Origin of the sequence: Bradyrhizobium sp. ISRA442 (assembly GCF_038085055.1) — a bacterium.
Taxonomy (GTDB): domain Bacteria; phylum Pseudomonadota; class Alphaproteobacteria; order Rhizobiales; family Xanthobacteraceae; genus Bradyrhizobium.
This window is the reverse complement of the sequence record NZ_JALGCN010000005.1, coordinates 222,587-277,847: the sequence shown is the minus strand read 5'-3', so window position 1 is coordinate 277,847 and position 55,261 is coordinate 222,587. Positions and strand designations below refer to the sequence as shown.

Annotated in this window: 58 protein-coding genes (1 of these 58 only partly in view); 28 read left to right on the top strand and 30 right to left on the bottom strand. The window is 65.0% G+C overall.

All coding sequences use genetic code 11. The features are described 5' to 3' along the window. Together MTR72_RS13585 and nikR are read left to right on the top strand one after the other, a co-directional pair. On the top strand, nt 1-1,033 hold the 3' portion of the coding sequence (locus MTR72_RS13585; RefSeq protein WP_280967464.1) for a heavy metal translocating P-type ATPase. It extends 1,427 nt beyond the left edge of the window; the window shows 1,033 of its 2,460 coding nt (coding positions 1,428-2,460); the start codon falls outside the window, past its left edge; it ends in the stop codon at nt 1,031-1,033. A 57-nt stretch (nt 1,034-1,090) separates the two neighbouring features. After that, nucleotides 1,091-1,537, top strand: coding sequence for a nickel-responsive transcriptional regulator NikR (gene nikR, locus MTR72_RS13580; protein ID WP_280967465.1), 447 nt, complete (start codon nt 1,091-1,093; stop codon nt 1,535-1,537). A 198-nt stretch (nt 1,538-1,735) separates the two neighbouring features. Here the strand turns inward: nikR and MTR72_RS13575 are convergent, their stop codons facing one another. Together MTR72_RS13575 and MTR72_RS13570 are read right to left on the bottom strand one after the other, a co-directional pair. Then, complete coding sequence (locus MTR72_RS13575; protein WP_280967466.1) at nt 1,736-2,683, bottom strand: hydroxymethylglutaryl-CoA lyase; 948 nt, start codon at nt 2,681-2,683, stop codon at nt 1,736-1,738. Further along, nucleotides 2,680-3,867, bottom strand: coding sequence for a CaiB/BaiF CoA transferase family protein (locus MTR72_RS13570; protein WP_280967467.1), 1,188 nt, complete (start codon nt 3,865-3,867; stop codon nt 2,680-2,682). Before MTR72_RS13570 ends, MTR72_RS13575 begins: the two co-directional genes overlap by 4 nt. A gap of 110 nt (nt 3,868-3,977) precedes the next feature. Here MTR72_RS13570 and MTR72_RS13565 point away from each other — a divergent pair, with 110 nt between their 5' ends. The 3 genes from MTR72_RS13565 to MTR72_RS13555 all read left to right on the top strand — a co-directional run bounded on the left by MTR72_RS13565 (nt 3,978) and on the right by MTR72_RS13555 (nt 7,523). Further along, a complete protein-coding gene (locus MTR72_RS13565) occupies nt 3,978-4,904 on the top strand; it encodes a LysR family transcriptional regulator (protein WP_341510403.1) in 927 nt (308 codons plus the stop codon). A gap of 331 nt (nt 4,905-5,235) precedes the next feature. Then, nucleotides 5,236-6,654: an MFS transporter gene (locus tag MTR72_RS13560; RefSeq protein WP_280967469.1), complete on the top strand. Its 1,419-nt coding sequence runs from the start codon at nt 5,236-5,238 to the stop codon at nt 6,652-6,654. A 128-nt stretch (nt 6,655-6,782) separates the two neighbouring features. Continuing rightward, nucleotides 6,783-7,523 (top strand): sulfate transporter family protein, encoded by a 741-nt coding sequence (locus MTR72_RS13555; protein WP_280967470.1) that lies wholly within the window; start codon nt 6,783-6,785, stop codon nt 7,521-7,523. Nucleotides 7,524-7,530: 7 nt separating this feature from the next. On the opposite strand, the gene nth is transcribed toward MTR72_RS13555, so the two are convergent. Continuing rightward, entirely contained in the window at nt 7,531-8,298 is a 768-nt protein-coding gene (nth, locus tag MTR72_RS13550) for an endonuclease III (RefSeq protein ID WP_280967471.1), read from the bottom strand. Nucleotides 8,299-8,320: 22 nt separating this feature from the next. Here nth and MTR72_RS13545 point away from each other — a divergent pair, with 22 nt between their 5' ends. Together MTR72_RS13545 and MTR72_RS13540 are read left to right on the top strand one after the other, a co-directional pair. Further along, nucleotides 8,321-8,839: a DUF2244 domain-containing protein gene (locus tag MTR72_RS13545; RefSeq protein ID WP_280967472.1), complete on the top strand. Its 519-nt coding sequence runs from the start codon at nt 8,321-8,323 to the stop codon at nt 8,837-8,839. A 56-nt stretch (nt 8,840-8,895) separates the two neighbouring features. After that, complete coding sequence (locus MTR72_RS13540; protein WP_280967473.1) at nt 8,896-9,792, top strand: bifunctional helix-turn-helix domain-containing protein/methylated-DNA--[protein]-cysteine S-methyltransferase; 897 nt, start codon at nt 8,896-8,898, stop codon at nt 9,790-9,792. 194 nt (nt 9,793-9,986) lie between these two features. On the opposite strand, the gene MTR72_RS13535 is transcribed toward MTR72_RS13540, so the two are convergent. The 8 genes from MTR72_RS13535 to dnaK all read right to left on the bottom strand — a co-directional run bounded on the left by MTR72_RS13535 (nt 9,987) and on the right by dnaK (nt 17,326). Next, nucleotides 9,987-10,610, bottom strand: a complete 624-nt coding sequence (locus MTR72_RS13535) for a 2,3-bisphosphoglycerate-dependent phosphoglycerate mutase (protein ID WP_279373925.1) — start codon at nt 10,608-10,610, stop codon at nt 9,987-9,989. Between the two features lie 27 nt (nt 10,611-10,637). Continuing rightward, nucleotides 10,638-11,453 carry a 4-hydroxy-tetrahydrodipicolinate reductase gene (gene dapB / locus MTR72_RS13530; RefSeq protein WP_280967474.1) on the bottom strand — a complete coding sequence of 272 codons (816 nt, stop codon included), beginning with the start codon at nt 11,451-11,453 and terminating at the stop codon, nt 10,638-10,640. 165 nt (nt 11,454-11,618) lie between these two features. Beyond that, nucleotides 11,619-11,921, bottom strand: a complete 303-nt coding sequence (locus MTR72_RS13525) for a DUF1330 domain-containing protein (protein WP_280967475.1) — start codon at nt 11,919-11,921, stop codon at nt 11,619-11,621. 97 nt (nt 11,922-12,018) lie between these two features. Next, a complete protein-coding gene (gene pyrF / locus MTR72_RS13520; RefSeq protein WP_280967476.1) occupies nt 12,019-12,729 on the bottom strand; it encodes an orotidine-5'-phosphate decarboxylase in 711 nt (236 codons plus the stop codon). 6 nt (nt 12,730-12,735) lie between these two features. Continuing rightward, nucleotides 12,736-13,302 (bottom strand): NADPH-dependent FMN reductase, encoded by a 567-nt coding sequence (locus tag MTR72_RS13515; protein ID WP_280967477.1) that lies wholly within the window; start codon nt 13,300-13,302, stop codon nt 12,736-12,738. 57 nt (nt 13,303-13,359) lie between these two features. Beyond that, nucleotides 13,360-13,959: a class I SAM-dependent methyltransferase gene (locus MTR72_RS13510; RefSeq protein WP_280967478.1), complete on the bottom strand. Its 600-nt coding sequence runs from the start codon at nt 13,957-13,959 to the stop codon at nt 13,360-13,362. A gap of 88 nt (nt 13,960-14,047) precedes the next feature. Then, the gene (gene dnaJ, locus MTR72_RS13505) at nt 14,048-15,178 is read right to left on the bottom strand and encodes a molecular chaperone DnaJ (RefSeq protein WP_280967479.1); all 1,131 of its coding nucleotides are present in this window, start codon (nt 15,176-15,178) and stop codon (nt 14,048-14,050) included. 246 nt (nt 15,179-15,424) lie between these two features. Then, complete coding sequence (gene dnaK / locus MTR72_RS13500) at nt 15,425-17,326, bottom strand: molecular chaperone DnaK (RefSeq protein WP_341510402.1); 1,902 nt, start codon at nt 17,324-17,326, stop codon at nt 15,425-15,427. A gap of 388 nt (nt 17,327-17,714) precedes the next feature. Between dnaK and MTR72_RS13495 the strand changes: the two genes are divergently transcribed. Then, nucleotides 17,715-18,653, top strand: a complete 939-nt coding sequence (locus tag MTR72_RS13495; RefSeq protein ID WP_341510401.1) for a hypothetical protein — start codon at nt 17,715-17,717, stop codon at nt 18,651-18,653. Between the two features lie 120 nt (nt 18,654-18,773). Then, on the top strand, nt 18,774-19,496 hold the full coding sequence (gene pncA / locus MTR72_RS13490; RefSeq protein ID WP_280967482.1) for a bifunctional nicotinamidase/pyrazinamidase: 723 nt from the start codon (nt 18,774-18,776) through the stop codon (nt 19,494-19,496). Between the two features lie 95 nt (nt 19,497-19,591). Here pncA and grpE read toward each other — a convergent pair whose 3' ends face one another. Further along, nucleotides 19,592-20,251, bottom strand: coding sequence for a nucleotide exchange factor GrpE (grpE, locus tag MTR72_RS13485; protein ID WP_445819579.1), 660 nt, complete (start codon nt 20,249-20,251; stop codon nt 19,592-19,594). Between the two features lie 52 nt (nt 20,252-20,303). After that, nucleotides 20,304-21,392, bottom strand: a complete 1,089-nt coding sequence (gene hrcA, locus MTR72_RS13480) for a heat-inducible transcriptional repressor HrcA (RefSeq protein ID WP_280967484.1) — start codon at nt 21,390-21,392, stop codon at nt 20,304-20,306. Between the two features lie 165 nt (nt 21,393-21,557). On the opposite strand from hrcA, the gene rph reads away from it, so the two are divergent. The 3 genes from rph to hemW are packed head-to-tail and all read left to right on the top strand — an operon-like array spanning nt 21,558 to nt 24,058. Next, the gene (gene rph, locus MTR72_RS13475; RefSeq protein WP_280967485.1) at nt 21,558-22,271 is read left to right on the top strand and encodes a ribonuclease PH; all 714 of its coding nucleotides are present in this window, start codon (nt 21,558-21,560) and stop codon (nt 22,269-22,271) included. Between the two features lie 10 nt (nt 22,272-22,281). Next, nucleotides 22,282-22,917 carry an RdgB/HAM1 family non-canonical purine NTP pyrophosphatase gene (rdgB, locus tag MTR72_RS13470; RefSeq protein ID WP_280967486.1) on the top strand — a complete coding sequence of 212 codons (636 nt, stop codon included), beginning with the start codon at nt 22,282-22,284 and terminating at the stop codon, nt 22,915-22,917. Next, nucleotides 22,904-24,058 carry a radical SAM family heme chaperone HemW gene (hemW, locus tag MTR72_RS13465; protein WP_280967487.1) on the top strand — a complete coding sequence of 385 codons (1,155 nt, stop codon included), beginning with the start codon at nt 22,904-22,906 and terminating at the stop codon, nt 24,056-24,058. Before rdgB ends, hemW begins: the two co-directional genes overlap by 14 nt. Before the next feature lie 174 nt (nt 24,059-24,232). Here hemW and MTR72_RS13460 read toward each other — a convergent pair whose 3' ends face one another. Further along, nucleotides 24,233-25,489 carry a penicillin-binding protein activator gene (locus MTR72_RS13460; protein ID WP_445819577.1) on the bottom strand — a complete coding sequence of 419 codons (1,257 nt, stop codon included), beginning with the start codon at nt 25,487-25,489 and terminating at the stop codon, nt 24,233-24,235. Between the two features lie 329 nt (nt 25,490-25,818). On the opposite strand from MTR72_RS13460, the gene rsmI reads away from it, so the two are divergent. The 7 genes from rsmI (at nt 25,819) to MTR72_RS13425 (ending at nt 33,043) form a co-directional block, all read left to right on the top strand. Beyond that, nucleotides 25,819-26,787: a 16S rRNA (cytidine(1402)-2'-O)-methyltransferase gene (gene rsmI, locus MTR72_RS13455; protein WP_280967488.1), complete on the top strand. Its 969-nt coding sequence runs from the start codon at nt 25,819-25,821 to the stop codon at nt 26,785-26,787. Beyond that, complete coding sequence (locus MTR72_RS13450; RefSeq protein ID WP_280967489.1) at nt 26,774-27,196, top strand: YraN family protein; 423 nt, start codon at nt 26,774-26,776, stop codon at nt 27,194-27,196. Before rsmI ends, MTR72_RS13450 begins: the two co-directional genes overlap by 14 nt. A gap of 10 nt (nt 27,197-27,206) precedes the next feature. Next, complete coding sequence (gshB, locus tag MTR72_RS13445) at nt 27,207-28,151, top strand: glutathione synthase (RefSeq protein WP_280967490.1); 945 nt, start codon at nt 27,207-27,209, stop codon at nt 28,149-28,151. Nucleotides 28,152-28,608: 457 nt separating this feature from the next. Beyond that, nucleotides 28,609-29,433: a Flp pilus assembly protein CpaB gene (cpaB, locus tag MTR72_RS13440; RefSeq protein ID WP_280967491.1), complete on the top strand. Its 825-nt coding sequence runs from the start codon at nt 28,609-28,611 to the stop codon at nt 29,431-29,433. Nucleotides 29,434-29,447: 14 nt separating this feature from the next. Further along, nucleotides 29,448-30,965 carry a type II and III secretion system protein family protein gene (locus MTR72_RS13435; protein WP_280967492.1) on the top strand — a complete coding sequence of 506 codons (1,518 nt, stop codon included), beginning with the start codon at nt 29,448-29,450 and terminating at the stop codon, nt 30,963-30,965. A gap of 57 nt (nt 30,966-31,022) precedes the next feature. Next, entirely contained in the window at nt 31,023-31,757 is a 735-nt protein-coding gene (locus MTR72_RS13430) for a CpaD family pilus assembly protein (RefSeq protein WP_280967493.1), read from the top strand. Next, a complete protein-coding gene (locus tag MTR72_RS13425) occupies nt 31,754-33,043 on the top strand; it encodes an AAA family ATPase (RefSeq protein WP_280967494.1) in 1,290 nt (429 codons plus the stop codon). Before MTR72_RS13430 ends, MTR72_RS13425 begins: the two co-directional genes overlap by 4 nt. An 18-nt stretch (nt 33,044-33,061) precedes the next feature. Here MTR72_RS13425 and MTR72_RS13420 read toward each other — a convergent pair whose 3' ends face one another. Both MTR72_RS13420 and MTR72_RS13415 read right to left on the bottom strand, forming a co-directional pair. Beyond that, nucleotides 33,062-33,838 (bottom strand): tetratricopeptide repeat protein, encoded by a 777-nt coding sequence (locus tag MTR72_RS13420; RefSeq protein ID WP_280967495.1) that lies wholly within the window; start codon nt 33,836-33,838, stop codon nt 33,062-33,064. Nucleotides 33,839-33,925: 87 nt separating this feature from the next. Beyond that, a complete protein-coding gene (locus tag MTR72_RS13415) occupies nt 33,926-34,171 on the bottom strand; it encodes a PilZ domain-containing protein (protein ID WP_028145870.1) in 246 nt (81 codons plus the stop codon). 227 nt (nt 34,172-34,398) lie between these two features. On the opposite strand from MTR72_RS13415, the gene MTR72_RS13410 reads away from it, so the two are divergent. The 3 genes from MTR72_RS13410 (at nt 34,399) to MTR72_RS13400 (ending at nt 38,860) form a co-directional block, all read left to right on the top strand. After that, nucleotides 34,399-35,937 (top strand): YifB family Mg chelatase-like AAA ATPase, encoded by a 1,539-nt coding sequence (locus MTR72_RS13410; RefSeq protein ID WP_280967496.1) that lies wholly within the window; start codon nt 34,399-34,401, stop codon nt 35,935-35,937. A 98-nt stretch (nt 35,938-36,035) separates the two neighbouring features. Further along, nucleotides 36,036-36,503, top strand: coding sequence for a hypothetical protein (locus MTR72_RS13405; protein WP_280967497.1), 468 nt, complete (start codon nt 36,036-36,038; stop codon nt 36,501-36,503). A gap of 125 nt (nt 36,504-36,628) precedes the next feature. Beyond that, nucleotides 36,629-38,860 (top strand): ATP-binding protein, encoded by a 2,232-nt coding sequence (locus tag MTR72_RS13400; protein WP_280967498.1) that lies wholly within the window; start codon nt 36,629-36,631, stop codon nt 38,858-38,860. Between the two features lie 248 nt (nt 38,861-39,108). On the opposite strand, the gene coaA is transcribed toward MTR72_RS13400, so the two are convergent. The 7 genes from coaA to hisB all read right to left on the bottom strand — a co-directional run bounded on the left by coaA (nt 39,109) and on the right by hisB (nt 43,845). Beyond that, nucleotides 39,109-40,065, bottom strand: a complete 957-nt coding sequence (coaA, locus tag MTR72_RS13395; protein ID WP_280967499.1) for a type I pantothenate kinase — start codon at nt 40,063-40,065, stop codon at nt 39,109-39,111. A 17-nt stretch (nt 40,066-40,082) separates the two neighbouring features. Beyond that, nucleotides 40,083-40,406: a phosphoribosyl-ATP diphosphatase gene (locus tag MTR72_RS13390; RefSeq protein WP_280967500.1), complete on the bottom strand. Its 324-nt coding sequence runs from the start codon at nt 40,404-40,406 to the stop codon at nt 40,083-40,085. A 76-nt stretch (nt 40,407-40,482) separates the two neighbouring features. Continuing rightward, nucleotides 40,483-41,259: an imidazole glycerol phosphate synthase subunit HisF gene (gene hisF, locus MTR72_RS13385; RefSeq protein WP_341510400.1), complete on the bottom strand. Its 777-nt coding sequence runs from the start codon at nt 41,257-41,259 to the stop codon at nt 40,483-40,485. 10 nt (nt 41,260-41,269) lie between these two features. Continuing rightward, on the bottom strand, nt 41,270-42,007 hold the full coding sequence (hisA, locus tag MTR72_RS13380; RefSeq protein ID WP_280967502.1) for a 1-(5-phosphoribosyl)-5-[(5-phosphoribosylamino)methylideneamino]imidazole-4-carboxamide isomerase: 738 nt from the start codon (nt 42,005-42,007) through the stop codon (nt 41,270-41,272). After that, nucleotides 42,004-42,654, bottom strand: coding sequence for an imidazole glycerol phosphate synthase subunit HisH (gene hisH, locus MTR72_RS13375; protein WP_027554055.1), 651 nt, complete (start codon nt 42,652-42,654; stop codon nt 42,004-42,006). The genes hisA and hisH overlap by 4 nt, the downstream gene beginning before the upstream one ends. Then, on the bottom strand, nt 42,651-43,181 hold the full coding sequence (locus MTR72_RS13370; RefSeq protein WP_341510399.1) for a DUF2628 domain-containing protein: 531 nt from the start codon (nt 43,179-43,181) through the stop codon (nt 42,651-42,653). Before MTR72_RS13370 ends, hisH begins: the two co-directional genes overlap by 4 nt. Before the next feature lie 70 nt (nt 43,182-43,251). Beyond that, complete coding sequence (gene hisB, locus MTR72_RS13365; protein WP_280967504.1) at nt 43,252-43,845, bottom strand: imidazoleglycerol-phosphate dehydratase HisB; 594 nt, start codon at nt 43,843-43,845, stop codon at nt 43,252-43,254. 176 nt (nt 43,846-44,021) lie between these two features. Here hisB and hslV point away from each other — a divergent pair, with 176 nt between their 5' ends. The 5 genes from hslV (at nt 44,022) to MTR72_RS13340 (ending at nt 48,403) form a co-directional block, all read left to right on the top strand. Continuing rightward, a complete protein-coding gene (gene hslV, locus MTR72_RS13360; RefSeq protein ID WP_280967505.1) occupies nt 44,022-44,582 on the top strand; it encodes an ATP-dependent protease subunit HslV in 561 nt (186 codons plus the stop codon). A 3-nt stretch (nt 44,583-44,585) separates the two neighbouring features. Next, a complete protein-coding gene (locus MTR72_RS13355) occupies nt 44,586-45,071 on the top strand; it encodes a GNAT family N-acetyltransferase (protein WP_280967506.1) in 486 nt (161 codons plus the stop codon). Next, the gene (locus MTR72_RS13350) at nt 45,068-45,700 is read left to right on the top strand and encodes a DUF2585 domain-containing protein (protein ID WP_280967507.1); all 633 of its coding nucleotides are present in this window, start codon (nt 45,068-45,070) and stop codon (nt 45,698-45,700) included. The genes MTR72_RS13355 and MTR72_RS13350 overlap by 4 nt, the downstream gene beginning before the upstream one ends. Before the next feature lie 51 nt (nt 45,701-45,751). Beyond that, the gene (gene hslU, locus MTR72_RS13345) at nt 45,752-47,056 is read left to right on the top strand and encodes an ATP-dependent protease ATPase subunit HslU (RefSeq protein WP_280967508.1); all 1,305 of its coding nucleotides are present in this window, start codon (nt 45,752-45,754) and stop codon (nt 47,054-47,056) included. Nucleotides 47,057-47,278: 222 nt separating this feature from the next. Then, nucleotides 47,279-48,403, top strand: a complete 1,125-nt coding sequence (locus MTR72_RS13340; RefSeq protein ID WP_280967509.1) for a hypothetical protein — start codon at nt 47,279-47,281, stop codon at nt 48,401-48,403. Here MTR72_RS13340 and MTR72_RS13335 read toward each other — a convergent pair. The 3 genes from MTR72_RS13335 to MTR72_RS13325 are packed head-to-tail and all read right to left on the bottom strand — an operon-like array spanning nt 48,400 to nt 51,240. Further along, nucleotides 48,400-48,990: a Smr/MutS family protein gene (locus tag MTR72_RS13335; protein ID WP_280967510.1), complete on the bottom strand. Its 591-nt coding sequence runs from the start codon at nt 48,988-48,990 to the stop codon at nt 48,400-48,402. The genes MTR72_RS13340 and MTR72_RS13335 overlap by 4 nt on opposite strands. Next, nucleotides 48,987-50,558, bottom strand: coding sequence for a murein transglycosylase A (gene mltA, locus MTR72_RS13330; protein ID WP_280967511.1), 1,572 nt, complete (start codon nt 50,556-50,558; stop codon nt 48,987-48,989). The genes MTR72_RS13335 and mltA overlap by 4 nt, the downstream gene beginning before the upstream one ends. Continuing rightward, nucleotides 50,536-51,240: a Tim44/TimA family putative adaptor protein gene (locus MTR72_RS13325; protein WP_280967512.1), complete on the bottom strand. Its 705-nt coding sequence runs from the start codon at nt 51,238-51,240 to the stop codon at nt 50,536-50,538. Before MTR72_RS13325 ends, mltA begins: the two co-directional genes overlap by 23 nt. Before the next feature lie 416 nt (nt 51,241-51,656). On the opposite strand from MTR72_RS13325, the gene secB reads away from it, so the two are divergent. Beyond that, entirely contained in the window at nt 51,657-52,145 is a 489-nt protein-coding gene (gene secB, locus MTR72_RS13320; protein ID WP_280967513.1) for a protein-export chaperone SecB, read from the top strand. Here secB and dnaQ read toward each other — a convergent pair. The 4 genes from dnaQ to MTR72_RS13300 are packed head-to-tail and all read right to left on the bottom strand — an operon-like array spanning nt 52,142 to nt 54,963. After that, nucleotides 52,142-52,858 (bottom strand): DNA polymerase III subunit epsilon, encoded by a 717-nt coding sequence (gene dnaQ, locus MTR72_RS13315; RefSeq protein ID WP_280967514.1) that lies wholly within the window; start codon nt 52,856-52,858, stop codon nt 52,142-52,144. The two genes, secB and dnaQ, sit on opposite strands and share 4 nt — an antisense overlap. Nucleotides 52,859-52,886: 28 nt before the next feature. Beyond that, complete coding sequence (coaE, locus tag MTR72_RS13310) at nt 52,887-53,486, bottom strand: dephospho-CoA kinase (protein ID WP_280967515.1); 600 nt, start codon at nt 53,484-53,486, stop codon at nt 52,887-52,889. Between the two features lie 23 nt (nt 53,487-53,509). Then, nucleotides 53,510-54,118 carry a Maf family nucleotide pyrophosphatase gene (locus tag MTR72_RS13305; RefSeq protein ID WP_280967516.1) on the bottom strand — a complete coding sequence of 203 codons (609 nt, stop codon included), beginning with the start codon at nt 54,116-54,118 and terminating at the stop codon, nt 53,510-53,512. A 5-nt stretch (nt 54,119-54,123) separates the two neighbouring features. Beyond that, nucleotides 54,124-54,963: a pyruvate, water dikinase regulatory protein gene (locus MTR72_RS13300; protein ID WP_280967517.1), complete on the bottom strand. Its 840-nt coding sequence runs from the start codon at nt 54,961-54,963 to the stop codon at nt 54,124-54,126. Between the last annotated feature and the right edge of the window lie 298 nt (nt 54,964-55,261).

Here is a 55,261-nt window from a genome sequence, read left to right as displayed (position 1 = left end):
CATGGTCGGCGTCGGTCGCGGCGCGCAGGCCGGTGTTTTGATCAAGAACGCCGAAGCGCTGGAGCGGATGGAGAAGATCGATACGCTGGTGGTCGACAAGACCGGCACGCTGACGGAAGGCAGGCCCAAGGTGGTCGCGATCGTCCCGGCGGCAGGGTTTGCGGAGGACGAGATCCTTCGCCTCGCGGCCAGCGTCGAGCGCGCCAGCGAGCACCCGCTGGCCGACGCGATCGTCCGCGCGGCCAAGGAGAAGCAGCTCGCGCTCAGCCAGGTCGACGCGTTCGATTCGCCGACCGGCAAGGGCGCGACCGGCAAGGCCGACGGCAAGACCATCGTGCTCGGGAATGCAAGGTACTTTGCCTCGACCGGGATCGACACCAAGCAGCTCGATGCCGAGGCCGAGCGCCTGCGCCTGGATGGCGCCACCGCGATCAACATGGCCGTCGACGGCACAGTCGCCGGGCTGCTCGCGATCGCCGATCCAGTCAAGGCGTCGACGCCGGACGCGCTGAGGGCGCTCGCGGCCGAAGGCATCAAGGTGATCATGCTGACCGGCGACAACCGTACCACCGCGGAGGCGGTCGCGCGCAGGCTCGGCATCACTGAGGTGGAAGCAGAGGTCCTGCCGGATCAGAAGAGCGCGGTGGTCGCAAAGCTGCAGACGAGCGGCCGCAGCGTCGCGATGGCCGGCGACGGCGTCAACGACGCACCGGCACTGGCGGCCGCCGAGGTCGGCATCGCCATGGGCACCGGCACCGACGTGGCGATGGAGAGCGCCGGCGTCACCCTGCTCAAGGGCGACCTCACCGGCATCGTGCGTGCGCGAAAGCTGTCGCAGGCAACGATGCGCAACATCCGCCAGAACCTGTTCTTCGCCTTCATCTACAACGCCGCCGGCATTCCGATCGCGGCCGGCATCCTCTATCCGGCTTTCGGCATCCTGCTGTCGCCGATCATCGCGGCGGCGGCGATGGCGCTGTCCTCGGTGAGCGTCGTGGGCAATGCGTTGCGCCTGCGCGCGACGCGACTGTGAGCGCCGCGGAATCCGTGTAAAACGGCCGCGAGCGGCGCCACGCGAGGGAGGAGTCTGATGCAGCGAATTACGATCACGATCGAAGATGATCTCTTGGCGGAGATCGATGCCGCAGCGGAAGCGCGCGGCTACCAGAACCGCTCCGAGATCATCCGCGACCTTGCGCGCGCCGGGCTGCAGCAGAGCAGCGAAGGTACCGCGCAGACCGGCCCGTGCGTTGCCGGGCTCGTCTATGTCTACGATCATGCCGCCCGCGATCTCTCAAAGCGCCTGGTGCAGGAATTCCACGGCCATCACGATCTCGCGCTGGCGACGCTGCACGTCCATCTCGACGACAACAACTGCATGGAGATGACGGCGCTACGCGGCGACGCCGGTGAAGTCCGGCATTTCGCCGACCACATCATCGCCGAACGCGGCGTTCGCTATGGCCGCGTGGTGATGATCCCGACGGGGGAAGGAAGGCAGGCGAGGGCGCGAAAGCATGCGCATCGGCATGAGTAGTCGACGCGCGTGCGGTGCTTGCCCTCTACCCCTTGTGGGAGAGGGTGGCTCGCCGCATAGCGGCGAGACGGGTGAGGGGTCTCTCGCCGAGAGTCTCACTCTAGATCTGAACTCGCGGAGAGAACCCCTCATCCGGCGCGCTACGCGCGCCACCTTCTCCCACAAGGGGAGAAGGGAGAGCAGCGCAGGAGTGGGCCCCTAGGCCGCTTTCGCTGCGCTCCCGCACGGCAGGCCCGCCCTCGCGACACCGCCATAGAGCGGCTCGTTCGGCATTTCCTCGCGCAGGATCTTGCGCACGGCGATCAGCTTCTCCAGATCGATCCCGGTGACAAAACCCTTGCTTTCGCAGAGAAACGCGAGGTCTTCGAACACGACATTGCCGGTCGCACCGGGCGCGAAGGGACAGCCGCCAAGGCCGCCGAGCGAGCCGTCGAGGATGCGAACGCCTTCGTCGAGCGCGGCCGCGGCGTTGGCGATGCCCATGCCGCGGGTGTCGTGGAGATGGATGCAGATCGGCTTCGACCCGGCGAGCTTCACCGCGGCGCGCGTCAGCTCGGCCACCTGCTTCGGCCCGGCATAGCCGACGGTGTCGGCGATCCCGACGAAATCGACGCCTGCCTCGAGGCATTTGTCGACCAGCCGCAGCACCTCGACAGGATCGACCGGGCCGGTGATCGAGCAGCCCAGCGCCATCGAGATTGCCGCATTGACGAGCGGCTTGTGCTGGCTGGCGTCGCGCATTTCGCAGAGGCGCCTGACGTTCGCGATTGCGGACTCGCGCGAGCGATGCGCGTTGGCCAGGCTGTGCTCCTCGGTCGCCGAAACAACCGAGGCGATCTCGCCGACGCCGGATTCAAGGGCGTCATTGACCCCGCGCTCATTGAGCGTGAGCGCGACGCCATGGGCGCCGCGCAGGCTCGCCACCGTCGCGATCACATCGCGAACATCGACGAACTGCGGAAAGGTCTTTGCGGGCAGGAACGAGCCGACTTCGAAATGCCGCGCGCCGGCAGCATATTCCTCGCGTACCCAGCGCTGCTTGGCTTCGGTTGAGGGAAACTTTTTCACGAGCTGAAGCCCGTCGCGCAGACCCACCTCGCGCAGGCTGACGCGACCCGAGGGATAAATCTCCTGAATGCGGCTCATGCGCGCCTCCCTGCGGCTTTCGACGTGGTGTCTTCATTGTCGATCTCGGCACGAACGGCCGACGTGTCGGCGCCGAGCGGCGCGACCTTCAAGCCTTCGCCGAGGTTGCGGCCGTTCCACTCGATCGGCAGCGCCGGCACACGGAATGGCTGTCCGTCGGTATTGGCGTTGTTGACGAGCCCGCCCGGCCGCAACACGTGAGGATCGGCGAAGAGATCCTCAGGGCGATTGATCGGCGAGAAGCAGATGTTGAGCGCATCGAGCTTTTGCGACAGCTCCGCCACGCTCCGCTGCGCGATCACCTCGGCAACGCGCGGAATGATCCGTGCGCGCGCCAGGATGCGGTCGGTCGTGGTCCGCAAGGCGGGGTCATCGAGGAACTCGGTGAGACCAAACTCGCGGCAAAAGCTTTGCCAATGGCCTTCGGTGACGACACCGATGAAAATGCGCTCGCCACCGGCGGCATCGAAGATGTCGTAGATCGGCCAGGCGTGCTCGCGCTCCGGCATCGAGCGCGGCTTGTTGCCGGTCATCTCGTATTCGACCATGTGTTGGGCCACCAGGAACAGGCAGTTCTCGAACAGGCCGATGCGGATGTCGGCGCCGTCGCGCTTGCCCGCGCGCTTCTGATAGAGCGCCGCGAGAATCGCGATCACGCCGAACATGCCACCCATGATGTCGTTGGCGGACGAGCCGACGCGCTGCGGTTTCTCGCGCGTGCCGGTCATCGCGGCGAGGCCTGACATCATCTGCACGACCTCGTCGAGCGCCGGGCGATGCTCGTAAGGGCCGGACAGAAAGCCCTTGTGGCCCGCGACGATCAGATGTGGATGGCGGCGGCGCAACTCGTCTGCGTCGAGCCCCTGCTTTTCGAGCAGACCGTCGCGGAAATTTTCCAGGAACACGTCGGCGGTCGCGAGCAGGCGGTGCATGGTGTCGCGATCCTCCGCCTTCTCGAAATCGAGTACGACACTGCGCTTGCCGCGATTGAACAGCGGAAAGAAGGAGGTGCCCATGCCCCCCAAGCTGCGGGTCTTGTCGCCGGCCGGCGGCTCGACCTTGATCACCTCGGCGCCCAATTGCGCGAGGATCATGCCGCAGGTCGGACCCATGACCATGTGGGTCATCTCGATGACGCGCACGCCTGCCAGCGGCAGTCCGGCCGCTGATCCTTCCCTCTCCATGCGCCACTCCCTGTTCGCTGGCAGGCAGCCTAGGCCTTCACAAGCCTTCTGAAAAATATAATCTGTCGAAGACTCTCTTCACGGTTTTCGAACGCTGACCCCGACCTGATATGGATTCGCGCCAGCTCCGCTATTTCATCGCTGTCTATGAGCAGCGGAACCTGTCGCGCGCGGCCGACCAGGTCAATGTCGCGCAGTCGGCGCTGAGCCATCATATCTCCAATCTCGAAGCCGAGTTTGCGGCGCCCTTGTTCGAGCGCAAGTCGCGCGGCATGGAACCGACCGCTGCCGGAGAGCGGCTCTACGAGCACGCCCGCATCATCCTGCGCGCGATGGCAGAGGCCGAGACCGAGGTGCGCCAGGGCGCGCGCGTAATCGCGGGCGAAATCTCGATCGGCATGGCGAATTCCGGCGTCAAGGCGATCGGGGTGCCCTTGATGCGCACCGTGCTCGCCGACTATCCGAAGCTGAAGCTGTCGCTCACCGAGAGCCTGTCAGGCGCGACGCTGATGCATCTGATGGCCTCCGACGTCGATCTCGCGCTGGTCTACAACCCGCCGTCGGAAAAGGACCTGATCACCGAGCCGGTGCTCGAGGAGCAGATGTTCCTGGTCGGCACGACGAAGCTGGTAGGCAAGGCCAAGCTTCCGATCAGGTTCGAGGAATTGAGCCGGCTGCCGCTGATCCTACTGCGCCACGGCCTCTCGGCCCGAGCCTTGCTGGATGATCCGGTGCTGCTCAAGCGGCTCGAAGCCGGCGCCATCCTGCACGCCAACTCGATCAGCGGCATGACCGGCGCGCTGGTTGCGGGTCTCGGATGCACCATCGCGACCAAATTGTTCGCGCAGGAACAGCTTGCGGCGCGCCGCCTGGTCGCGCGCGAGGTGATCGAGCCGAAGCTGACCCGAACGCTCTATCTCTGCCGCCTGCGCAACCGGCCGATGACCTATGTCATGGAAGAGATGCGGCGCCTGATGCTCAAGCTGATCGCCGAGCAGGTGCGCGGCGGGCACTGGCAGGCGAAGCTGTTGGGCTGAAGGAAGACTGTCGCCGCGGAGACGATGCGCTCCCTCTCCCCGTTCTTACGGGGAGAGGGTTGGGGTGAGGGGCTGCCTTCGCAAAGACGGTAGCAAATGGACTCGTGGAGAGTCCCCTCACCCGGAATTTGCCGTCGTGAATTCCGGCCTCTCCCCGCTTGCGGGGAGAGGCGAAGAACACACGAGTTCGCGTTTCTCGAACGCTTCCATCGATATGTTCGTCTGGATTTCTGGCCAGCCGCCGCCAACATGGCGCGACCCGGCAGAGCTTCGGCAAGAAAGCCACCGGGACCGGCGCCGCGAGATGCGCGCGCTTCACGGGGAGGACATCATGAGCGTCGTGGGCATCGACACCGGCTTTGAGCTCGACACGGCAGCCGCAGCGCCGGACGAGATCTCGCGACGGCTGGAAGCCATGCCGGCCTCCGCCTACGTCTGGCGCCTCATCATCCTGCTTTCGCTCGGCGGCTGCTTCGAGATCTACGACCTGTTCCTGACCGGCTATATCGCGCCGGGCCTGGGCCGCAGCGGGCTATTGACCACGACGACGCAGGCTTTCTTCGGCTTCTCCGGCATCGGCGCCTTCGTCGCCGCGACCTTTGCCGGCCTGTTCGTCGGCACCTTCTTCCTCGGCTTCCTCGCCGACCGCTTCGGACGGCGCGCGATCTTCACCTATGCGCTGCTCGGCTATTCCGCGGCGTCCGTCATCATGGCGTGCCAGACCTCCTCTGAAGGCCTCCTGTTCTGGCGCTTCCTTGCGGGCATCGGCATTGGCGTCGAGGTCATCACCATCGATGCCTACATCACCGAACTCGTGCCGAGCTGGATGCGCGGGCGCGCCTTTGCGGTGAACCAGGCGATCATGTTCATCGCGGTGCCCGTCGTCGCCTTTCTGGCCTGGTGGCTGGTGCCGCTCACGCCCTATGGGGTCGACGGCTGGCGCTGGGTGGTGCTGATTGGCGCGGCTGCCAGCATGATCATCTGGGTGCTGCGGCTGTTCCTGCCCGAAAGCCCGCTCTGGCTGGCGCGGCATGGCCGCAACGAGGAGGCCTTCCGCGTCCTGGCGACGCTGGAGGCGGCAGCCGGGAGTAGGACCGCATCGCGTCCAGGCACCATCCCGGCACACTCCGCGACGCCGCCGGTTGCGGCGGTGGGCTTCGCCGATCTGTTTCGTCCGCCTTACCTCTCGCTCGTCGTGCTGTTCATGGTGTTCAACCTCTGTCAGGCCTTCGGCTTCTACGGGTTCGCCAACTGGGTGCCGACGCTGCTGGTCGAGAAGGGCATCACCGTCACCAAGAGCCTGCAATATTCCTTCATCGTCGCCTTCGCCTATCCGATCGCGCCGCTATTGGCCGCTAGCTTTGCCGACAAATTCGAGCGGCGCTGGATCATCGCGGGCGCCTGCATCGCCATCATCGTCTTCGGCATGGCGTTCGCGCAGCTCAGCGCGCCGGCGCTGCTGATCGTCTGCGGCGTGTTGCTGACGGCCTGCAATACGACGATGTCCTACGCCTACCATGCCTATCAGACCGAAGTGTTCCCGACGCAGATCCGGGCGCGCGCCTCCGGTCTCGTCTATTCGATGAGCCGGCTCAGCGCGACATTCTCGGGCTTCATCGTCGCCTACATGCTGAAGGAGGGCGGCGTCATCGGCGTGTTCGGCCTGATCACTGCGGCGATGCTGATCGTGGTGATCGCGATGGCGTTGTTCGGTCCGAACGTGCGCGGCAAGCCGCTCGACGCGGCGTAGCCGCCACTTGGCTCGTCCCGTTCCGGCTCGATCGCGCTTTACGCCGCAGGCGGCGACGGATCAGCATCCCTTGCCGAAGCAGCTTCTCGTGTCTACCTCTCGCGGGTGGTTTCGTGAGAGGTACTCCCATGCTGGATGCCGCCGTCAAGGCGCTGTCGCAAATGATCTCGCCGCCGATGCGCTCGATCCTGTGGCGCTCGATCGGCGTTGCCCTGGTGCTGATCACCGTGCTGGCGATCGGCTTGCAGCGGCTATTGAGCTGGTTTGCGACCTATGGCGAGGTCTGGCTCGAAGGGCTGCTCGGCCCCGGCTGGCACTCTGCGCTCGAGGTGTTGTCCTGGATTGTCTCGATTGCCGCTGGCCTCGGCGTCGTGTTCGGCGGCATTCTCTTGATGCCTGCGATCACCTCGCTGGTGGCGAGCCTGTTCGTCGACGACGTCGCCGACCATGTCGAGCGCGAGCATTATCCCGCCGAGCGTCCCGGCGTCGCGCTGCCGTTCACGCTCGCGATCCACGAGGGCATCAAGACCGCGCTGCTCACGATTCTGGTCTATCTGATAGTGCTGCCCTTCGTGTTCCTGGCCGGTGCCGGCTTCTTGATCTTCTTTCTCGCCACCGCCTGGCTGCTCGGACGCGAATATTTCGAGCTCGCGGCGATGCGCTTCCGGTCACCGGAGGAAGCCAAGGCGATGCGGCGCGACAACGCGTCGACCATCTTCGCCGCCGGCCTGATCATCGCGGCCTTCGTCTCGATCCCGGTGGTCAATCTGGCGACGCCGATCTTCGGCATGGCCTTCATGGTCCACATGCACAAGCGGCTGTCGGGGTCGCGGCCCGAGCTGATCGAGCCGGCGCGCTCGATGCGGTGACGGCGACTCAGACCGTCTTCTCCGGCCAGCGGCAGAGATCGTTGATCAGGCACACCTCGCAGCGCGGCTTGCGCGCGAGGCAAGTATAGCGGCCGTGCAGGATCAACCAATGATGCGCATGCAACATGAACTCCGCCGGGATCACCTTTTCGAGACCGAGCTCGACCTCGAGCGGCGTCTTGCCGCGCGCAAGCCCGGTGCGGTTGCCGACGCGGAAGACATGGGTGTCGACCGCCATGGTGTGCTCGCCAAAGGCCATGTTGAGCACGACATTGGCGGTCTTGCGGCCCGCGCCGGGCAGCGACTCAATCCCGGCGCGCGTGCGCGGCACTTCGCCGCCGAACTCCGCCAGCAGCTTTGCCGACAGCGCGATCACATTCTTGGCCTTGGTGCGGTAGAGCCCGACGCTCTTGATGTAGTCGCGCAAGCGTTCCTCGCCGAGGTCGAGCATCTTCTGCGGGCTGTCGGCGACCTTGAACAATTCCCGTGTCGCCTTGTTGACTCCGGCGTCGGTCGCCTGCGCCGACAGCACGACGGCCACGAGCAGCGTAAAGGGATTGAGGTGCTCCAGCTCCCCCTTCGGCTCAGGATTGGCCTTGCGGAAACGGCTGAAGACCTCATGGATCTCCGCCGGCGTCCAGGGCTTTGCAGGTTTGGTTTTGGTGGCTTTGAGCGAGGACTTCGCAGGCCGCTTTGGCCCGCCAGTGGCTTTTTTTGCCTTTTTCTTCGGCACGGCCGGTTTGCGCGGAGCCGGCTTGCGGGTGATTTTCGCCATGATCGGGATATACTGAGAGACGATGAGCACAGGCAACGAAATTGAGCGCGAGAGCGAGCCGCTGATCTTTTCCGCGTTGCTGACCCCGCATCGCTCGCTTAACCGCACCGGCTTTCTCGCCGTGATGCTGTTCTTGAGCGTCGTCAGTTTTGCGACCGGCATCGTCTTTCTGATGATGGGCGCATGGCCGGTGCTCGGCTTCTTCGGCCTCGACGTGCTGGTGATCTGGTGGGCGTTCAAGGTCAATTTCCGCAGCGCGCGGGCGAGCGAGGAGATCGTCGTCACGCCGTCGGAATTGCGCGTGCGGCGCGTCAGCCATCGCGGCGATGTCGCCGAATGGGTGTTCAACCCGCTCTGGGTCCGCCTCGACCAGGATGTCGATGAGGAGTACGGCCTCGAACACCTCTATCTGATCTCGCGGGGCCGCTGCCTGTCCATCGGCGGGTTCCTCGGACCCGAGGAAAAGGCAAGCTTCGCCAAGGCCTTAATCCAGGCGCTGAACGCGGCCAGGCGCGGCCTGACCTACAATCCGGTCACCTGATTTGCGAGTCGGAAATCGGGTGGTTTCAAGCGGTCCGCTCTCCTACATTTCCGGTCATGATGACACTCGCCATACATGACCAGCGCCTGGCCAGGCCAGGCTCCCAGAACGCCGCACTACGCGACTATGATTCGGTGCGCCGGGCGATCGCCTTCATTTCGGAGAACTGGCGCGCACAGCCAACCATCGAGGCGATGGCGGATGCCGCGGGGGTCACGCCGGATGAACTGCACCATCTGTTCCGCCGCTGGGCCTCGATCACGCCGAAGGCCTTCATGCAGGCGCTCACCCTCGACCATGCCAAGAGCCTGCTCCGGGATTCCGCGAGCATCCTCGACGCGGCACTCGATTCCGGTCTGTCGGGGCCCGGCCGGCTGCACGACCTCTTCGTCACCCATGAGGCGATGTCGCCGGGCGAATGGAAGAATGGCGGCGCGGGCCTGACGTTGCGCTATGGCTTCCATCCCTCCCCCTTCGGCACCGCGATCGTGATCGCGACCGAGCGGGGATTGTCGGGCCTCGCTTTCGCCGATCCCGGTGAAGAGAACATCGCGCTTGCCGATATGACCCGGCGCTGGCCGAAGGCAACTTACGTCGAGGATCACGAAGGCACGGCGCCACTCGCCCAGCGCATCTTCGACCCAAACCTCTGGCGACCCGACCAGCCGCTTCGCGTCGTGCTGATCGGCACCGATTTCGAGGTGCGGGTGTGGGAGACGCTGCTCAAGATCCCGATGGGGCGCGCGGTGTCCTATTCCGACATCGCCTGCAACATCAACAATCCGAAGGCCTCGCGCGCCGTCGGCGCCGCCGTCGGCAAGAACCCGGTCTCGTTCGTCGTGCCCTGCCACCGCGCGCTCGGCAAGGGCGGTACGCTCACCGGCTATCACTGGGGCATCACCCGCAAGCAGGCGATGCTGGGCTGGGAAGCCGGGCGGCTTGGGGTGCAGTAGATCCACATCGTCGTCCCGGCGAAGGCCGGGACCCATACCGCGCGCTCTATCGGCGGCAGACTGTATAAGTCCGACGCGAAGACAGGATAACTGCAAGTCTTCGCTAAACTTCTTCCTGGGGTTATGGGTCCCGGCCTTCGCCGGGACGACGCTGAATGTTTGGCGCGACCTAACCGCACCTCACGCTATCGAGCTTACCCCGCCAGGTCCAGCTTCGATGCCACCGTCGAATCCGCGTTGAGGCGGTAGATGATCGGCACGCCGGTGGCGAGCTCGCGCTTCAGGATGCCCTCGGGCGAAAGCTTCTCCAGCACCATGATCAGCGCGCGCAGCGAGTTGCCGTGGGCGGCGACCAGCGTGCGCTTGCCGTTGAGCACGGCGGGCAGAATCTCCTGCACGTAATAGGGCAGCGCGCGCGCCAGCGTGTCCTTCAGGCTTTCGCCGCCGGGCGGCGACACGTCGTAGGAGCGGCGCCAGATGTGCACTTGTTCCTCGCCCCATTTCTTGCGCGCGTCGTCCTTGTTGAGGCCGGAGAGATCGCCATAGTCGCGCTCGTTCAGCGCGAGATCCTTGGCTGTGGGCAGGCCTTCCTGGCCGAGCTCGCCGAGGATGAGGTCGAGCGTGTGCTGCGCGCGGGTCAGCACCGAGGTGAAGGCAACGTCGAAGACGAGCCCCTGCGCCTTCAGCTTGCGACCCGCTTCCCTGGCTTCCGCCACACCCTGCTCGGTGAGATCGGGATCCTTCCACCCCGTGAACAGGTTCTTCAGATTCCATTCGCTCTGGCCGTGGCGCACGAGCACGAGGAGACGTTCGCTCATTGACTGCTTTCCGTTACTTATCTTCGTTCAGATGTCGGCAAGACCCAGCACGTCGGCCATCGAGTAGTGCCCCGGCTTCTTGCCGTGCGCCCAGAGTGCTGCTCTCAGCGCGCCATGGGCGAACAGCATGCGGTCTTCGGCATGATGCGACAGCGTCAGGCGCTCGAAGGCTCCAAGAAAGCTGACGCTGTGGTCGCCCGCCGCGGTGCCGCCACGCAAGGAGGCAAAGCCGATGTCGCCGGGACGCCGTGCACCGGTGATGCCGTCGCGGCCACGTGCCGAATGCTTATCGAGCGAGATGCCGCGGCCGGCCGCAGCGGCTTGGCCCAGCATCAGCGCCGTGCCCGAGGGCGCATCGACCTTCATGCGATGATGGGTTTCGACAATCTCGATGTCGAAGGTTTCGTCGAGCGCCTTGGCGACACGCTTGACCACGGCAGCGAGCAAATTGACGCCCAGGCTCATATTGCCGGACTGCACGACGACGGCGCGGTTGGTGACGCTCTTGATCACGGCGTTGTCGGAGGCCGAAAGCCCGGTCGTGCCGATGACATGCACGAGGCCGCGCTCGGCCGCGATCGCGACATTGGCGATGGTCGCCGCCGGCACAGTGAAATCGAGGATGCCGTCGGCATCCTTCGACATCGCCCAGAGGTCGGCGGAGAGTTGTATGCCATTGGCCGGCAGCCCTGCGAGCACGCCGGCGTCCTTGCCGAGCAGTTCCGAGCCCGGCGCTTCCAGCGCGCCGACCAGCACCGCGCCTTTGGTTTCGGCAATCGCCCGCGTCAACGCGCGACCCATCCGGCCGCCGGCTCCTGCAACAATCAAGCGCATGTCGGACATGGTGTGATCCTCTTCGGGGCCGTTGTAGCGGCGGGATGGAGTTCCGGCAACCGAGGGTCATGGACCCGTCATGCCCGGGCTTGTCCCGGGCATCCACAAAGAGCCGTACGTGGGCAAGAAGACGTGGATGGCAGGGACAAGCCCGGCCATGACGATAGCGCCGCCCTAGGGCTGCGGGCCGTCGTAGCCCTCGATGATGATGAGGTCGGCGAGGGAGTGCGGCTGGCGCACCTTGATGTTGGCCTGATATTCCGGCGAGTTGTAGCAGGCGATCGCGGTCTCGTAGTCCGGGAATTCGATCACCACGTTGCGGGTGCGGCTCTGGCCTTCGACGGTGGTGAACCTGCCGGCACGGACGACGAAGCGGCCGCCAAATTTCTTGAAGATCGGGCCGTTGGCGACGGCGTAGGGCTTGTAGCCCTCGTCATTGTGCACGTCGACGCGTCCGATCCAGTAGCCCTTTGCCATTGTTCTTCTCCCTGTTGTGGCTGTCGATCTGAGCATGATCTTGTCGGAAAGCCGTTACACGCTTCGCTAAAGCGATCCTTCGGATCCGGATCATGCTCTAGCCGAGTGCTTGCGCAATCTCGGCCTGGATTGCATCGGCCGTTGCCTTCGGATCAGCGGCCTCCACCACCGGCCGCCCGACGACGAGATAGTCGGCGCCCGCGGCAATCGCGCGCCCCGGCGTCATGATGCGCTTCTGGTCGCCGGTCGCCGAGCCTGCCGGCCTGATGCCGGGAGTGACGAGGTTCATCTGGTGGCCGACGATCTTGCGCAGGCTGCCCACTTCCTCCGGCGAGCAGATGAGACCGTCGATGCCGAGCACCTGCGCCTGCTGGGCGCGCGCTTCGACCAGCTCGGAGACGCCGAGCCGGTAGCCGGCGGCGTGCAGATCGTCCTCGTTGTAAGAGGTCAGCACCGTGACGGCGAGGATCTTCAGGCTCGAGTTGCGGCGGCCTTCGACGGCGCCCTTCATGGTCTGCGGATAGGCGTGCACGGTGAGGAAGGTCGCTCCTAACCTGGTGATGCTCTCGACGCCCTGCATCACCGTGTTGCCGATATCGTGCAGCTTGAGATCGAGGAAGACCTTCTTGCCCCTGTCGGCGAGCTTGCCGACCAGCGGCAGACCACCAGCATAAGCGAGCCGATAGCCGATCTTGTAAAAGGTGACGCTGTCGCCGAGCCGATTGACCATCGCCTCCGCAAGCTCAAGGCTCGGCAAATCGAGCGCGACGATCAAGCGGTCCTTGGGGGCGATTTCAGCAGGCGTCATGTCACCTCACATCATGCGTTGGGAAACGTCGATCAACTGCCGCACCATCTCCTTCAGCGCGTCGATGTCGGACTGGTTCTTCAGCCTGTCCATATCGTCATAGGCCTGGTCGGCAAAGGCGAGCGCGAGCTGGCCGGCGATCACATTGGCGTGGCAGGAGGTCAGGATCAGCCGCAACGCCCCAAGCGCGCGGGACGCGCCGAGCCGGCTCTGCGAAGCACCGGCAAGCGCAAACACCCGATGGCGGAATACGTCGCCGCGCGCCTCGTGCGGATCCTGCACGCGGCTGACCCAGTCGATCGCGTTCTTGAGCAGCGGAGGCACCGAGGCATTGTATTCGGGCGTGACGATCAGAACGCCCTGGTGTGCGCCGATCATGCGCTTGAGATTGATCGCGTGCTTGGGCACCCCTGACTCGCCATCGTAGATCGGCAGCGGAAAATCGGCGAGCGAGATGCGGGTGACGTCGACGCCGGCCTGGGCGAATTCGTAAGCCGCAACCGCCGCCAGTTTCGCGTTGTGCGAGCCGGTGCGCAGCGAGCCGGGAATGACGAGGATCTTGGGTGCGGGCATCCAATCAAACGCGTTCGGCGAAACGAGCCCGCCGCGCATAGAGGAAAGCCGGCGGAATTAATCCTTGCGATACACCCAGACGCGGGCCGGCGGAAGGTTCATCCAGATCCGTTCCGAGGCCTCTGTGGACACGCCGGGGAGCGATTTCGGAATCGGCGGCACAACCGCGTAGGTGAATTGCACGAAGGGCGCGCCGGGCGCCAACGCCGTGAAGGCGTCGCGAATGAGCCGCAGCCGCGTCAGCATCGGTTTGGTCACCAGCGGCAGGCCGGAGACGACCGCGGAAGCCGGCGTGCTCAGCACATTCCAGAGCGTGTCACGCAGGCGATAGGCGTCGCCCTGGACGACCTTGGCCTGCGGATAGCGGTCGCGCAGCAGCGCGCAGAAGCCGGGATTATATTCGACGAGGACGAGACGCTTCGGATCGACGCCGCGCTCGATCAGCGCCGAAGTGATGGCGCCGGTGCCTGGCCCGAGCTCGACCACCGGTCCGTCTGAATCGACGTCGACGTAATGGGCCATGGTCCGGGCCAGCAGCTTACCCGAAGGCATCACCGCACCCATATGCAGCGGCTTTTCGATCCACGATCGGAGAAAACGAACCTCGTCGTCGAGACGGGGCTTCTTCAACGCACGCGCGGACGATTGCAATGGCATGTCAGGACCGGACGGGACCGCGTCGCCGCGGCGTGTCAGAAAATGGTCATAAAGACGTATAGGCCGCGGGCGGTACGGTCAAGCCGAGTCAATTCGCTCGATTGCCGAAGAAGTCCTTGACCTTGGCGAAGAAACCCACCGATTCCGGATGGGTCGCACCGGAAGAGAGCTTCTCGAACTCGGCCAGCAATTCCTGCTGCTTCTTGGTGAGGTTCTGCGGGGTTTCGACCACGACCTGGACGTACATGTCGCCCATCTGGCGCGAGCGCAGCACCGGCATGCCTTTTGATGCAATGCGGAATCGGCGGCCGGACTGGGTCCCGGCCGGGACCTTCACCTTGGTCTTCCCCTTGTCGATGGTCGGGACCTCGAATTCGCCGCCAAGAGCGGCGGTCACCATCGAGATCGGCACGCGGCAATGCAGGTCGGCGCCGTCGCGCTGGAAGAACTGGTGCTGGGCCAGCGACAGGAAGATGTAGAGGTCGCCGGGCGGGCCGCCGCGAACGCCGGCCTCGCCTTCACCGGCGAGCCTGATCCGGGTGCCGTCCTCGACGCCCTGGGGAATGTTGACCGACAACGTCCGCTCGCGCGTGACCCGGCCCTGGCCCGCGCAGGACGGGCAGGCATCCTCGATCATCTGACCACGGCCCTGACAACCGGGACAGGTGCGCTCGAGCGTGAAGAAGCCCTGCGACTGGCGCACGCGTCCGGCGCCACCGCAGGTCGAGCAGGTCTTGGGCTTGGTGCCGGCCTTCGCGCCGGTGCCCGAGCAGGCCTCGCAGGTGACGGAGACCGGGATCTCGATCTGCGCCGTCTTGCCGCCGAAAGCTTCCTCGAGCGTGATCTCCATGTTGTAGCGGAGGTCGGCGCCACGTTCGCGGCCACCGCGGCCGCGCTGTCCGGCCATGCCGAACAAATCCTCGAAAATGTCGGAGAAAGAGGACGCAAAGCCCGCGCCGAAGCCGGCACCACCACCGCCGAAGCCGCCCTGCTCGAAGGCGGCATGACCGTAACGGTCATAGGCGGCGCGCTTGTCCTTGTCCTTGAGGACCTCGTAGGCCTCGTTGATCTCCTTGAACCGGACTTCGCTCGTCTCATCCCCGGGATTGCGGTCGGGATGGAATTTCATCGCCAGCTTGCGGAACGACGATTTCAGCTTGGACTCGTCAGCGTCGCGTTCGACTTCGAGGGTTTCGTAGTAGCAGCGCTTGGTGGACATGTCGGACTCGGTCTATCCAATCGCGATTCAAGTCGGAGCGAAACAGCGTCGCCACGCGACAATATAGGCAGCCTTCCGCCTTGCGGCAGAGGGCAGCACGGCGGTGTTCAGGATAACGGCTGGGAATTGATTGATCGTAACGGGGAGGCGCCCCGCCCGTCCCGACACGAAAGCCTCCCCCCTGAGGGGGGAGGCTGGTAGAGCGTGTGGGGTCCAAGCCGTCCGCATGATGACCCTCTAAGGGCTTCAGGCGGACTTCTTGTTGTTCTTGTCGTCGTCGACTTCGGTGAATTCCGCGTCGACCACGTCGTCCTTCGCAGCGTCCTTGGCCGCGTCGGCCTCGGCCTGCTGCTTGTACATGGCCTCGCCAAGCTTCATCGAGGCCTGGGCCAGCGTGTTGGTCTTGGCCTTGATCGCCTCGGCATCGTTGCCCTTCAGCGCTTCCTTGAGATCGCTGACGGCATCCTCGATCGCCCTGCGCTCGCTCTCGCCGACCTTCGAACCGTGCTCGGCCAGCGCCTTCTCGGTGGAGTGCACCAGCGCATCGGCATGGTTCTTGGCGTCGACGGCCTCGCGGCGCTGCTTGTCGGCCGCAGCGTTGGCTTCGGCGTCCTTGACCATCTTGTCGATGTCGGCTTCCGACAGGCCGCCGGAGGCCTGGATGCGGATCTGCTGCTCCTTGCCGGTTGCCTTGTCCTTGGCCGAGACGTTGACGATGCCGTTGGCATCGATGTCGAACGTCACCTCGATCTGCGGCATGCCGCGCGGGGCCGGCGGAATGCCCATCAGGTCGAACTGACCGAGCATCTTGTTGTCGGCCGCCATTTCACGCTCGCCCTGGAAGACGCGGATGGTGACCGCGTTCTGGTTGTCCTCGGCGGTCGAGAACACCTGGCTCTTCTTGGTCGGGATCGTGGTGTTGCGGTCGATGATTCGGGTGAACACGCCGCCGAGCGTCTCGATGCCCAACGACAGCGGGGTCACGTCGAGCAGCAGCACGTCCTTGACGTCGCCCTGGAGCACGCCGGCCTGGATCGCGGCACCGATCGCCACGACTTCGTCCGGGTTCACGCCCTTGTGCGGCTCCTTGCCGAACAACTGCTTCACGACTTCCTGAACCTTCGGCATGCGCGACATGCCGCCGACCAGAACCACTTCGCCGATCTCACCGGCGGTGACGCCGGCATCCTTCAGCGCCTTGCGGCAGGGCTCGACCGTCTTCTGGATGAGGTCGTCCACCAGCGCCTCGAACTTGGCGCGGGTGAGCTTCATCGTCAGATGCTTCGGGCCGGTCTGGTCCGCTGTGATGAAGGGCAGGTTGATCTCGGTCTGCGTCGTCGACGACAGCTCGATCTTGGCCTTTTCAGCGGCCTCCTTCAGGCGCTGCAGCGCGAGCTTGTCGTTGCGCAGGTTGATGCCCTGCTCCTTCTGGAACTCGTCGGCCAGATAGCCCACGAGGCGCATGTCAAAATCTTCGCCGCCGAGGAAGGTGTCGCCGTTGGTCGACTTCACCTCGAACACGCCGTCGCCGATTTCGAGAATGGAGATATCGAACGTGCCGCCGCCGAGGTCGTACACGGCGATCGTGCCGGCCTTGGTCTTGTCCAGACCGTAGGCGAGCGCAGCCGCGGTCGGCTCGTTGATGATGCGCAGCACTTCAAGGCCCGCGATCTTGCCGGCGTCCTTGGTCGCCTGGCGCTGGGCGTCGTTGAAGTAGGCGGGAACGGTGATGACGGCCCGGTCGACCTTCTGGCCGAGATGGGCTTCCGCGGTCTCCTTCATCTTCTGCAAGATGAACGCCGAGACCTGCGAAGGCGAATAGGTCTGACCGTCAGCCTCGACCCAGGCGTCGCCGTTGGAAGCTTTGACGATCTTGTACGGAACGAGCTTCTTGTCCTTCTCGACCATCGGGTCGTCGTAGCGGCGGCCGATAAGGCGCTTCACTGCGAAGAAGGTGCGCTCTGGATTGGTGACGGCCTGGCGCTTCGCAGGCTGGCCGACGAGTCGCTCGCCGTCATCCGTGACCGCGACGATCGAAGGCGTCGTGCGCATGCCTTCCGAATTCTCGATAACTTTGGCGTTCTTGCCGTCCATTACGGCGACGCACGAGTTCGTCGTGCCGAGGTCGATGCCAATGACCTTTCCCATGGTCCTGATATCCTTCTTTATTGCGGCAGGTTGGTTGGGCCCAGAAGGCACCCGATCCAAAACCCCCTAAGATCAAACATCCGCGATATTGCGATGGTTGAGGCTCATATAGGAGGGGGGGAGGGGCCCGCAAGGACCGAACGCAAGTTTCGGCCGTGAAAACATTGGGTTTTGGAAGATCATATCCGGGTGCCACCGGCCTTGCAGGTGAGGAATTATTAACAGGTCCTGCCCTCGGGGCAGGCTGTCGTCCGGCCCTGTTGCCGGAAGGCCAAACCCGCTAAAAGGCGGGCCGCGGGACCTGCTCGCCATCGAGGCGGCCTGACGCGACAAAGGGGCCCGGTCGCCCACCATCGAACGGCCTCAATGTGAACCAAGTAGAGTGCCCATGAAGCTCATTCGTCCCCTCGCCGCGCTCGCTTTTCTCGTCGCCTCGGCGCTTCCGGCCATTGCCGCCGATGCCGTGTTTCCGCCCGGACTGCGCCTCGGCATGGTGCCGTTGATCGGCCTCAACAAGGCCAAGACCTTTCCGGGCTTCGAGAACGAGGACGGCAGCGTCAAGGTGCTGATCACCGAGCTGCCGCCAGCGGCCTATGGCGAGGTCGTGAGCGCCTTCAACGCCAATCCTGCGGGTACCGGCGGCGTCAAGCAGGACAAGATCGAGACGCCCGCGGGCCTTGCCTATTTCACCACCGAGAGCGGTAAGGCCGGCGATACCCCGGTGAAGCGCTATTCAATGATCGTGCCGGGCGCCGGCTTCTCCGGCTATGTCGCCGTGCAGATCCCGGAAAACGCCACCAAGATCTACACGGACGAGGCAGTGCGGCAGATGTTTGCGAGCGCCGTCACCCGCAGGGAGGTGTCGATCGACGAGCAGATCGCGCTGATGCCGTTCAAGATCACCGATCTCGCCGACTTCAAGAATATCCGCACGCTGGCGCCCGGGGTCAGCATCATCCTCGCCGATGGCGATGAGAGCTCCGGCCTCGAGCCGAAGCCGTTCATGATCCTCGGCTTGATCGGCGCGACGCCGCAGCAGGCCGACGATCGCGCCCGCTTCGCCCAGGAAGCAGCGCTCCAGATCCCCGGCGTGCGCGAATCGCGCGTCACCATGTCCGAGCCGATCCGGATCAACGGCCAGCAGGGCTTTGAGACCCGGATCGACGGCGTCAGCGGCAAGGACAAGACCCCCGTAACGGTAGTGCAGTGGATCCGCTTCGGCGGCAGCACCTCGCTGCGCATCATCGCCAGCGCCCCGCGCGATCAGTGGTCGAGCGCCTTCACCCGCTTCCGCGCCGTGCGTGACGGCATCCAGCCGAAGGGCTAGGATTTCAGGGCCGGCAAGCTCAAGCGCTGGACAGAACCGGCTGCATTTTCGGGCTTCTGTTCGCGCATTGGCGGAACTACGCTTCTCCCTCGTTGAGTTCATCCTGGAGGGAGGCGAACGATGCTGGATCGGCGGCAAATCTTGGCGGCGCTGGGGACGACGGCGCTTGTGGCGCTCGCGTCACATCCGGCTTTGGCGGCGACATCGATCAAGCCGGATGAGGCGTCCGCGCTGCTCGTCATCGACGTGCAGAACTGCTTCCTGCCCGGCGGCAGCCTTGCCGTGAAGGAAGGCGAGCAGGTGGTGCCGGTCATCAACAGGATCGCGAAGGCGTTTGCCAACGTGGTGATGACGCAGGACTGGCACACGCCCGGCCACGTCTCGTTCGCCTCGGTCCATTCCGGCAAGAAGCCGTTCGAGACCATCGACCTGCCCTATGGCAAGCAGGTGCTGTGGCCGGATCATTGCGTGCAGGGCACCGACGGCGCCGCGCTCTCGAAGGACCTCTCGATCCCGCACGCCGAGCTGATCATCCGCAAGGGCTTTCACAAGGAGGTCGACAGCTACTCGGCCTTCCTCGAGGCCGACGGCAAGACCTCGACCGGACTCGCCGGCTATCTCAAAGGGCGCAAGATCAAGCGCGTCTTCGTTGCAGGCCTGGCGACCGATTTCTGCGTCGCCTGGACTGCCCTCGACGCGCGCAAGGCGGGCTTCGAGGTCTATGTCGTGGAGGACGCCTGCCGCGGCATCGATACGCAGGGCTCGCTCGCCAAAGCCTGGGCCGACATGGCCAAGGCCGGCGTGAAGCGGATTCAGTCGAGCGATATCGCGGTGAGCGCGTAGATCGCGCAACACTCTCAACCCTCATGGTGAGGAGGCGCGAAGCGCCGTCTCGTCAGGATGAAGGTCTGCGCCTGTACGCGTACGGGAAGCGCGGCTTACACCGCGCTATTTGGCTCGTTGTTGTTAGCCGCGGGCGCGGCTTTGGCTCCGCCCTTGGCGACACCGACCAGCGCCGGCCGCAGCACGCGTTCGCCAATCGTGTAGCCGGCCTGCACGACCTGCACCACCGTGCCTGATGGCACTGACGGATCGGGCACTTCGAACATCGCTTGCTGGAAATTCGGGTCGAACTTCTGGCCCTGCGGATCGAACTTCTTCACGCCGTGTTTTTCGAGCGCATTGAGCAGCGAGCGTTCGGTGAGCTCGACACCCTCGATCAGCGATTTCAGGCCGGGATCGGCATTGGCGCGGTCCTCGGCCGGAACTGCATCGAGCGCGCGCTGGAGGTTGTCGGCAATCTCGAGCACGTCTCGGGCGAAGCCGGTGATGCCATAGAGACGGGCATCCGCGACCTCCTTGGTGGTGCGCTTGCGCAGGTTCTCCATCTCCGCCAGCGTCCGCAGCATCCGGTCGCGCACCTCGGCCGCCTCCTTCTGCAACGTCTCGACCGAGCCTGGCTCGGGATCGTCGGGCATCACATAGGGCTTCGACACCACGGGCTCGCCGGTCGGCGTGGCCGTGTCTTCGGGTTGCCGGTCTTGATCGGTCATCGGCTGCTGTCTCGAACTCATCTCTAGGGATTTGTTGGCTGGGATATCGTGCCTCGGAGCACGAAAATCAAGCGCCCGTGATCGGCCGAAAACGGGGTCAGCCACCCAGCAGGCGGCTGACGATGCGGGCGGCGTAGTCCACGGTCGGGATCACGCGGGCATAATTCAGCCGCGTCGGCCCGATCACGCCCAAGACGCCGACGATGTGGCCGGCGGCATCCCGATAGGGTGAGATGATGGTGGACGAGCCGGACAACGAGAACAGCTTGTTCTCGCTTCCGATGAAGATCCGCACGCCCTCGGCGGTCTCGGCACGGCCCAAAAGGTCGATCACACCGCGCTTGGTCTCGAGGTCGTCGAACAACAGGCGCACGCGCTCAAGGTCCTCCAGCGCATGCAGATCTTCAAGCAGATTGGCGTGACCGCGCACGATGAGCTGGCGATCCTCGCTCTCGCCGCCGGACCAGCTCGCGATACCGGCCGAAATCACCTTCTGCGTCAGTTGATCGAGCTCGGCGCGGGCCTGCCCCAACGCGGTCTCGAGCTCGAGTCGCGCCTCCACCAGCGTCCGGCCCCGGATCCGCGCATTGAGGAAATTGCTGGCCTCGGTGAGCGCCGAGGATGGAACCCCGGGCGGCAGCGACAGCACGCGGTTTTCGACCTGGCCGTCCTCGCCGACCAGGACCACCAGCGCCCGCTCCGGTTCCAGGCGGACGAATTCGATGTGTTTCAGCCGCGCATTGGATTTCGGCGTCAGCACGACCGCGGCGGCCCGGGTGAGCCCCGACAGCCGCGTCAGCGCCTGGTCCAGCGCCGCCTCGACCGATTGGGCCTGGCCGACGGAGGCAAGCTGGCTCTGGATCGACTGCCGTTCGGCCTCGTTGAGCTCGCCGACCTGCATCAGGGCGTCGACGAAGAAGCGCAGGCCGAGTTCCGTCGGCAGCCGGCCGGCGGAGGTGTGCGGGGCGTAGATCAGGCCGAGCTGTTCGAGATCGGCCATCACATTGCGGACGGAGGCCGGCGACAGCGGAACCGCGATCAGCCGCGAAATATTGCGCGAGCCAACCGGCTCGCCGGTCGCGAGGTAGCTTTCGACAATTTGACGAAAGATGTCGCGGGAACGCTCGTTGAGCTGGGCAAGGCCTGCGCGCGGCGCGATCAGATGGATCGGATCGTGGTGGGCCACAGACGTTAACTCCTCTCAGATACTTGTAATTTGTCTATCCTTGATGGTTCTGACAAGCGCGGCGTTGAGCGGCGGATATCGGGGCGAAAAAACCTTGCCGCCCACCCTTCCCGCTCCTACAAGCACCGCGAACAGCCTTTTCCCGCGAGTTTTGGAGGATTTCCCATGCGGCCAAGCCGCCGTGCGCCCGACGAGTTGCGCCCCGTGACGTTGGAGCGCGGCGTGGTCAAATATGCGGAAGGCTCCTGCCTCGTGAGATTCGGCGACACCCATGTGCTGGTCACCGCCACGCTGGAGGACCGCCTGCCACCGTGGCTGAAGGGCCAGGGCCGCGGCTGGGTTACCGCCGAATACGGCATGCTGCCGCGAGCGACGCTGGAGCGCACCCGCCGCGAAGCCTCCGCCGGCAAGCAGAGCGGCCGCACCGTCGAGATCCAGCGCCTGATCGGCCGCTCGCTTCGCACCATCATCGACCTCGAAGCGCTCGGCGAGCGCCAGATCACGGTCGATTGCGACGTGCTCCAGGCCGACGGCGGCACGCGTACGGCGTCGATTACCGGCGCCTGGGTCGCGCTCGCCGATTGCGTCAACTGGATGAAGGCGCGCAACATGATCAAGGCGAATGTGCTGCGCGACAACGTCGCCGCGATTTCCTGCGGCATCTACAACGGCACGCCGGTTCTCGACCTCGACTATGCCGAGGATTCGGAGGCCGAGACCGACGCCAATTTCGTCATGACGGGCGATGGCCGCATCATCGAGGTACAGGGCACCGCGGAACGCGAGCCGTTCACGGAAACCGAGTTCCTGGCGCTGATGGCGCTGGCACGCAAGGGCGTCTCGCGCCTCGTGGACTTGCAGAAACTGGCAGTGGCGTAGTCAATAGGCCATGCACCGCCGAATCACCGGAAAGCTCGTCATCGCGACCCATAATCCCGGCAAGCTCGCCGAGATGCGCGAGCTCCTGGCGCCTCACGGTGTCGAGGCGGTCTCGGCCGGTGAGCTCGGCCTCACGGAGCCCGACGAGACCGGCCACGATTTCCGCAGCAATGCCGCGATCAAGGCAATAGCCGCAGCGCGGGCGGCCAAGCTGCCGGCTTTCGCCGACGATTCCGGTATCGTGGTCGACGCGCTCGATGGCGCGCCGGGCATTTACAGCGCACGCTGGGCCGGTCCGACCAAAGACTTCACCGCGGCGATGGCGCAGATCGAACGCCTGTTGCAGGAGCGCGGCGCGACCACGGCCGACAAGCGCACGGCACACTTCGTCTCCGCGCTCTGCGTCGCCTGGCCGGACGGTCATCTCGAGGAGGTCGAAGCGCGCGTCGACGGCACACTGGTGTGGCCACCGCGCGGCACAGCCGGCTTTGGCTATGATCCAATGTTCCTGCCCAACGGCTACAGCCGCACCTTCGGCGAGATGACCAGCATCGAAAAGCACGGCGTGCCGCCGCTCGGCCTTGGCCTGTCGCACCGTGCCCGCGCTTTCGTGAAACTGGCGGAGATCTGCCTTGAGACGCGCTAAGGAAGCCTTCGGCGTCTACGTGCACTGGCCGTTCTGTCTGTCGAAGTGCCCCTATTGCGATTTCAACAGCCACGTTCGCCACGTCGCGATCGACGAGGCGCGCTTCGCCGCGGCCTTCGCGCGCGAGATTGCGACCACCGCCGAGCGCGCGCCCGGCCGCGAGGTCACCTCGATCTTCCTCGGCGGCGGCACGCCGTCGCTCATGCAGCCGGCAACGGTCGGCGCTGTGCTCGATGCGATCGGCAAGCACTGGCACGTCGCGGGCGACGTTGAAGTCACCCTGGAAGCCAACCCCACCAGCGTCGAAGCCACACGCTTCGCCGGCTATCGTACCGCCGGCGTCAACCGCGTCTCGCTCGGCGTGCAGGCGCTCGACGATGCCTCGCTGAAAGCGCTGGGCCGCCTGCACAGCGCACGCGAGGCCCTCGATGCGGTCGCTATCGCGCGCCGCTCGTTCGACCGCTACTCCTTCGACCTGATCTACGCCCGCCCCGACCAGACGCCGGCGATGTGGGCTGATGAGCTTCGCCACGCCATCGATGAAGCGGCCGAGCATCTGTCGCTCTATCAATTGACGATCGAGGAAGGCACGCCCTTCTTCGGCCTGCACCAGGCCGGCAAATTGAAGACGCCGGACGAAGCGGTCGCGCGCGCGCTCTATGACGTGACGCAGGAGACCTGTGACAAGCTCGGCCTGCCCGCCTACGAGATCTCCAACCATGCGCGGCGTGGCGCGGAGTGCCGGCACAATCTCGTCTACTGGCGCGGCGAGGAATATGCCGGCATCGGTCCCGGCGCCCACGGCCGCATTGACATCGACGGCATCAGGCACGCGACGGCCACCGAGAAGCGTCCCGAAGCCTGGCTGATGCGGGTTGAAGGCACCGGTCACGGCGTCGTCACCGACGACCTCCTCAACAGCGAGGAGCGCGCCGACGAATTTTTGCTGATGGGATTGCGTCTCGCCGAAGGCATCGACCCCGATCGCTACACCGCGCTCTCCGGCCGGCCGCTCGATCCCCGCCGCATCGCGCTGCTCCGCGAGGAAGGCGCGATCACGGTCGATGCAACGGGGCGGCTGCGCGTCACGAGCAGCGGATTTCCCGTGCTGGATGCAGTGGTCGCAGATCTGGCGGCGTAGGCTGTTCGCCTCGCCCCGCTTGCGGGGAGAGGCCGGAATTCGCGCGAAGCGCGGATTCCGGGTGAGGGGACTCTCCGCGAGTCCAACTCTCACCGCCCTCGTGGAGATTCCCCCTCACCCCAACCCTCTCCCCGCAAGCGGGGCGAGGGAGCGCAGCGACATGCGCGGCGAGAGCTAAGCCCCAAAGCTCTTCGGCGAGCCCGCCACCGCGACGCCGCCGCCTGTTGTCACCTTCATCACCGCAAGCCCGCGTTCATTCGTGCCATCCGCGCGGAAGCGGAATAGGCCGTCGATGCCGGCAAAGCCGGAGGGGTTGGTGAGCACGTCGGACGAGAAGCGCGTGGTGCCTTGCGTGCGCGCGAGCGCCGCGACGAGGGCCACCGCGTCATAGGCGAGCGTTGCGGTGCGCACCGGCTCGCCGCCGAATTTGGTGCGGTACCGGCCAGAGAAGGCGCGGAAGCCCGCAGGATCCGGCGCGGCGTAGAGGCCGCCCTGGAGCGCGGCGCTGGCATAGACCCGCGGATTGTCCCAGAGGCCGGTGCCGAGAAGCTGGATGTTGCGCAGGTTGGCGCCGGCCGCGGTCAGCGCATCCGCGACCGCGACGACGGCATCGCCATCGTCGGCAATGAACAGCGCATCCGCACTGCCGAGCTGCTGCGCCACGTTGCGCGCCGGTGTCGCGCGATCGGAGCCGTATTTCTCGAAAGCAACGAGACGGCCGCCGCGCCGCGGCACCGCCGCCTTCAACGCCGCCTCGACGACATTGCCATAGGCATTCTCGGGCACGAGCGCGGCGACGGAACGCTTTCCGATGCTCGCGGAATATTCGATGATGCGATTGACGTCGGACTCCGGCAGGAAGCTGAGCAGATACACGCCGCGGCCGGCGATGCTGGAGTCGGTCGAGAACGCGATCACCGAGATGCCGCGGGCGCGCGCCACCTGCGCCACCGCCGGGACCGACTGCGCGAACAGCGGTCCCAGAATGATCTCGGCGCCTTCCTCGACCGCCTGCTGCGCGCCCTGTTGCGCGCCTTGCGGGCTACCGTTGTCGTCCTTGATCAGGAGCTGGATGTTGGGGTTCTGGAACTCAGCCAGCGCCATCTCGGCGGCGTTGCGCATGGATTGCGCGGCGAGCCCGGCATTGCCGGCGGCCGAGAGCGGCAGAATCAGGCCGACCTTCACCCCGCCGGTGCCGGCGGTCGTGGCCTGCTGTGGCGGGCCGGCGGGCCCAGCCGGAGGCGACGAACTGCTGGACGGATTGGAGAACTGGCTGAGGCTCTGCTGCACGCCCGTGCAGGCCGACAGCAGGGGCGCGCCGAGCAACAGGCCAAGCGCGCTCCGACGGGTCGCCCCCGGCAACCGGGGTCCTGGAATAGAAGACTGCTCCGACATTTCGGAAGAGAATTTGGGATAACGCGGGCCCACCATGGCAGCTCTTCTTTTGACCGGCCGCTTGCCGCCCAGTCAGAACCAGTCTTGCCGCGACCGAGGCCACGGATTTCTGTATATTCTCGACAATTAGTTAACCAAAACAAAAGGATAATAAACGCCTAACACAGCTCATCCCCCGTCTCGGCCAACTGTTCGCCGTCCGTCGCGCAGCATCAAGGCGGCATTTCCGCCGCGAATATGGCACCAGCGCTTTGTTCCTCTCGAATGTGATCCTGCACGGATCACATTCCCGTCCTGTCTCAGTCGCGATCTTTTTCGGAGGACTGGTTCCCAGCCCTTCGGATCATGCCTAAGTTCACCTCATTATGCGCGCAAAGCCGGTCCCGATAAATACGCCTGAAGGTGCGGTGGACTCCGCCGCGCGCGGTTTCTCTATCGACGCCCACCGCCTCGCCGCGCCAAAGGCGCCGCCCGGGCTGCACCTGGTCGCGACCCCCATAGGCAATCTCGGCGACATCACGCTGCGGGCGCTCGAAACCCTGGCCGGTGTCGATGTGATCGCCTGCGAGGACACCCGCATCACGCGGCGCCTGACCGAGCGCTACGCCATCGCCGCGCCGCTCAAGCCCTATCACGAACACAACGCGGAAGCTGCGCGCCCAAAAATCCTGGAGGCGCTGGCGCAAGGCGGCTCGGTCGCGCTGGTCTCCGACGCAGGCACGCCCCTGATCTCCGATCCCGGCTTCAAGCTGGTGCGCGAGGTCTGCGCCGTGGGCCACGCAGTGTACGCCCTGCCCGGCCCGTCCTCGGTGCTGGCGGCGCTGTCGGTCGCGGCCTTGCCGACGGACCGTTTCTTCTTCGAGGGCTTTCTGCCCGCCAAATCGGTAGCCCGGCGCACGCGGCTCACCGAGCTCGCCCGCATCGATGCGACGCTGGTGATGTTCGAATCCGGCAACCGCGTGCAGAACACGCTCGCGGACCTCGCCGAGATCATGGGCGGCCGCGAAGCCGCAATCTGTCGCGAACTGACCAAGTTGCACGAGGAGATCACGCGCGCCCCGCTGCGTGAGCTTGCGCGCGAGGCAGGCACGCTCGAAACGCGCGGCGAATTCGTGCTGGTGATCGGCCCGCCTGCCGCCGATGCCGAGGTGCTGACGGCGGATGCTCTCGACGACCTCCTGCGCGAGCAGCTCGCCACGCACAGCGTCAAGGATGCAGTGGCGCATGCGGTCGGGCTATCGGGCCGGCCGCGCCGCGAGGTCTATGCACGCGCCCTCGAGCTCGCCAGGGATCTGCGGGGCAAGGATATGCGGGGCGACGATGGCGAAGACTGAGGGGGCGAACACCAATGGTGCCACGCCGACGGAACTAAAAGTCGCCTCGCCCGAGCGCGTCGCCGCGTTCCGCACCGGCATCTCCGCGGAGAGTCGCGCCGCCGCCTATCTGATGGCAAAGGGCTACCGGATCCTGGCCAAGCGTTACCGCACACCACATGGCGAGATCGACATCGTGGCGCGACGACGCAATCTGGTCGCCTTCGTCGAGGTCAAGGCCCGCGCGAGCCTGGATGACGCCGCCTTCGCGGTGACGCCGCGCCAGCAGCAGCGCATCATCGATGCCGCACAGGGCTGGCTGGCCGCGCATCCCGAGCATGCCGAATTCGAATTGCGATTCGACGCCATGCTGATTGCGCCGAAACGACTTCCGCGCCATGTGTTGGCGGCATTCGACGCCTCGACCTGAAAGGCAGCCCATGAAACTGAACGTCGCCGTCCAGATGGACCCCATCGCCCGCATCAACGTCCGCGGGGATTCCACCTTCGCACTGCTGCTGGAGGCGCAGAAGCGCGGCCATGGCCTGTCCTATTACACGCCGGACAAGCTCTCGATGGTCGGCGCCGAGGTGGTGGCTCCGGTCCAGCTCCTGACCGTGCGCGACGAGCCCGGTGACCACTTCACCCTCGGCGAGCCCAAGCGCGAGGCGCTGAATGGCTTTGACGTGGTGTTGCTGCGCCAGGATCCGCCGTTCGACCTCGCTTACATCACCTCGACGCATTTCCTGGAGGGCATCCATCCGAAGACGCTGGTCGTCAACGATCCCGCCTCCGTGCGCAATGCGCCGGAAAAGCTGTTCGTGATGAATTTTCCGCAGTTGATGCCGCCGACACTGATCTCGCGCGATCTCGACGAGATCAACGCCTTTCGCGAGCAGCATGGCGCCGTGGTGATGAAGCCGCTGCACGGCCATGGCGGCGCGGCGGTGTTCCGCGTGATGCCGCAGGACATGAACTTCGGCTCGCTGTTCGACATGTTCTCGGTGACCTTCAAGGAGCCCTGGGTGATTCAGCAGTTCATCCCCGAGGTGAAGCACGGCGACAAGCGTATCATCCTGGTCAATGGCGAGTTTGCCGGCGCAGTGAACCGCGTTCCGGCCGCCGATGACCTTCGCTCCAACATGGTGCGAGGCGGCGCGGCGCAGGCGACCGACCTCACCCCGCGCGAGCGCGAGATCTGCGAGACGGTCGGACCGGCGCTGCGCGAACGCGGCCTCTTGTTCGTCGGCCTCGACGTGATCAACGACCGGCTCACCGAGATCAACGTGACTTCGCCCACCGGCATCCGCGCAATCGCGCGGCTCGGCGGCCCCGATGTGGCGGCGAAGATCTGGGACGTGATCGAGCAGAAGCGGAAGAAGTAACGCTTCAAGCAGCAAGCCGCACGCTACTCCCCAATGTCGTCCTGGCGAAAGCCAGGACCCATTACTTCAGGGAGTGGTTTGACGCGCATTGATAACCGCTAGTCCCTGTAGTCACGACTGCCTGTGGTTATGGGTCCCGGCTTTCGCCAGGACGACACACCGGTAAGGTGGCTGCCTGCACCCGCTTCGGCGACGCGGCTTCGAACTTCGCAAATCCCTAACCACCCATTCACCATGACGCCTCGCGCCGCATCTGCGAGCGTCTGCTGCCGTGCGTGAATCTACGGAGTTCATGGCTCTCTTGAATAACGCGGCGTTCACCATCCGCCCAAAACCCGCACCGTGACCGGCCATCACATTCGGGCCCGCAACACCCCTTATACTTTTACTGCCTACTCATCGACGCGGGGGAACCCGCCACGTGCGGTTCGAGTGTCCCGCGTAAGAGTAGAAGCGTATGAATACCGCACGCATAGTCGTTCTCGTTATTGCGCTGGGCGCCGGTGGCGTCGCCGCGTATCTGGCAAGCGGCTACGACAACAAGCCCGCTCCGGCCCTCCCGGTGGCTGAGAAGCTGCCGACGGTCGAGGTCCTCGTCGCCAAGTCCGACATCCAGCTTGGCCAAGCCTTGAAGCCCGAGGATCTGCAGTGGCAGATCTGGCCGGCGGCGACGGCGAGCGGCGCCTTCATCCGCCGCGACAGCAGGCCCGAGGCGCAGAACCAGATCGCAGGTTCGATCGCGCGCGTGCCGCTGATGCAGGGCGAGCCGATCCGCGAGCAGAAGCTGGTGAAGGCCGAGGGCTCCGGCTTCATGGCCGCAATCCTGCCGACGGGCATGCGCGCCGTCTCCACCGAAATTTCAGCCGAGACTGGCGCCGGCGGCTTCATCCTGCCGAACGACCGCGTCGACATCATCCTGACGCGGCGCCTGAAGAATCCCGACGGCGCCAACGGCAACAACGGCCAGACCAACGGCAACGACCTCATCCTCTCCGAGATCATCCTGACCAACATCCGCGTGCTCGCGATCGATCAGGCGCCGAAAGAAAAGGACGGCCAGAACGCCGTCGTCGGCAAGACCGTGACGCTCGAGCTCAGGCCCGACCAGGCCGCCGCGCTCGCAGCCGCGCGCCAGGGCGGCACGCTGCAGCTTGCGCTGCGGAGCATCGTCGACGCCAACGCATCGGAGGTCTCACTCGAGGACCAGGCAATCAAGCGTCCCGGCGGCGTCAGCGTGATCCGCTACGGCGTGCCGGCGCGGCAATTAACGTCACAGAAGTGATGGGAACACCCAAGATGAACTACGGGGATGATCAGACGTGCATGCGCATTCGGGGGAATGGCGCACGCGCGTTCTGGAGGGGAGCAATGCTAGTGCTGGGGCTCGTCACAGCCCCGAACTGGGCAAGCGGCGCGGACGCGCCGGTCGGCGACCAGGCGCCGATGCAAGCGCCCGATCTCGGCGTCGCGCCGGTCGCGACGATCGCACCGGCCCGGACACGCTTTCTGTCGCTCGGTGTCGGCAAATCGGTCGTCATCGACCTGCCGCGTGAGGTCAAGGACGTGCTGGTGGCCGATCCCAAGATCGCCAATGCGGTGATCCGCTCGGCACAGCGCGCCTATATCATCGGCGGCCAAGTCGGCCAGACCAACGTCGTTTTCTTCTCGGCCGACGGCCAGCAGGTCGCCTCCTATGACATCGCGGTGAAGCGCGACCTCAACGGCATGCGCGCCGCACTGCGCCAGTCGCTGCCGGGCGTGCAGATCGAAGGTGTCGGCGACAGCGTGATGCTGACCGGCTCGGTGTCGAGCCCGGTCGAAGCCCAGCAGGCGGGCGACGTCGCCGCGAAGCTGGTCGGCGGCTCGGAGAAGGTCGTCAACAATATCGTCGTGCGCGGCCGCGACCAGGTGATGCTCAAGGTCGTCGTCGGCGAGGTGCGCCGCGACATCGTCAAGCAGATGGGCGTCGATCTCAGCGCCAGCCTGAACGCCGGCACCGCCGTCGTGCAGTTCAACAATTCCAACCCCTTCTCGGTCAGCGGCGGTCCGCTCGTCAGCAACAACGGACTCGGCGTCGCCGGCCTCGCCAAGGGCGTGGCCACCGTCACCGCCACGATGCGCGCGATGGAAAGTGCCGGCGTGATGCGCACGCTGGCCGAGCCGAGCCTGACGGCAATCTCGGGTGAATCGGCGACCTTCATCGCCGGCGGCGAATTTCCAATCCCCGCAGGCTATTCCTGCGATCCGACCACGCATGTCTGTACCACCCAGATCACCTACAAGAAGTTCGGCATCTCGCTGAACTTCACGCCGGTGGTGCTCAGCGAAGGACGTATAAGCCTGCGGGTGATGACCGAAGTGTCGGAGCTGTCGAGCCAGAACGCAATCTCGGTGACGCAAGCGCTTTCCTCGGGCTCATCGAGCTCCATCACCATCCCGTCGATCCAGACCCGCCGTGCCGAGACGACGCTCGAGATTCCCTCGGGCGGCTCGATGGCGATGGCCGGCCTGATCCAGCAGCAGACCAAGCAGGCCATCAACGGCCTGCCCGGCGTCGACCAGGTGCCGATCCTCGGCGCGCTGTTCCGCAGCCAGGACTACGTCAACAACGAGACCGAACTGATGGTGATCGTGACGCCCTATGTGGTGCGCGCGGTCGCGCAGAAGGAATTGTCGCGGCCTGACGACGGCTTCGCACCCGCCTCGGATGCGCAGTCGGCGCTGCTCGGCCGCATGAACCGTCTCTATGGCATCGCGCGCCGCGCCGATCCCATCAGCGGCTACCAGGGCGATTTCGGCTTCATCATCGACTGAGACGAGCGGGCGGCTCGACGACGACAGCTTGGGGACGAGGGCAAGAGGGGGAAATCGATGGCGAACACAGCGGCCGATCATAGTGGCAGGCTGCGCCTCGCAGTCGCGCTGACGGGGCTTTCCGTCATGCTGGGCGCGTGCAATACCACCGGCGAGATCGTCACCCAGACGGTGCCGGCCGACTATCGCCAGCGTCATCCGATCGCGGTGCAGGAAGGCAAGCGCTCGATCGTGATCTTCGTCGGCAAGGCTCGCGGCGGCCTCTCGGCCGCACAGCACGCCGATGTCGTCGGCATCGCGCGGGACTGGGTGCGGGAAGGCACCGGCTCCGTCGTCGTCGATGTGCCGGTCGACACCGCCAATGCAAGGCCCGCAGCGGCGACCTATCAGGAGATTCATTCCGTGCTGATGGCCGGCGGCGTGCCGTCGCGCGCCATCGTCCAGCACCCTTACCGCCCCGAGGATCCCGGACTGCTGCCGACCATCCGTCTGAGCTATTCCAGGATCGCCGCCGTCGCAGGCCCATGCGGATTGTGGCCGGAAGACGTGGGGCCGTCTCTGCTCAACCCCGACTACAACGAGAATCGGCCGTACTTCAATCTGGGCTGCGCCAGCCAGCGCAACCTCGCGGCGATGATCGACAACCCCGCCGACCTCGAGCAGCCGCGGGCGGAGACGCCGGTCTATACCGCACGGCGCGACATCGCCTTCGACCGCTACCGCAAGGGTACGTCGACCGCGACTAGTTATCCCGAGGCTGACAAGGCCAAACTCAGCGACACAGGCAAATGACAAGCGGCCACGAAGACCAAGCGGACGATCCGCGGCACCCCGAGGAACACATTGCGCCGGTTCCGCGCATTTCGGTGCAGGCATTTTGCGAGACCGAGCAGACGCTCGCCGCGGTGACCGCGGCGGGTCAGGATCGCCGTCTCGCCAAGGCGCATCTCACCGCCAAGAGCGGCGGCCTTGCCGCAGCGATCGAAGCCTACGACTCGATGCCGACGCCGAACGTGATCGTGATCGAATCCGACGGCACGCGCGACATCCTCGAAGGGCTCGACGACCTCGCCGGTGTCTGCGATCCCGGCACGCGCGTGGTCGTGATCGGCAATCCGAACGATGAAGCGCCCTATCGCGAGCTCGTGCGCCGCGGCGTCAACGACTATGTGCTGGGGCCGGTCGAGACCATCGACGTGGTGCGTTCGATCTGCAGCCTGTTCTCGGCCTCGGAAGCCATCATCACCGGCCGCATCATCGCCGTGGTCGGCGCCAAGGGCGGCGTCGGCGCATCCACCGTCGCGCACAACGTGGCCTGGACCATCGCGCGCGACCTCGCGCTCGATTCCGTCGTGATCGATCTCGACCTCGCCTTCGGCACCGCCGGCCTCGACTACAATCAGGATCCGATCCAGGGCATCGCCAACGCGGTGCTGTCGCAGGAGCGGCCCGATACCGCGCTGATGGAGCGCCTGCTCGCCAAATGCACCGAGCATCTCAGCCTGCTTGCTGCGCCGGCGACGCTCGACCGCGTCTATGATTTCGGCGCGGAGGCGTTCGACGCGATCTTCGACACGCTGCGCATGACCACGCCTTGCATCGTGCTCGACGTACCCCATCAATGGTCGGGCTGGACCCGGCGCGCGCTCGTCAGCGCCGACGACATCCTGATCGTGGCCGAGCCCGATCTCGCCAATCTACGCAACACCAAGAACATGCTGAGCGTGCTGAAGGCGGCGCGGCCCAACGATCGGCCGCCGCTCTACTGCATCAACCAGGTCGGCATGCCCAAGCGGGCGGAGATCGAGGTCAAGGCATTCGCCAAGACGATGGAAAGCCAGCCGATGGCGGTGATTCCGTTCGATTCGAAGCTGTTCTCTGCCGCCGCAAACAACGGCCAGATGATCGCGGAGGTCTCCAAGAACCACCGCACCACCGAGCTATTCCAGAACATGGCCAACCGATTAGCCGGGCGCGGCGACGTGAAGAAGCCGAAACGCTCGCTGCTCGGACCGCTGCTGAAGAAGCTGAAGGGCAGGGGTGGGCGCAGCTCCGCGCCGCATCGCAAGGCGTCGTAACCCGAACGGGACGGCGGGCTATTTGTTGTCGGCGCGCTGCTGTTTCTTCGCCAGGAGCTGATGCAGCGCCGTGACCTTGGCTGCGGCTTCGGCCGGCGGCAGGTCGGCTTTCACGATGGCCTCGGCCTCGGACTGTTTTCCCTGCAGCCCCAGCACGAAGGCAAGATTGGTCCGGATGCGGGAATCGGCGGGACTGCGCTCATGCGCGCGGCGCAGCGTCTCCTCCGCCTTGGACAGATTGTTCTGAAGCACGTAGGACAGTCCGAGGTTGGACAGCACCGACGGCTCGTCGGGCACGATCTTGAGCGCGGTCGCGTAATATTGCTGCGCTTCCTCGTTGCGGCCGAGCTGGTCGAGCACCGCGCCCTGCGCCGACAGGATGTGCCAGTCGGGATCCTCGGGCGTATGCGCGCGGCTCAGGACATCGAACGCCTGTTGGAAATTGCCGTTGTCGGCGAGCGCACGGCCGTAGCCGGCGAGCAGCGCCTTGTTGCTGGGATGGGCGAGCACAGCCTGCTCCATCACCGCAACCGCCTGGGCGCGCTGGCCGGTCTCGCGTAGCGCCTTGCCGTATTCGAGCGAAACATTGGGATCGCTCGGCTTGGCGCGATAGCGCTCGCGCAGAGCGTCCATGTCCGGTTTGGCGTCGACCTTGCTCGCGGTTTCCGGCTGGCCGCCGAGCGCGCCGGTCACATCCTCGAGGCCCATGGTCTGGCAGCCGCCGAGGACCAGCACCAAGAGCGCCGGAAGGAGGAATCTCGCCAGGGGAGAGGCAGGGGACGAACGCTTGGACATACTCTGATCTACCGTCGGCGAATGATCAGAGATGCTTTGCCGATTAACCCTAAATTCCCGTTAAGGACGCGCCGTCCTCGTCGCGGCCTAGTCGACGAATTCGGCGCCGAACTCGCAACCGATACGCCAGCGCAGGCGGCATTGGCGCGAATAGTCGGGCGCAAAGATGATGGTGAATTGCGGCGGCACTTCCAGAAACTCCGCCACGACTTTCACGCCGCCATCGGAGATATCCGTGATCGTGCAGTCCCTCGGCAGCGAGCCGGCGCCAAAATGAATCTTGGCGAGCCGACTGCACACCCGACGTTCGCTTCTCCGGCGATTTACAAGCATTTCGATTGTTCACTTGTTAGATCACGGCCCATCCCGCGGCTCTAAACGTAGCGAACATTCGTTGGAATGTGCTGAGCGAAGCCGGTCGCATTCGAGGCGTAGTGTGCGCATCCCGTTTACGATTGGTTAGGGCTTGCCGGGTCGCCAAAATCGTTCCTGTATTGTTCTTGTCAGGCGCGCCGCGTCCTGCTACCCTCGATTGTACGAGGGAGCAGTCTGGGGCGCGCATGGTTCAGCGGGTTTCTACAGTCGCCTTTGAGGGGATCGAGGCGCGCGCGGTCGATGTGCAGGTGCAGGTCGCACCAGGCCTGCCGGCGTTTGCCATCGTCGGCCTCCCGGACAAGGCCGTGTCGGAGGCCCGCGAGCGGGTCCGCTCGGCGCTGATCGCCTCAGGCCTGGCGCTGCCGGCGCGGCGGATCACCGTCAACCTTGCGCCCGCCGATCTGCCCAAGGAAGGCAGCCATTACGACCTGCCGATCGCGCTCGGGCTGATGGCGGCGATCGGGGCGATCCCGCCGGATGCACTGACGGGCTTTACGGTGCTTGGCGAGCTCGGCCTCGACGGCTCGATCGCACCCGTTGCGGGCGTGTTGCCGGCCGCGATCGGCGCCAATGCGCGCGAGGAGGGGCTGATCTGTCCGGCCGCCTGCGGCTCGGAGGCAGCCTGGGCGAGCCCGGACATCCAGATCATTGCCGCAAGTTCGCTGATCCAGATCGCCAACCATTTCAAGGGCACGCAGGTGCTGTCGCGGCCCTCACCGAAGGTGCATGAGACGGCCGCTTCAAAGCTCGACCTGCGCGACATCAAGGGCCAGGAGAGCGCCAAGCGGGCGCTGGAGATCGCAGCCGCCGGCGGGCATCACCTGTTGATGATCGGCGCGCCCGGCGCGGGCAAATCGATGCTGGCGGCGCGCCTGCCCTCGATCCTGCCGCCGCTGTCGCCGGGCGAGCTGCTGGAGGTCTCGATGATCGCCTCCGTCGCTGGCGAAATTCAGGGCGGTGCGCTGACCTCGCGGCGGCCGTTCCGCTCGCCGCATCATTCCGCCAGCATGGCCGCGCTTACCGGCGGCGGCGTGCGCGCAAAGCCCGGCGAGATCTCGCTCGCGCATCAGGGCGTCCTGTTCCTCGACGAGCTGCCCGAGTTCGATCCGCGCGTGCTGGATTCGCTGCGCCAGCCCTTGGAGAACGGTGAGGTCGCGGTGTCCCGCGCCAATCATCGCGTGACGTATCCGGCGCGCTTCATGCTGGTCGCGGCGATGAATCCCTGCCGTTGCGGCAACGCGTTCGAGCCGGGCTATACCTGCAAGCGTGGCCGCATCGACCGCTGCACGGCAGACTATCAGACGCGCATCTCGGGTCCGCTGATGGACCGCATCGATCTGCGCATTGAGGTGCCGGCGGTGACCGCGGCCGATCTGATCCTGCCGCCGTCGGCGGAAGGCTCCGCCGAAGTCGCCGCGCGCGTGGCCGCGGCGCGCGACATCCAGCTCGCACGCTACGCGGCGGCCGGCCTGCCGCATGTCCGCACCAATGCCGAGGCGCCGGCCTCCGTGCTGGAGGAGATCGCGAGGCCCGACGCGCAGGGCCAGAAGCTGCTGCGCGATGCCGCCGAGAGCATGCGGCTGTCGGCGCGCGGCTATCACCGCGTGCTGCGCGTGGCGCGTACGCTCGCCGACCTCGACGGCGCCGAGAAGATCGGCCGGCTGCATCTCGCCGAGGCGCTGTCCTACCGTGCACTCGCGGAGGATGTGCGCCAGATGGCGTGACAGCCTCGCGTATCAACCCGGCGGTAACGAGTTTCCTTTACGCTCTGCAAACCATAAGGCCCGCAAGTGCCCCCGCGTGGCCTGGCGAGTAGCGTGTCATGTTGCGTTTCAAGATCCTGGCCTCGGTTGTTCCCCTCTTGGCGGCTGCGGTGTTCGCCCGCAGCGAGATCCGGTCGGTCTCCCATCCCTGCATTGCCCTTGGCGAGACCTCGGTCGAGCTCACATCCCTGTTCTGGACGGCCGGCATCCAGGTTGCCTTCACCGAAGATCCCACACAAGCCACCGTACGGGTCCAGATGACCGAGAACGCGGATGCCGCGGATTTTGCGGTAGTCGACGACGGCACCAGCGATGAGCCGGGCGCCTGCGAGGCCAACGCCGCGACGCGCCTTGTCGCGATCTCCGCGCACCCGAGCGATGGCCGTTCCGTGATCTATCTCTCCCCCGACGGGCCCGCTGACTACCGCATCTATGTACGCTCGAAGACGTTCTCGCCGCGCGAGGCCGCGGCATTGATCGTCGGGGCCCGCGGCGGCCACCGCCACCTCCAGGCCGCCTCGCTCTGAGGCGTTAACGCCTCGTCAACCCTGTTTGGAGGCGGCTTCCAAACCTCAAACTGTTCGCAACGCCGGCGGGGACATCGTCACTGGTGGCGATCACAGGGTTTCGGAAAGAGTCGGGGTCGGTAGCGATGGGTCGGACGTTCCGGATCAAGGTGCGCATGCGCCGCTTCAGGCGCCGTCATCCGAGGATCGCCTTCGCGATCCGCTCGTTCGTGATCTTCTCGGCGACGTTCGGCGCCGCCTACGGCTTCATCACCGGCAGCCGGGCCGAGCATTCCGGCTATGATCCGAACGCTTTCGCGATCGGTGCGAGCTTCCTGTTCGCGCTCGCCTGCCTCGGCTTGGCGACGCTGAGCATGCGGCTGCGCTTCGTCAACAAGCGCCTGCGCAAGCTGGCCGCGCATAACGAGGCGCTGATCGACCGCAATTGGGAACTCAAGGAAGCCGAGGAACGCGCCCGCAGCCTGTTCGAGTCGCAGGGCGATCTGATCGTGCTGCGCGACCATCAGGGCCGCATCACCTTTGCCAACGACGCCTATTGCGCGCTGGCGGGCGAGGCGCGCGCCGCGCTGGTCGGCACCCGCTTCGATTTCGACGTGCTGGAGCAGGGCGACAGCGCGCGCGAAAGCAGCGGCACGCGCATCCACGACCAGAAGATCGCAACGCATCTCGGCGCGCGCTGGATCGCCTGGCGCGAGGGCTTCGTGCGCCTCGATGCCGGCCAGCCCGCCGAATTGCAGAGCGTAGGGCGCGACGTCACCGACCGGACCGAGACCGAGCGCGCGCTGTCGGACGCGCGCGACCAGGCCGACGCCGCCAACCGCGCCAAATCGCGCTTCCTCGCGATGGCCTCGCACGAGATCCGCACGCCGCTGAACGGCATCATGGGCATGAGCGGGCTGCTGCTCGATACCATGTTGACGCCGGAGCAGGCGACCTATGCGAAGGCGGTGAAGACCTCGGGCGAGGCCTTGATGGCGCTGATCGAGGAGCTGCTCGACTATTCCAAGATCGAGGCCGGCAAGCTCGACCTCGAGCAACGTTCCTTCGCGCTCTCGACCCTCATCGAGGAGATCACCGAGCTGCTGGCGCCCCGCGCGCAGGCGAAAAATCTCGAGATCGCCGCCTATGTCGACGAGCGCCTGCCGCTCGAGGTCGCTGGCGACGCCGCACGGCTGCGCCAGGTGCTGCTCAACCTTGCCGGCAACGCCATCAAATTCACCGCGAGCGGCGGCGTCGCGCTGATCGTCGAGCCCGGCATCTGGCCGAACGAGATCAGCTTCCTGGTGCGCGACACCGGCATCGGCATCGCGCCGGAAGCGCAGTCGCGCATCTTCCGTGAATTCGAGCAGGCGGACGAACGCGTCGCGCGCACCTATGGCGGCACAGGGCTCGGCCTCGCCATCAGCGAGCGCATCGTCAAGCGCATGGGCGGCCGCATCACACTGGAGAGCGAGCCGGGCAAGGGCTCGACCTTCGAGGTCGCGATCCCGCTTGCGCCGTCGCAAGCCGGCGCGGGACAGACGGCCTTCCCAAGCCCCGACCTTTCAAACAAATCGATCCTCCTGGTCGCCGACGGCATCGAGGCCTCGCTGATCGCACGGCGGCTGGAGCGCTGGGGCAGCCAGACCTGCATGGTCGCGGACGCAGCGGTCGCCGAAGCGCTGCTGCCGGAGCGTTCATGGCATGCCGTGTTGATCGATCGTGCACTCGGCGTGGCCGCAGCGGATCGCCTGGGGGAGGTGGCCCGCAAGCATGCGACGCAGCGGCTGGTGCTGCTGACGCCGAGCTCGCGCCACGAAAAGCTCTCGCCCGCCTTCACAGGCTATCTGGTGAAGCCGCTGCGTGCGGCCTCGCTCGCCGCGCGGCTGGCGCTGACGCCGGAAGTCACGTCGCCCGATCTCGCGCCTGAGCCGCCAGTCGAACCGGCGGAGACAGCAGCAGCGCCGATGAAGGGCCTTTCGATTCTTGTGGCGGAAGACAACGAGATCAACGCGCTCTTGATGCGGTCGCTGCTGACCAAGCTCGGCCACCGCGTCGTCATCGCGGTTCATGGCGATGCCGCGCTGGAATCCTGGCTCGCCGCGGCATCTGCCGGCGCGCCCCATGACCTCGTGCTGATGGATATCCAGATGCCGCAGCTCGACGGCATCGAGGCGACCAAGCGCATCCGCGCGCATGAAGCCCGCGCAGGCGGCCGCCGCACGCCGATCCTGGCGCTTACGGCGAATACGCTGGTGGAGGATCGCTATGCCTGCTTCGAGGCGGGCATGGATGGGTTCTTGATCAAGCCGCTCGACCGCGAGAAGCTCGAGGAGGCGCTGGCGGGGCTCGCGGCGTCGCGGCATCTGGCGGTGTAGCGAGCTCTCTCCACTGTCATTGCGAGGAGCGCAAGCGACAAAGCAATCCAGAATCCCGCCGCGCAAAGATTCTGGATTGCTTCGCTTCGCTCGCAATGACGATGTGAGAAGGGCGGTCGTGACAATCGCAGGGTGGGTTAGCCGGTTAGCCGAAGGCGTAACCCACCACTGTTCGTCTCCGCGGAAACGAAAGAGGTGGGTTACGCTTCGCTAACCCACCCCACGAGCTAATCCATCCTACGAAGCCACTACAGCCGCCGCAGCGCCACGGTCTCCACCACATGGTCCGCGCCCTTCTTCAGGATCAGGGTCGCGCGGGGGCGGGTGGGCAGGATGTTATCCTCGAGATTGGCGAGGTTGGTGCGCTCCCAGATGGCGATCGCGGTGGCGGTGGCCTCTTCATCCGACAGCAGCGCGTAGCGATGGAAGTAGGATTTTGGATTGGTGAACGCGGTATCGCGCAGCGCCAGGAAGCGCTTGATGTACCACTGCCGCAGCGCCGCTTCATCGGCGTCGATATAGACCGAGAAATCGAAGAAGTCGGAGACGACCGGCACCGCCTTGCCGTCGCGCGGCAACTTGCCGGTCTGCAGCACATTGACGCCCTCGACGATCAGAATGTCAGGCTGGTCGATCTCGATCCATTGGTTCGGCACAATGTCGTAAGTCAAATGCGAATAGACCGGTGCGCGCACACGGCGGCGGCCAGCCTTGATGTCGGAGAGGAAGCCGAGCAGCAGCGGCAGATCGTAGCTTTCCGGAAAACCCTTCTTCTGCATGATGCCCTGGCGCTCGAGCACGGCGTTCGGATACAGAAAGCCGTCGGTCGTGATCAGGTCGACCTTCGGACGCGGCGACCAGCGCGCGAGCAGGGCCTGGAGCACGCGGGCCGTGGTGGATTTTCCGACCGCGACCGAGCCGGCGACGCCGATGATGTAGGGCATCTTCCGGTCGCGGATGTTGAGGAACTGACGCTGCGCATAATACAGGCGCTGCATGGCATCGACATAGATCGACAACAGGCGCGACAGTGGCAGGTAGATGTCTTCGACCTCCTGAAGGTCGAGGCGGTCGTGCATCGAGCGCAGCCGATCGAACTCGCCAGGCTCCAGCGTCATCGGCGTATCGTCACGCAATCGCGCCCACTGCTCGCGCGTGAAGATGCGGTAGGGATTATAGATCTGCTCGGGTGCGCGGATATCCATGACCGTTCCCACCTTGGCTAGTCGCCCTTGCGCGACGCTTTCTCTTCCAACCCAGACATCGACGTCCGCTTGTCCAGCGCCGCCTCGACCTCTTCCAGCTTTACGCCGCGTGCCTTGAGCAACACAAGGAAGTGGTAGAGCAGGTCGGCGCTTTCGGCGATCAGATGCGCGCGATCGTTTTCGACTGCTGCGATTACGGTTTCGACTGCTTCCTCGCCGAACTTCTTGGCGCAATGCTCCGCGCCCTTGTCCAGGAGCTTGCGGGTATAGGAGCCCTCGCCACCGGACGCCGCGCGGGCATCGATGGTCTGAGCCAGGTCGTGGATCGTGAAACGCGGCATACAGGATACTCGGAACACGCACCGGCTGGTGAGCCGGTCACTGCCAGCTATGTAGCAGTTTTATGAATGGGAGTCGTCAGGCATCGAGGCGCATGGCCAGCCCGCACCGGGCCATGTGCTCCTTGGCTTCGCGGATGGTGAATTCCCCGAAGTGGAAGATCGAAGCGGCCAGCACCGCGGTCGCGTGCCCGTCGCGGATACCGTCGACGAGATGATCGAGATTGCCGACGCCGCCCGAGGCGATGACGGGGACAGGAATGCTGTCGGCGATGGCCCGGGTCAACGGGATGTCAAAGCCCTGCCTGGTGCCGTCGCGATCCATCGAGGTGAGCAGGATTTCACCGGCGCCGAGCGACACCACCTCCTGGGCATATTCGATGGCATCGATGCCAGTCGAGTTGCGCCCGCCATGCGTAAAAATCTCCCAGCGGTCGGAGCCCCCCGGGCGCTTGACGCGCTTGGCGTCGATCGCGACGACCACGCATTGTTCGCCAAATTTCTCGGCAGCTTCCTTGACGAATTCGCGTCGCGAGACCGCGGCGCTGTTGATCGAGACCTTGTCGGCGCCGGAGCGCAGCAGCGTCCTGATGTCGTCAATGGTCCGCACGCCGCCGCCGACGGTGACCGGCATGAAGCAGGCCTCCGCCGTGCGCCGGACCACGTCCAGCATGATGCCTCGGTTCTCGTGGGTCGCGGTGATGTCGAGAAAGCAGAGCTCGTCGGCGCCCGCGGCGTCATAGGCGATCGCCGCTTCGACGGGATCGCCGGCATCGCGCAGGTCGACGAAGTTGACGCCCTTGACGACCCGGCCGTCCTTGACGTCGAGGCAGGGGATCACGCGCACCTTGAACATCTGTCGTCTCCTAAGCGGCGCGCGCGTTGCGGATCAAGGCGAGGGCAGCCGTGGGATCGAGCCTGCCGTCGTAGAGCGCACGGCCGGCGATCGCGCCAGCGAGCCTCGATGCCCGCGGCGTCAGCATCGCCTTAACGTCCTCGATCGAGGCGAGGCCACCGGAGGCGATCACCGGAATGGAGATGGCGTCGGCCAGCGCGATGGTCGCATCCAGGTTCAGCCCCTTGAGCAAGCCGTCGCGGGCGATATCGGTGAAGATGATGGCTGCGACGCCGGCGTCCTCGAAACGCTGCGCGATCTCCAGCGCGGTCACCTGCGAGGTCTCGGCCCAGCCTTCGACCGCGACCTTGCCGTCGCGGGCATCGAGCCCGACCGCGACGCGGCCGGGGAATTTCTTCGCCGCCGCCTTCACCAGTTCGGGATCGCGCACGGCGGCAGTGCCGATGATGACGCGGCTGATGCCCTTGGCGAGCCAGGCTTCGACGGTGGCGAGATCGCGAATACCGCCGCCGAGCTGCACGGGAATCTTGATCGCGTTAAGCATGGCCTCGACCGCCTGCGCGTTCACCGGCTTGCCGGCAAAGGCGCCGTCGAGATCGACGACGTGCAGATATTCAAAGCCCTGCGTCACGAAGCTCTGCGCCTGCGCCGCGGGATCGAGATTGAACACGGTCGCGCGCGCCATGTCGCCTTGCTCGAGGCGCACGCATTGGCCGTTCTTGAGGTCGATGGCAGGAAAGAGAATCACGGCTTCCATCGCAAAAAGTTCGAGATCAGGGCGAGGCCAAAACGCTGGCTCTTCTCGGGGTGAAATTGCGTGCCCACGGCGGTGTCCTTCGCGACGATCGCGGTGACCGGCCCGCCGTAATCGGCGCGCGCGAGCACGTCCGCCTCATTGGCGGGATTGAGGTGATAGGAGTGCACGAAATAGGCGTGCTGGCCCTTGGGGCCGAGCGGCAGCTTGTTCAGCACCGGGTGCTCGCGCAGCACATCGAGCGTGTTCCAGCCCATGTGCGGGATCTTCAGGCTCTCGTCGCGGGGCGTGATCTTCTCGACATCGCCGGCGATCCAGTTCAGTCCTTCGGTGATGACATGCTCCTTGCCGCGGGTGGCGAAGAGCTGCATGCCGACGCAGATGCCGAACATCGGCCGTGCCTTGACCCTGACAGCTTCGGTGATCGCCTCGACCATGCCGTTCACGGCATCGAGCCCGCGCCGGCAATCGGCGAAAGCACCGACGCCAGGCAGCACCAGGCGGTCGGCACCATAGGCCTGGTCCGGATCACTGGTAACGAAGACTTTTTGCGGATTCTCCAGGCTGCGCGCGGCGCGCTCGAACGCCTTGGCGGCAGAATGCAGATTACCGGAACCGTAATCGATGATGGCAACGCTCATCTTGACCCTCCCGGTTCTGGAAACAATCCGATGATGCCGCCCGCCGGCAGCGGCGGCGGGCTGGAGAATTGCTGACCCGGCACGTTGCGGGTCGGGGGCGGGCCACCGCGATCGACCGCCCATTGATCATTGACGATGCCGCGCTGCTTCTGGCTCCAGCGCTCGAAGAAGCGCCGCTCGGCGGTGTCCTCGTCATCGGCGACGACGACATCGAGCTGGCGCCAGTTACCGCGCGACAGGGTCCAGCGGCGCAGGCTCGAGGCCTCAAAGCCCATCAGCAGGGCAATGATAATGTCGGCGAAGAAGATCGAGATGCGGCCGAGTCCGAGGCTGGACAGCCCCGCATAGAACGCGGCGGCGAAGATCAGCCAGCCGATCAGCGCCAGCCAGAGCCGGTTCCAGAGCAGCCACAACGGGCCGAGCACCATCGCCCAGAAGTGAAAGCCGTCGCGCACGAACACGAACTTGTCGATCGCGCGCAGGTCGGCCCCGCCGGGGGAGGGAGCATGAACTGTGTAGACAGACATTTTGGATGCCCCGTTCTTGAGGATTGAGTAGAAGCCGCCAGCACCGCCTTGGCACCGCCGAACGAAGAGGTCAGCCGCCGAGCGAGCCCTTGGTGGAGGGCACCTCGCCCGCCGCCCGCGGATCGATCACGACCGCCGCCCGCAGCGCCCGCGCCAGACCCTTGAAGCAGGACTCGGCGATATGGTGGCTGTTCTCGCCATATAGGGTCTCGACGTGGAGAGTCACGCCGGCATTCATGGCGAAGGCATGAAACCATTCGCGCACGAGCTCGGTATCGAACTCGCCGATCTTGTCGCGGGCGAAATCGACCTTGAACACCAGGACCGGCCGGCCCGAGATGTCGATCACGACGCGCGACAGCGTCTCGTCCATGGGCAGGTGGACGTCGGCATAGCGGGTGATGCCGGCCATGCTGCCGAGCGCCTGCTTGACGGCCTGCCCCAGCGCAATACCGGTGTCCTCGGTGGTATGATGATGATCAATGTGCAGGTCGCCCACCGCCTTGACCGAGAGGTCGATGCGGGAATGACGGGCGAGGAGATCGAGCATATGGTCGAAAAAGCCGATGCCGGTCGCGATGTTGGACGCGCCGGAGCCATCGAGGTTCACAGTCACCTCGATGTCGGTCTCTTTGGTCTTGCGCTTGATCGTCGCGGTGCGCATTGGTCCACCTAAGCCGGAAACGGCGGTCTTTTAACAGCCAAATGACGCCTTCGCTACTGCGGGAACGACCTAGCAGGGCGGCACTTGCGTCTATGGTGAGCGGAATTTGGGCCCGGAGCGGCCCGTTGTGCCGCCGCCTCCGACCCCCTAAATCAGGCCGGACAACGAGGTATTTCATGCAGGATTCCCGAAACAGCCTGCCGGTGTGGCACGGCACCACGATTTTGACGGTCCGCAAGGGCGGCAAGGTGGTGGTCGGCGGCGACGGCCAGGTTTCGATCGGCCAGACCGTCATCAAGTCCAACGCCAAGAAGGTCCGCAAGCTCGGCAAGGGCGACGTCATCGGCGGCTTCGCCGGCGCCACCGCCGACGCCTTCACCCTGTTCGAGCGGCTGGAGAGCAAGCTCGAGCAATATCCGGGGCAATTGACCCGGGCCGCGGTCGAGCTTGCCAAGGACTGGCGCACCGATCGCTATTTGCGGCGGCTGGAGGCCATGATGATCGTGGCCGACAAGGACGTCTCCCTGGTCCTGACCGGTACCGGCGACGTGCTCGAGCCGGAGGCCGGCGTGATGGCGATTGGCTCCGGCGGCAATTACGCGCTGGCCGCAGCCCGCGCCCTGCTCGACACCGACAAGGACGCCGAGACCATCGTCCGCCGCTCGCTCGATATCGCCGCCGAAATTTGCGTCTACACCAACCGCAACGTCACCATCGAGAGCCTGTCGAGCGGCTAGAGGATGGCGCCCGCCTACACCTTCCGTCCGATGACCCCGGCCGACCTGCCGCTGATCCGGCGATGGCTCGGCGAGGCGCATGTGCGGGAATGGTGGGGCGATCCGGACGAGCAGTTCGCGCTGGTGAGCGGCGACCTCACTGAGCCAGCGATGGATCAGTTCATCGTGTTGGCCGGGATGCGACCCTTCGGCTATCTTCAGTGCTATCGCCTGACCGCCTGGAATACGGGCTTTGGGCCGCAACCGGAGGGCACGCGTGGGATCGACCAGTTCATCGGCGAGAGCGACATGGTCGCGCGCGGCCATGGCTCGGCCTTCATCCGTCAGTTCGTCGACGCGCAGCTCCGGGACGGCCTGCCGCGCATGGTGACCGATCCCGACCCGCTCAATCTGCGCGCGCTATGCGCCTATGAGAAGGCGGGGTTCGTCCGCGACAGCATGGTGGAAACACCTGACGGACCCGCACTCTTGATGGTGCGCGAGCCGTGACGCTGGCGCACATCCACAAGACCAAGGCTGCTTTTCCGCCGCTTGCATGGGTCGCCATCGCGCTGTTGCTGCTGGCGCTGCAGGCCTCGATCCTGTTCGCGATGGGGCGGGTGCCGATCTGCACCTGCGGCTACGTCAAGCTCTGGCACGGCGTGGTGAACAGCTCGGAGAATTCCCAGCATATCGCCGACTGGTACAGTTTCTCGCACATCCTTCACGGCTTCCTGTTCTATGGGCTGACCTGGCTTCTGTTCTCGCGCCAGCCTTTGCTACCGCTCCCTCTTCCAAGTTTGTCTTGGCCGGCGCGGCTGATCGTCGCCATGTTGATCGAAGGCACCTGGGAGATCGTCGAGAATTCGCCGTTCATCATCGAGCGCTATCGCGCCGGCACGATCTCGCTGGACTATTACGGCGACAGCATCGTCAACTCGGTCTCGGACACGCTGTTCATGGTACTGGGCTTCCTTGCAGCCCGCGGTCTGCCGGTCACGGCCACTATCCTGATCGGGCTCGCCTTCGAGGTCATGATGGCGCTGCATATTCGCGACAATCTGACGCTGAACATTTTGATGCTGATCCATCCGATCGATGCCGTGAAACAATGGCAGTCGGGCCCGCCGATCATCTGACGACCAAAAAAGCGGCTTGTCCCGGCCTGCTTCTGACCCTAGCTAAGACCCATGACAGACTTCTCCCCCCGCGAAATCGTTTCCGAACTCGACCGTTTCATCGTCGGCCAATCCGAGGCCAAGCGCGCCGTCTCGATCGCGCTGCGGAACCGCTGGCGCCGCCAGCAGCTCCAAGGCTCCTTGCGCGAGGAGGTTCTGCCGAAGAACATTTTGATGATCGGCCCGACCGGCGTCGGCAAGACCGAGATCGCGCGGCGGCTCGCCAAGCTGGCCAACGCGCCGTTCCTCAAGGTGGAAGCCACGAAATTCACCGAGGTCGGCTATGTCGGCCGCGACGTCGAGCAGATCGTGCGCGACCTTCTCGAGGTCGCGATCACCCAAGTGCGCGAGCGCAAGCGCAAGGACGTGCAGGCGCGCGCGCAACTTGCCGCGGAGGAGCGCGTGCTCGACGCGCTGGTCGGCGCCAACTCCAGCGCCGCCACGCGGGAGTCCTTCCGCAAGAAGCTGCGCGCGGGCGAGCTTAACGACAAGGAAATCGAGATCGAGACGCAGTCGTCCGGCAGCGGTCTTCCGATGTTCGAGATTCCGGGCATGCCGGGTGCGCAGATGGGCGCGATCTCGATCGGCGACATTTTCGGCAAGTTGGGTGGCCGCAGCAAGACGCGGCGGCTGACCGTGGAGGGCTCGCACGAGATCCTCGTCAACGAGGAATCCGACAAACTCCTGGACAACGATCAGTTGACCCTGGAAGCGATCAGCGCGGTCGAGAATAACGGTATCGTGTTCCTCGACGAGATCGACAAAATCTGCGCACGCGACGGCCGCGTCGGCGGTGACGTCTCGCGCGAGGGCGTGCAGCGCGATCTCCTGCCGCTGATCGAGGGCACCACGGTGTCCACCAAGCACGGCACGGTGAAGACCGACCACATCCTGTTCATCGCCTCCGGCGCGTTCCATGTCGCAAAACCGTCCGACCTGCTGCCGGAATTGCAGGGCCGCTTGCCGATCCGCGTCGAGTTGCAGGCACTGAGCCGCGACGACATGCGGCGCATCCTGACCGAGCCGGAGGCCTCGCTGATCAAGCAATACGTCGCGTTGATGCAGACCGAGGGCGTGACGCTCGACATCACCGACGGCGCCATCGATGCGCTTGCCGACATCGCGGTGGCCGTGAACTCGTCCGTCGAGAACATCGGCGCGCGGCGGCTCCAGACCGTGATGGAGCGGGTGCTGGACGAGATCTCCTTCACCGCGCCCGACCGCAACGGCGACACCGTCCGGGTCGACGCGGATTACGTGCAGAAGCACGTCGGCGACCTCGCCAAGAACGCCGATCTGAGCCGGTTTATTTTGTAATTCCGGGCCAGCGCGCTATCTATGCCGCCGTCGTCCTGGCGAGAGCCAGGACCCACTACCCCCAGCGGTCCTTGTTGAATCAGATGGCGGCTCCGATCTTAGCTCGAACTACTTGCTGTGGTCATGGGTCCCTGATCGGCGCTCGCTCCAGACAACTCTGCGCGTTGCCAGGAGTTCGCTTGTCCGGGACGACGATGGAGACCGACGCACGGCAGGTGTGGCGTGCGCACTAGCTTTTGGCAAAATCCCTGGCGGCTCTTGCTTGGCATCAACGCTGTCGTCATCGCCGGCGTCTTCATTCACAAGATCCAGCTCCCGCCTTACGTCCCCTACGTCCACCTCCTCGTCGACTACCATTTCGGCTTCATCAAGCGCGCGCTGATTGGGGCGGTCGTCGCGCTGTTCACGGCGAAGGTGCCGGTGTGGCTGGTGTTCGCGCTCGGCGGCGCAACTTGGCTGGCGACGCTGGCGCTGTTCGCAAAGCTGTTTCACAAGGCCTTCGGCTTTGCCAGGAAGACGCTGCCGCTGTTCGTCTTCATGGCGGGCTCGCCGTTCTTTCTGAAGAACTTCATGCACACGCTCGGCCATTTCGACATCTATGGCTGTGCTCTGGCAATCGTCCTGCTGCTGGTACCTGCGGGCTCACTGCTGTTCGTCGCGCTCGCCGCGCTGTTCTCGATCATTCTCGTGCTGATCCACCACATTCATCTTCTCATGTATGTGCCGACGATCATCACCATCGTCACGATCAGGCACTATCTCGCCTACGGCCTCAACCGCGCCAACGTCGCCGTCGGGATCATCGCTTTCCTCATCATCTCCGTGCTGTTCTTCGCGGCGCAGTTTTTGGGGACGATGCCGATCCCGGAAGCGGATTTCGTGGAGCACCTGAAAACGCGTATGCCCGATCCCTCTCGTACCGATCTCCTGCAGTTCAGTTACATCTGGTATCAGCCGCTGGCGAAGGAGATTTCGGACACCTGGAGGTGGATGCCCCACAACATCCTCGGCGTGCCCGTTTTCGCGCTGCTGATCTGGCTGCACACGCCGCTGTGGCGCTATTTCGCCGGCCTGATCCGCGCGCTGGCAAGCGAGGCGCACCGCCGTCTCGTCGTCGCGGCTTTGATCGGCGTCAGCTTCGCCTACGTCGTGATGTTTGCGATGGTGTTCGACTATTCGCGCTGGATCTCGAACTGGGCGGTCTGCATGTTCCTGATCCTGCATGCGGTGAAGATGCTGCCGGCCAAACATGAAACGCCGCTGATTCCGGCGGAGGATCGTAAGATCAATATTTTCGGCTTGATCGTCACCCTGATCCCGCGCGTCGGAATCGTGCGACCGTTCTAAAATCTAGCGCGACGGATCCGGACATACAGCGCGCCCTCGCCGCCGTGGCCGATATGCGCCTCCTCGAAGCCGACGACGAAGGCGCGAAATTCCGGCAGGCTGAGCCACTCCGGCACCTGGCGGCGCAGCACGCCGCTTTCGCCGCCGCTGCGGCCCTTGCCGGTGATGACGAGCACGAAAGTGAGGCCGTCATGGTGCGCCCGTTGCAGGAAACCCGAGAGCGCGCGATGGGCCCGCATCTGGGTCATGCCGTGCAGGTCGAGCCGCGCCTCGATCTCGCTGCGGCCGCGCGACAGTTTTGTGCGCTCGCGCTTGCCGAGCGGCGCCAAAGGCGGCATGGCCGGTTTGGCCGCACGCGGCGACGGTGCTGCAGCAATGGGCCTCGCCGTCGGGGCAGGCTTGCCGACGGGTGCAGCGGGCGGTGGCTCGGAGCGCGGTGCCGGATGCGCCTTCGCCGCGCGATGCTTCCTCAACGGCTTCACCTGCCGCGCGACGAGGTCCCACAGCTCGCGCTCTTCCTCGCTGAGCGCACGACGGCGCGGCGGGGGACGCTGATCCAACACGGGCGGACGGGACGATCGCTTCATTGCCGGTTGGAACGACGATTCACCTGACGGCGCGGCTCGCGGGCGGGCCTGATGTTGGGACGCGGCTCCGGCAGCGGCACCGGGCTCGCCACCGCGACGGTGGCGTCCTTGGCTTGTGGCACGGCTGGTGAAGCCGCGCCAGCTTTCGCTGATTCAGCCGGCTTGGCCGCGGCCGCAGCGCCCTTCGAATCTGTCGCGGCATCGGTTTGCGGAAACAATTTTGCGATCTTTGCCGATGGCCGCGGATCCGGCACCGGCAACCTTTGGCCGCGCGCGACGGGATCGAGGCTCTTCGGCACCAGCATCACGAAATGCATGCTGTGGCGCAGCCGTCCGGAGACGCGGCCGGCCTCCTGGCCCGCGCCGAAATAGAGATCGGCGCGCGCCGGTCCAATGATGGCCGAGCCGGTATCCTGCGCGATCATCAGGCGATGGAACGGCGTCTTGGATCGTTCCGAATCGATCGGCAGTTCGCCTTCGATGAAGAAAGGCGTTCCGTAGACATGCAGGGATTTGTCGACCGCGATCGACCGGCCCGCCGTCAGCGGAATGCCTTGTGCGCCGACCGCCTCGTCCTTGTCGGACAGGTTGACCTCGCGGAAGAAGATGTAGGAGCGGTTCTGCCGGCGCAACTCCTTGGCGCCGTCAGGATTCTGGGCCATCCACTCCCTGATCTTCTGCATTGACATCTCCTCCTTCGGGATGATGCCACGCTCGATCAGGATGCGACCGACGGCTGTGTAGGGATAGCCGTTATACGCGTCGTAGTTGAGCCGGATGGTCGCGCCGTCGTCGAACTTGATTCGCGCCGAGCCCTGGATCTGCGCGAATAGGAGATCGGTGGGATCTTTCAGCCAGCAGATTTCGAGCCCGCGACCGGCGATAATGCCGTCCTCGATCTCGCCGCGATCGTAATAGGGCACGAGCTTGCGGCGGCCGATCTTGCGGTAGACCGGGCCCTTGTTGGGCAGACTGACCGAGTCCTGCTTGTAGCCGCGCACGAACAGGTTCGAAGGACGGCGATAGACCGGGACGTTGTAGACGTCGGTTTGGGTGCGCGAGCCCTCGAGCACCGGTTCGTAATAGCCTGTCACGAAGCCGTCGGGTTCGCCGAGCCGCGAGATGCGCAGGGGCGAGAAATTGTTCTCGAAGAACGTCTTCGCTTTGGCGTCGTCGGTGAGCTCGAGCGATCTGGCGACTCGGCAGGGTTCGCCCAGCGAGGCACCCAAGGCCTTCGGTTCTACTGTGCCGTTTTGCGCGTTGATCGAGCGGCAGCTCGCGCGAAACGTCTTGTAGGCAGCGAGATGATCATCATTGTTCCAGCCCTTCACGTCAGCCCAGGCCAGCGGCAGATATTGCGCGCCGGTAATTTCGAGCGGAAGGGCGAGCTGCGGATACGGCAAGGCCCGCACCGGCAGTGCGGTTTCGGGAGGTTGGTGGTGATGGCTGCGGTAATGACGTCGCGCCGCCTCGGCGCCAAGCGAAAACGACGATAGCGCGACGACACCTGCGCACAGCGCCGTCGCGCTATTCTTCAGGACAAGCTTAATTCGCGCTTCCGGTGCCAACCAACTTCCAGTTCGGATCGCGAGAGGTGGTGTCGCGGGCAAACGTCCAGATATCGGTGATGTCGGCAACCTTGTCGGGGTTGCCGTCGACGATGTTGCCGGCCTTGTCGCGAGTGACCGAGATCATCTGCGAGACGAAGCGCACGGTGAGCTGTGCAGTGCGGTCGCGCAGCTCGGCGCCCACGAGCTCGGCCTTGTCGATCGAGACGAAGCGTGTCTCGGTCTTCTGCTCGTTCTTCTCGCGCTCCTTGATCGCGGCGTCGAAGCTCTCATAGACCTCCGATGACAAGAGATCGCGCAGCGCTCGGCGGTCGCCATTGGCAAAGGCCAGCACGATCATCTCGTAGGCCCCGCGGGCACCCGACAGGAAGTGCCGGGGATCGAAGGCAGAATCCTTCTCGACGATCGCGTCCAAGCCCTGGGCCAGCGCGGTGCCGGGCTCGGTCAGACCTTTCCAGCGATCGGACGGCGGGTTCGGCTCAGCGGTCGGCGCCAGCGGGGCCTGATCGATCACCTTGCCCGGCATGGTCACGACGTTCTTGTCCTGGGCACCCTGGAGCGCATTGCGGGCGGGGCGATCGAAAGGTGGCCGCTCATTGCCCGTTCGCTGCCCCAGCACACTGCGCAGCCGCAGGAAGATAAAGACCGCCAGCGCTAGGAAGATGATGGTGTAGATATCCACGTGGTATTCGCTTTCTGGTCTGGTCTTCTAGAGAGGTGTTCGCCGGGAAAATCGCTCCGGCCAGTAGACCGTTCCACGCGGGAACGGCAAGATTTCATCGCCATTTTAGGTCCGGCTCTCGAGGGCCGACATCGGGCTCATCGGATGTAGGCACGAAATCTTGCCCGGCCAATGGCGCCTTTTGGCACAGCGCCGATTGTAGCGCGTTTTATGCTCGAGGGGAAACCCGATCCGGCCTGGAAATCGCGCATCTTCAATTGTTTAAGACGCGATTTCACCGCGGCCGGGCCGAGAGACGCTTCTACGAGCGATGTCCGCGACGGGGTATCCGGAGGCGTTCGTCCTTGTGGAACGAGGCGGGCTTATGTTAGCCAACCGCCGCGAAATTCAGCCCATTCGGGTAAGGAGAGACTTTCATGACCAACGGTAACGGCACCCCTCCCGAGGCGGCCCAGGCTCCCCAGCTCAACGTGCTGGCGCAGTATACCAAGGACCTCTCGTTCGAAAATCCGAACGCTCCGAGCTCGCTCCAGCAGCAGAGCCAACCACCGCAAATCAATATCCAGATCAACGTCAACGCCAACAACCTCAGCGAACAGGAATTCGAGGTGACGCTGTCGGTCGAGGGTAAGGCCGAGACCGCAGGCAAGGTGATGTTCTCGTTCGAGCTCGCCTATGCCGGCGTGTTCCGGATCGTCAACGTGCCGAAGGAAAACCTGCATCCGCTCGTTATGATCGAATGCCCGCGGCTGCTGTTCCCGTTCGCCCGCGAGATCATCGCCACCGCGGTCCGCGACGGCGGGTTCCCGCCTCTGATGCTGGATCCGGTCGATTTCGTCGGACTCTACCGCCAGAACATGGAGCGGCAAATGGCCGCCCAGGGTGGTCAAACCGGTCAGGCCTAACCGGCAGGACTGACCACTGGCGCGAGCAGGAATTCGTTCCAGATCGCCTTGTCGCCGAGCGTCGCGATGAAGGCCCGATGGGCTTCGCGCTCGGCGTCGGTAATCCGCGGCGTAAGCGGCGCCGGCCGTTGCCGCCGCGGCGCTTCGCCGCTCACACTGATGCGGATCTCCTCGGTCTCCGAGGCCAGGATGAGCTGCGACTGCCGCGCCCCGATCAGATCGACATAGACTTCGGCGAGCAGCTCGGCGTCGAGCAGCGCGCCGTGCTTGGTGCGGTGGGAATTGTCGATCGCATAGCGCGAGCAGAGATCGTCGAGCCGGTTGGAGACGCCTGGATGCTTGCGCCGCGCCAGCAGCAGCGTGTCGACCAGCCGTTCGCGTGGAATCGCAGCGCGCTTGATCCGGTCGAGTTCGGCATTGATGAAGCTGATGTCGAATGAAGCGTTGTGGATCACCAGCGGCGCATCACCGATGAACTCCAGGAACTCGTCGACGACCTCGTGAAACAGCGGCTTCGTCGCCAGAAATTCGCTCGACAGCCCGTGCACGGCAAAGGCCTCCGCCGGCATGTCCCTTTCGGGATTGATGTAGCGGTGGAAGGTCTGTCCGGTCGGCATGCGGTTGAATATCTCGACGCAGCCGACTTCGACCAAGCGATCACCGCGGAGGGGATCGAGACCGGTGGTTTCAGTGTCGAGAACGATTTCGCGCATGATCCAAGAGGCCGTGTGAGGCGGCGAATCAGGCTCGCCGCTGCGGCATCTTAACGGCCTCGGCCAGAATGTGCTTGATTTGGGCGCGCACCGGCTCGAGTCCGTGGGACGTATCCACCACGAAATCGGCGCGCTTGCGCTTCTCGGCGTCGGGCATCTGCTTTGCGATGATGGCGTCGAGTTTGGCCTCGTCCATCGTGCCGCGGGCGAGCACGCGCTCGCGCTGAAGTTCCGGCGATGTCGACACCACGACCACGGCATCGACTCGCTTTTCGCCGCCGGTCTCGAACAGCAGCGGAATGTCCAGCACCACGACGGGCGCCTTGGCGGCCTCCGCGTCGGCAAAGAATTTTTGGCGCGAGGCACCGAGCATCGGATGAACGATCTGCTCAAGCTGCTTGATGGCGGCGGGATCGTGCACCACGCGCGCGGACAGTTTTGTCCGATCGACCTTCCCGCCCGCGGTGGTGCCGGGGAAAACGGCCTCGATCGCCGGTGCCGCTTCACCCTCATACAATTGATGGACCGCCGCATCGGCGTCATAGACGGGGACACCGGCCTCCGCGAACAATTTCGCGGTGGTGGATTTCCCCATCCCGATCGAGCCGGTCAGTCCCAGGATCCGCATCAGCGTACAGCCATCTCTGCCATTTACACTGCAACTAGCCGCTCGCGCCGCAGGAACGCAAGCAGCGGCAGCAACGGCAGACCGAGAATGGTGAAATGGTCACCCTCGATGCGTTCGAACAGATGGATTCCCAGGCCCTCGAGCTGATAGGCGCCGACGCTGGAGGTCACGGCCTCGCCGGCCGCGTCGAGATAGGCCGAAAGCTCCACCTCGGTCATCGGCCGCATGGTCATGCACGCGACCGAAACGTCTTCGAAGACAATCTGGCCATCATGGGCCACGGCCACGGCGGAATTCAGCTCATGGCTGTTGCCGGCAAGCTCGCGCAGTTGCGCCATGGCCTGGGCACGGCCCGCGGGCTTGTTGAACAGACGCTCGCCCAGCGCCAGCGTCTGATCGGCCCCAATCACATAGGCGCCCGGATGATTCACCGAGACCGCCTTGGCCTTTTCGCGCGCCAGCAGCAACGCGATCTGGCGCGGATTTGAAAGGCTCGAAGCCGCCTGCACGCCGCGCTCGTCGATGTCGGCCAAAATCGCCTGGAAATCGAGGCCGGCATTGGCCAGCAGCATTTTTCGCGCGCTGCTCTGCGACGCCAAAATCAGGGGAGATTTGCCGCGCCAGAGGGCCATCGGACCTATTCCGAAGGTCGGTTGCGTTGCCGGTCTGAGTAGAGCTTCATGATTGCAGCGGCGGTTTCCTCGATCGAGCGCCGGGTGACGTCGAGCAGCGGCCAATTGTGCTTGGCGCTCAGCTTGCGGGCGAATGCGACTTCGTCGGCCACTGCCTGCTTGTCGATATAGGTGTCGTTGCCGGAGCCGGCGCCCATCGTGAGCAGGCGATTCTGACGCACCTGGATCAGCCGTTCCGGCGTCGCGTGCAGGCTGACGACGAGCGGGCTCGTCAGAGTCTCTAACTGACCCGGCACCGGAATGCCGGGCACCAACGGCACGTTGGCGGTGCGGATGCCGCGATTGGCGAGATAAATCGACGTCGGCGTCTTCGAGGTGCGGGAGACGCCGACCAGGACGACGTCTGCCTCCTCCAAGCCTTCGACGTGCTGACCGTCGTCGTGCATCATCGTGTAGTTCAGCGCATCGATGCGCTTGAAGTATTCGGCGTTGAGCACGTGCTGGGCGCCGACACGTCCGGTCGTAGCAGCACCGAGGTAAGCCTCGAAGAGCTGCATCACCGGACCGATGATGGAGAGACTAGGAACGTTGATCCCTTTGCACTTGTCCTCGAGGCGCGAGACCAGATCCTTCTCGAGCAAGGTGAACAGCACGATCCCCGGCGCTTCCTCAATCTCGTCGAGCACGCGGTCGAGCTGCTTCTGGCTGCGCACGAGCGGATAGACGTGCTCGACCGGAGTCACGTTGGCGTACTGGGCCGCGACCGCGCGCGCCACGGTGATCAGTGTCTCACCGGTGGAGTCGGAGACGAGGTGCAGATGGAAATAATTGTTCGAGGTCGGCACAAAAACTCTTTGAATTTCGACGGGGCCATTTGTGGATTTCTGTGGAGCTTAACCCCTCCGAAAGGGATGTGCGACACCAGGGGCGGGACAACGGCCAAGTTTCTTCACACCGCTGCCCAAAAGAACAAGTCGGACGCCGACGCGACCAGGAAGCGGGATTGCGCGGACAAGCCCCTTGATAAGCTGCCGACAGGTCAGCGCAAGCCCTTGACGACGGACGGCTTATCCGGACCGGCGGGATCCGCGCAGGATATGTTGATGGATGTGAACAAGCGCGTGTGAAGCGGCGGACGGCATT

Coding starts and splice junctions, on each gene's coding strand:
- nikR (WP_280967465.1), top strand. CDS start 1,091: ATGCAGCGAATTACGATCACGATCGAAGATGATCTCTTGGCGGAGATC.
- MTR72_RS13575 (WP_280967466.1), bottom strand. CDS start 2,683: ATGAGCCGCATTCAGGAGATTTATCCCTCGGGTCGCGTCAGCCTGCGC.
- MTR72_RS13570 (WP_280967467.1), bottom strand. CDS start 3,867: ATGGAGAGGGAAGGATCAGCGGCCGGACTGCCGCTGGCAGGCGTGCGC.
- MTR72_RS13565 (WP_341510403.1), top strand. CDS start 3,978: ATGGATTCGCGCCAGCTCCGCTATTTCATCGCTGTCTATGAGCAGCGG.
- MTR72_RS13560 (WP_280967469.1), top strand. CDS start 5,236: ATGAGCGTCGTGGGCATCGACACCGGCTTTGAGCTCGACACGGCAGCC.
- MTR72_RS13555 (WP_280967470.1), top strand. CDS start 6,783: ATGCTGGATGCCGCCGTCAAGGCGCTGTCGCAAATGATCTCGCCGCCG.
- nth (WP_280967471.1), bottom strand. CDS start 8,298: ATGGCGAAAATCACCCGCAAGCCGGCTCCGCGCAAACCGGCCGTGCCG.
- MTR72_RS13545 (WP_280967472.1), top strand. CDS start 8,321: ATGAGCACAGGCAACGAAATTGAGCGCGAGAGCGAGCCGCTGATCTTT.
- MTR72_RS13540 (WP_280967473.1), top strand. CDS start 8,896: ATGATGACACTCGCCATACATGACCAGCGCCTGGCCAGGCCAGGCTCC.
- MTR72_RS13535 (WP_279373925.1), bottom strand. CDS start 10,610: ATGAGCGAACGTCTCCTCGTGCTCGTGCGCCACGGCCAGAGCGAATGG.
- dapB (WP_280967474.1), bottom strand. CDS start 11,453: ATGTCCGACATGCGCTTGATTGTTGCAGGAGCCGGCGGCCGGATGGGT.
- MTR72_RS13525 (WP_280967475.1), bottom strand. CDS start 11,921: ATGGCAAAGGGCTACTGGATCGGACGCGTCGACGTGCACAATGACGAG.
- pyrF (WP_280967476.1), bottom strand. CDS start 12,729: ATGACGCCTGCTGAAATCGCCCCCAAGGACCGCTTGATCGTCGCGCTC.
- MTR72_RS13515 (WP_280967477.1), bottom strand. CDS start 13,302: ATGCCCGCACCCAAGATCCTCGTCATTCCCGGCTCGCTGCGCACCGGC.
- MTR72_RS13510 (WP_280967478.1), bottom strand. CDS start 13,959: ATGCCATTGCAATCGTCCGCGCGTGCGTTGAAGAAGCCCCGTCTCGAC.
- dnaJ (WP_280967479.1), bottom strand. CDS start 15,178: ATGTCCACCAAGCGCTGCTACTACGAAACCCTCGAAGTCGAACGCGAC.
- dnaK (WP_341510402.1), bottom strand. CDS start 17,326: ATGGGAAAGGTCATTGGCATCGACCTCGGCACGACGAACTCGTGCGTC.
- MTR72_RS13495 (WP_341510401.1), top strand. CDS start 17,715: ATGAAGCTCATTCGTCCCCTCGCCGCGCTCGCTTTTCTCGTCGCCTCG.
- pncA (WP_280967482.1), top strand. CDS start 18,774: ATGCTGGATCGGCGGCAAATCTTGGCGGCGCTGGGGACGACGGCGCTT.
- rph (WP_280967485.1), top strand. CDS start 21,558: ATGCGGCCAAGCCGCCGTGCGCCCGACGAGTTGCGCCCCGTGACGTTG.
- rdgB (WP_280967486.1), top strand. CDS start 22,282: ATGCACCGCCGAATCACCGGAAAGCTCGTCATCGCGACCCATAATCCC.
- MTR72_RS13460 (WP_445819577.1), bottom strand. CDS start 25,489: ATGGTGGGCCCGCGTTATCCCAAATTCTCTTCCGAAATGTCGGAGCAG.
- rsmI (WP_280967488.1), top strand. CDS start 25,819: ATGCGCGCAAAGCCGGTCCCGATAAATACGCCTGAAGGTGCGGTGGAC.
- MTR72_RS13450 (WP_280967489.1), top strand. CDS start 26,774: ATGGCGAAGACTGAGGGGGCGAACACCAATGGTGCCACGCCGACGGAA.
- gshB (WP_280967490.1), top strand. CDS start 27,207: ATGAAACTGAACGTCGCCGTCCAGATGGACCCCATCGCCCGCATCAAC.
- cpaB (WP_280967491.1), top strand. CDS start 28,609: ATGAATACCGCACGCATAGTCGTTCTCGTTATTGCGCTGGGCGCCGGT.
- MTR72_RS13435 (WP_280967492.1), top strand. CDS start 29,448: ATGAACTACGGGGATGATCAGACGTGCATGCGCATTCGGGGGAATGGC.
- MTR72_RS13430 (WP_280967493.1), top strand. CDS start 31,023: ATGGCGAACACAGCGGCCGATCATAGTGGCAGGCTGCGCCTCGCAGTC.
- MTR72_RS13425 (WP_280967494.1), top strand. CDS start 31,754: ATGACAAGCGGCCACGAAGACCAAGCGGACGATCCGCGGCACCCCGAG.
- MTR72_RS13420 (WP_280967495.1), bottom strand. CDS start 33,838: ATGTCCAAGCGTTCGTCCCCTGCCTCTCCCCTGGCGAGATTCCTCCTT.
- MTR72_RS13415 (WP_028145870.1), bottom strand. CDS start 34,171: ATGCTTGTAAATCGCCGGAGAAGCGAACGTCGGGTGTGCAGTCGGCTC.
- MTR72_RS13410 (WP_280967496.1), top strand. CDS start 34,399: ATGGTTCAGCGGGTTTCTACAGTCGCCTTTGAGGGGATCGAGGCGCGC.
- MTR72_RS13405 (WP_280967497.1), top strand. CDS start 36,036: ATGTTGCGTTTCAAGATCCTGGCCTCGGTTGTTCCCCTCTTGGCGGCT.
- MTR72_RS13400 (WP_280967498.1), top strand. CDS start 36,629: ATGGGTCGGACGTTCCGGATCAAGGTGCGCATGCGCCGCTTCAGGCGC.
- coaA (WP_280967499.1), bottom strand. CDS start 40,065: ATGGATATCCGCGCACCCGAGCAGATCTATAATCCCTACCGCATCTTC.
- MTR72_RS13390 (WP_280967500.1), bottom strand. CDS start 40,406: ATGCCGCGTTTCACGATCCACGACCTGGCTCAGACCATCGATGCCCGC.
- hisF (WP_341510400.1), bottom strand. CDS start 41,259: ATGTTCAAGGTGCGCGTGATCCCCTGCCTCGACGTCAAGGACGGCCGG.
- hisH (WP_027554055.1), bottom strand. CDS start 42,654: ATGAGCGTTGCCATCATCGATTACGGTTCCGGTAATCTGCATTCTGCC.
- MTR72_RS13370 (WP_341510399.1), bottom strand. CDS start 43,181: ATGTCTGTCTACACAGTTCATGCTCCCTCCCCCGGCGGGGCCGACCTG.
- hisB (WP_280967504.1), bottom strand. CDS start 43,845: ATGCGCACCGCGACGATCAAGCGCAAGACCAAAGAGACCGACATCGAG.
- hslV (WP_280967505.1), top strand. CDS start 44,022: ATGCAGGATTCCCGAAACAGCCTGCCGGTGTGGCACGGCACCACGATT.
- MTR72_RS13355 (WP_280967506.1), top strand. CDS start 44,586: ATGGCGCCCGCCTACACCTTCCGTCCGATGACCCCGGCCGACCTGCCG.
- hslU (WP_280967508.1), top strand. CDS start 45,752: ATGACAGACTTCTCCCCCCGCGAAATCGTTTCCGAACTCGACCGTTTC.
- MTR72_RS13335 (WP_280967510.1), bottom strand. CDS start 48,990: ATGAAGCGATCGTCCCGTCCGCCCGTGTTGGATCAGCGTCCCCCGCCG.
- secB (WP_280967513.1), top strand. CDS start 51,657: ATGACCAACGGTAACGGCACCCCTCCCGAGGCGGCCCAGGCTCCCCAG.
- dnaQ (WP_280967514.1), bottom strand. CDS start 52,858: ATGCGCGAAATCGTTCTCGACACTGAAACCACCGGTCTCGATCCCCTC.
- coaE (WP_280967515.1), bottom strand. CDS start 53,486: ATGCGGATCCTGGGACTGACCGGCTCGATCGGGATGGGGAAATCCACC.
- MTR72_RS13305 (WP_280967516.1), bottom strand. CDS start 54,118: ATGGCCCTCTGGCGCGGCAAATCTCCCCTGATTTTGGCGTCGCAGAGC.